Annotated in this window: 51 protein-coding genes and 5 tRNA genes (1 of these 56 running past the window's edge); 28 read left to right on the top strand and 28 right to left on the bottom strand. The window is 63.7% G+C overall.

Annotation, left to right across the window (positions count from 1 at the left end; genetic code table 11):
• A protein-coding gene (locus QQF40_RS00280) for a Nif3-like dinuclear metal center hexameric protein (RefSeq protein ID WP_285460100.1) crosses the window boundary here: on the bottom strand, positions 1-97 show its beginning. Its footprint begins 671 nt before the window's first position; 97 of the gene's 768 nt are visible here — the first part of the coding sequence; it begins with the start codon at positions 95-97; its stop codon lies off the left edge, out of view.
• 187 nt (positions 98-284) lie between these two features.
• Between QQF40_RS00280 and QQF40_RS00275 the strand changes: the two genes are divergently transcribed.
• Positions 285-1,601 carry a S1C family serine protease gene (locus QQF40_RS00275; RefSeq protein WP_175088333.1) on the top strand — a complete coding sequence of 439 codons (1,317 nt, stop codon included), beginning with the start codon at positions 285-287 and terminating at the stop codon, positions 1,599-1,601.
• 116 nt (positions 1,602-1,717) lie between these two features.
• Here the strand turns inward: QQF40_RS00275 and hisD are convergent, their stop codons facing one another.
• The 9 genes from hisD to QQF40_RS00230 all read right to left on the bottom strand — a co-directional run bounded on the left by hisD (position 1,718) and on the right by QQF40_RS00230 (position 9,068).
• Entirely contained in the window at positions 1,718-3,022 is a 1,305-nt protein-coding gene (hisD, locus tag QQF40_RS00270) for a histidinol dehydrogenase (RefSeq protein WP_175088334.1), read from the bottom strand.
• Positions 3,023-3,214: 192 nt separating this feature from the next.
• Entirely contained in the window at positions 3,215-3,859 is a 645-nt protein-coding gene (gene hisG / locus QQF40_RS00265; RefSeq protein ID WP_043332537.1) for an ATP phosphoribosyltransferase, read from the bottom strand.
• Positions 3,860-3,942: 83 nt separating this feature from the next.
• On the bottom strand, positions 3,943-5,208 hold the full coding sequence (gene murA, locus QQF40_RS00260; protein ID WP_175088335.1) for a UDP-N-acetylglucosamine 1-carboxyvinyltransferase: 1,266 nt from the start codon (positions 5,206-5,208) through the stop codon (positions 3,943-3,945).
• Between the two features lie 12 nt (positions 5,209-5,220).
• Positions 5,221-5,475: a BolA family protein gene (locus tag QQF40_RS00255; RefSeq protein WP_043332541.1), complete on the bottom strand. Its 255-nt coding sequence runs from the start codon at positions 5,473-5,475 to the stop codon at positions 5,221-5,223.
• Between the two features lie 223 nt (positions 5,476-5,698).
• A complete protein-coding gene (locus QQF40_RS00250; protein WP_254626951.1) occupies positions 5,699-6,070 on the bottom strand; it encodes an STAS domain-containing protein in 372 nt (123 codons plus the stop codon).
• A gap of 14 nt (positions 6,071-6,084) precedes the next feature.
• Entirely contained in the window at positions 6,085-6,747 is a 663-nt protein-coding gene (locus QQF40_RS00245) for an MlaC/ttg2D family ABC transporter substrate-binding protein (protein ID WP_175088336.1), read from the bottom strand.
• Between the two features lie 139 nt (positions 6,748-6,886).
• Positions 6,887-7,351, bottom strand: coding sequence for an outer membrane lipid asymmetry maintenance protein MlaD (gene mlaD / locus QQF40_RS00240; protein WP_043332545.1), 465 nt, complete (start codon positions 7,349-7,351; stop codon positions 6,887-6,889).
• Entirely contained in the window at positions 7,351-8,151 is an 801-nt protein-coding gene (mlaE, locus tag QQF40_RS00235; protein ID WP_175088337.1) for a lipid asymmetry maintenance ABC transporter permease subunit MlaE, read from the bottom strand. The genes mlaD and mlaE overlap by 1 nt, the downstream gene beginning before the upstream one ends.
• On the bottom strand, positions 8,148-9,068 hold the full coding sequence (locus QQF40_RS00230; protein WP_175088338.1) for an ABC transporter ATP-binding protein: 921 nt from the start codon (positions 9,066-9,068) through the stop codon (positions 8,148-8,150). The genes mlaE and QQF40_RS00230 overlap by 4 nt, the downstream gene beginning before the upstream one ends.
• A gap of 303 nt (positions 9,069-9,371) precedes the next feature.
• On the opposite strand from QQF40_RS00230, the gene QQF40_RS00225 reads away from it, so the two are divergent.
• The 12 genes from QQF40_RS00225 to mgtE all read left to right on the top strand — a co-directional run bounded on the left by QQF40_RS00225 (position 9,372) and on the right by mgtE (position 20,492).
• Positions 9,372-10,316: a calcium/sodium antiporter gene (locus tag QQF40_RS00225; RefSeq protein WP_285460099.1), complete on the top strand. Its 945-nt coding sequence runs from the start codon at positions 9,372-9,374 to the stop codon at positions 10,314-10,316.
• 98 nt (positions 10,317-10,414) lie between these two features.
• Positions 10,415-11,470: a KpsF/GutQ family sugar-phosphate isomerase gene (locus QQF40_RS00220; protein ID WP_285460098.1), complete on the top strand. Its 1,056-nt coding sequence runs from the start codon at positions 10,415-10,417 to the stop codon at positions 11,468-11,470.
• Positions 11,471-11,598: 128 nt separating this feature from the next.
• A complete protein-coding gene (locus QQF40_RS00215) occupies positions 11,599-12,168 on the top strand; it encodes a KdsC family phosphatase (RefSeq protein ID WP_052384400.1) in 570 nt (189 codons plus the stop codon).
• Positions 12,168-12,851 carry an LPS export ABC transporter periplasmic protein LptC gene (lptC, locus tag QQF40_RS00210; RefSeq protein WP_175088341.1) on the top strand — a complete coding sequence of 228 codons (684 nt, stop codon included), beginning with the start codon at positions 12,168-12,170 and terminating at the stop codon, positions 12,849-12,851. Before QQF40_RS00215 ends, lptC begins: the two co-directional genes overlap by 1 nt.
• A 108-nt stretch (positions 12,852-12,959) precedes the next feature.
• Positions 12,960-13,538 (top strand): lipopolysaccharide transport periplasmic protein LptA, encoded by a 579-nt coding sequence (gene lptA, locus QQF40_RS00205; RefSeq protein WP_225347607.1) that lies wholly within the window; start codon positions 12,960-12,962, stop codon positions 13,536-13,538.
• Between the two features lie 3 nt (positions 13,539-13,541).
• Positions 13,542-14,282: an LPS export ABC transporter ATP-binding protein gene (gene lptB / locus QQF40_RS00200; protein WP_043332551.1), complete on the top strand. Its 741-nt coding sequence runs from the start codon at positions 13,542-13,544 to the stop codon at positions 14,280-14,282.
• Positions 14,283-14,515: 233 nt separating this feature from the next.
• Entirely contained in the window at positions 14,516-15,964 is a 1,449-nt protein-coding gene (locus QQF40_RS00195) for an RNA polymerase factor sigma-54 (RefSeq protein WP_285460097.1), read from the top strand.
• 651 nt (positions 15,965-16,615) lie between these two features.
• On the top strand, positions 16,616-16,924 hold the full coding sequence (hpf, locus tag QQF40_RS00190; RefSeq protein ID WP_175088343.1) for a ribosome hibernation-promoting factor, HPF/YfiA family: 309 nt from the start codon (positions 16,616-16,618) through the stop codon (positions 16,922-16,924).
• A gap of 9 nt (positions 16,925-16,933) precedes the next feature.
• Positions 16,934-17,404, top strand: a complete 471-nt coding sequence (locus QQF40_RS00185) for a PTS sugar transporter subunit IIA (protein ID WP_043332557.1) — start codon at positions 16,934-16,936, stop codon at positions 17,402-17,404.
• Between the two features lie 137 nt (positions 17,405-17,541).
• Entirely contained in the window at positions 17,542-18,465 is a 924-nt protein-coding gene (gene rapZ, locus QQF40_RS00180) for an RNase adapter RapZ (protein ID WP_175088344.1), read from the top strand.
• The gene (locus tag QQF40_RS00175) at positions 18,452-18,721 is read left to right on the top strand and encodes an HPr family phosphocarrier protein (protein WP_175088345.1); all 270 of its coding nucleotides are present in this window, start codon (positions 18,452-18,454) and stop codon (positions 18,719-18,721) included. Before rapZ ends, QQF40_RS00175 begins: the two co-directional genes overlap by 14 nt.
• Positions 18,722-19,136: 415 nt before the next feature.
• Positions 19,137-20,492: a magnesium transporter gene (gene mgtE, locus QQF40_RS00170; protein WP_175088346.1), complete on the top strand. Its 1,356-nt coding sequence runs from the start codon at positions 19,137-19,139 to the stop codon at positions 20,490-20,492.
• Between the two features lie 101 nt (positions 20,493-20,593).
• Here mgtE and pmbA read toward each other — a convergent pair whose 3' ends face one another.
• Positions 20,594-21,964 carry a metalloprotease PmbA gene (gene pmbA, locus QQF40_RS00165; RefSeq protein WP_175088347.1) on the bottom strand — a complete coding sequence of 457 codons (1,371 nt, stop codon included), beginning with the start codon at positions 21,962-21,964 and terminating at the stop codon, positions 20,594-20,596.
• A 76-nt stretch (positions 21,965-22,040) separates the two neighbouring features.
• On the opposite strand from pmbA, the gene yjgA reads away from it, so the two are divergent.
• Positions 22,041-22,544, top strand: coding sequence for a ribosome biogenesis factor YjgA (gene yjgA, locus QQF40_RS00160; RefSeq protein WP_285460096.1), 504 nt, complete (start codon positions 22,041-22,043; stop codon positions 22,542-22,544).
• A gap of 88 nt (positions 22,545-22,632) precedes the next feature.
• Here the strand turns inward: yjgA and tldD are convergent, their stop codons facing one another.
• From tldD to QQF40_RS00125, 7 genes are all read right to left on the bottom strand, one after another.
• Positions 22,633-24,093: a metalloprotease TldD gene (gene tldD, locus QQF40_RS00155; protein ID WP_175088349.1), complete on the bottom strand. Its 1,461-nt coding sequence runs from the start codon at positions 24,091-24,093 to the stop codon at positions 22,633-22,635.
• Positions 24,090-28,334, bottom strand: a complete 4,245-nt coding sequence (locus QQF40_RS00150; protein ID WP_285460095.1) for a YhdP family phospholipid transporter — start codon at positions 28,332-28,334, stop codon at positions 24,090-24,092. Before QQF40_RS00150 ends, tldD begins: the two co-directional genes overlap by 4 nt.
• 80 nt (positions 28,335-28,414) lie before the next feature.
• Entirely contained in the window at positions 28,415-29,878 is a 1,464-nt protein-coding gene (gene rng, locus QQF40_RS00145) for a ribonuclease G (RefSeq protein WP_175088351.1), read from the bottom strand.
• A 184-nt stretch (positions 29,879-30,062) separates the two neighbouring features.
• The gene (locus QQF40_RS00140) at positions 30,063-30,821 is read right to left on the bottom strand and encodes a Maf family protein (protein WP_352230708.1); all 759 of its coding nucleotides are present in this window, start codon (positions 30,819-30,821) and stop codon (positions 30,063-30,065) included.
• Between the two features lie 123 nt (positions 30,822-30,944).
• A complete protein-coding gene (mreD, locus tag QQF40_RS00135; RefSeq protein WP_043332574.1) occupies positions 30,945-31,427 on the bottom strand; it encodes a rod shape-determining protein MreD in 483 nt (160 codons plus the stop codon).
• On the bottom strand, positions 31,427-32,404 hold the full coding sequence (gene mreC / locus QQF40_RS00130; protein ID WP_285460401.1) for a rod shape-determining protein MreC: 978 nt from the start codon (positions 32,402-32,404) through the stop codon (positions 31,427-31,429). Before mreC ends, mreD begins: the two co-directional genes overlap by 1 nt.
• Positions 32,405-32,468: 64 nt before the next feature.
• Positions 32,469-33,506 carry a rod shape-determining protein gene (locus QQF40_RS00125; protein ID WP_043332576.1) on the bottom strand — a complete coding sequence of 346 codons (1,038 nt, stop codon included), beginning with the start codon at positions 33,504-33,506 and terminating at the stop codon, positions 32,469-32,471.
• A gap of 329 nt (positions 33,507-33,835) precedes the next feature.
• Between QQF40_RS00125 and gatC the strand changes: the two genes are divergently transcribed.
• The 3 genes from gatC to gatB all read left to right on the top strand — a co-directional run bounded on the left by gatC (position 33,836) and on the right by gatB (position 37,186).
• A complete protein-coding gene (gene gatC / locus QQF40_RS00120; RefSeq protein ID WP_054555110.1) occupies positions 33,836-34,123 on the top strand; it encodes an Asp-tRNA(Asn)/Glu-tRNA(Gln) amidotransferase subunit GatC in 288 nt (95 codons plus the stop codon).
• Positions 34,124-34,253: 130 nt separating this feature from the next.
• Positions 34,254-35,732, top strand: coding sequence for an Asp-tRNA(Asn)/Glu-tRNA(Gln) amidotransferase subunit GatA (gatA, locus tag QQF40_RS00115; protein WP_285460094.1), 1,479 nt, complete (start codon positions 34,254-34,256; stop codon positions 35,730-35,732).
• On the top strand, positions 35,732-37,186 hold the full coding sequence (gene gatB / locus QQF40_RS00110; protein WP_175088353.1) for an Asp-tRNA(Asn)/Glu-tRNA(Gln) amidotransferase subunit GatB: 1,455 nt from the start codon (positions 35,732-35,734) through the stop codon (positions 37,184-37,186). Before gatA ends, gatB begins: the two co-directional genes overlap by 1 nt.
• Positions 37,187-37,279: 93 nt before the next feature.
• On the opposite strand, the gene QQF40_RS00105 is transcribed toward gatB, so the two are convergent.
• From QQF40_RS00105 to hemA, 5 genes are all read right to left on the bottom strand, one after another.
• The gene (locus QQF40_RS00105; protein WP_285460093.1) at positions 37,280-38,038 is read right to left on the bottom strand and encodes a HesA/MoeB/ThiF family protein; all 759 of its coding nucleotides are present in this window, start codon (positions 38,036-38,038) and stop codon (positions 37,280-37,282) included.
• A gap of 72 nt (positions 38,039-38,110) precedes the next feature.
• The gene (locus QQF40_RS00100; RefSeq protein WP_043335877.1) at positions 38,111-38,611 is read right to left on the bottom strand and encodes an Lrp/AsnC ligand binding domain-containing protein; all 501 of its coding nucleotides are present in this window, start codon (positions 38,609-38,611) and stop codon (positions 38,111-38,113) included.
• Positions 38,612-38,898: 287 nt separating this feature from the next.
• Complete coding sequence (gene prmC, locus QQF40_RS00095; protein WP_285460092.1) at positions 38,899-39,747, bottom strand: peptide chain release factor N(5)-glutamine methyltransferase; 849 nt, start codon at positions 39,745-39,747, stop codon at positions 38,899-38,901.
• A 1-nt stretch (position 39,748) separates the two neighbouring features.
• Positions 39,749-40,834, bottom strand: coding sequence for a peptide chain release factor 1 (gene prfA / locus QQF40_RS00090; RefSeq protein WP_285460091.1), 1,086 nt, complete (start codon positions 40,832-40,834; stop codon positions 39,749-39,751).
• On the bottom strand, positions 40,831-42,102 hold the full coding sequence (hemA, locus tag QQF40_RS00085; protein WP_285460090.1) for a glutamyl-tRNA reductase: 1,272 nt from the start codon (positions 42,100-42,102) through the stop codon (positions 40,831-40,833). Before hemA ends, prfA begins: the two co-directional genes overlap by 4 nt.
• A gap of 638 nt (positions 42,103-42,740) precedes the next feature.
• On the opposite strand from hemA, the gene QQF40_RS00080 reads away from it, so the two are divergent.
• From QQF40_RS00080 to ychF, 8 genes are all read left to right on the top strand, one after another.
• Positions 42,741-44,468, top strand: a complete 1,728-nt coding sequence (locus QQF40_RS00080; protein ID WP_285460089.1) for a tetratricopeptide repeat protein — start codon at positions 42,741-42,743, stop codon at positions 44,466-44,468.
• Between the two features lie 122 nt (positions 44,469-44,590).
• Entirely contained in the window at positions 44,591-45,235 is a 645-nt protein-coding gene (lolB, locus tag QQF40_RS00075) for a lipoprotein insertase outer membrane protein LolB (protein WP_175088358.1), read from the top strand.
• Positions 45,236-45,285: 50 nt separating this feature from the next.
• On the top strand, positions 45,286-46,158 hold the full coding sequence (gene ispE, locus QQF40_RS00070; protein WP_175088359.1) for a 4-(cytidine 5'-diphospho)-2-C-methyl-D-erythritol kinase: 873 nt from the start codon (positions 45,286-45,288) through the stop codon (positions 46,156-46,158).
• Between the two features lie 29 nt (positions 46,159-46,187).
• A tRNA-Gln gene (locus QQF40_RS00065) sits at positions 46,188-46,262 on the top strand.
• Positions 46,263-46,334: 72 nt separating this feature from the next.
• Positions 46,335-47,276 carry a ribose-phosphate pyrophosphokinase gene (locus QQF40_RS00060; RefSeq protein ID WP_172978614.1) on the top strand — a complete coding sequence of 314 codons (942 nt, stop codon included), beginning with the start codon at positions 46,335-46,337 and terminating at the stop codon, positions 47,274-47,276.
• A 179-nt stretch (positions 47,277-47,455) separates the two neighbouring features.
• On the top strand, positions 47,456-48,088 hold the full coding sequence (locus QQF40_RS00055) for a 50S ribosomal protein L25/general stress protein Ctc (RefSeq protein WP_175088360.1): 633 nt from the start codon (positions 47,456-47,458) through the stop codon (positions 48,086-48,088).
• A gap of 32 nt (positions 48,089-48,120) precedes the next feature.
• Entirely contained in the window at positions 48,121-48,705 is a 585-nt protein-coding gene (pth, locus tag QQF40_RS00050; protein ID WP_043335900.1) for an aminoacyl-tRNA hydrolase, read from the top strand.
• A 288-nt stretch (positions 48,706-48,993) separates the two neighbouring features.
• Positions 48,994-50,085: a redox-regulated ATPase YchF gene (ychF, locus tag QQF40_RS00045; RefSeq protein WP_175088361.1), complete on the top strand. Its 1,092-nt coding sequence runs from the start codon at positions 48,994-48,996 to the stop codon at positions 50,083-50,085.
• Between the two features lie 148 nt (positions 50,086-50,233).
• Here ychF and QQF40_RS00040 read toward each other — a convergent pair whose 3' ends face one another.
• Complete coding sequence (locus QQF40_RS00040; RefSeq protein WP_175088362.1) at positions 50,234-51,184, bottom strand: LysR family transcriptional regulator; 951 nt, start codon at positions 51,182-51,184, stop codon at positions 50,234-50,236.
• A 205-nt stretch (positions 51,185-51,389) separates the two neighbouring features.
• On the opposite strand from QQF40_RS00040, the gene QQF40_RS00035 reads away from it, so the two are divergent.
• Both QQF40_RS00035 and QQF40_RS00030 read left to right on the top strand, forming a co-directional pair.
• Positions 51,390-52,724: an FAD-dependent oxidoreductase gene (locus QQF40_RS00035; protein ID WP_285460088.1), complete on the top strand. Its 1,335-nt coding sequence runs from the start codon at positions 51,390-51,392 to the stop codon at positions 52,722-52,724.
• Positions 52,725-52,805: 81 nt separating this feature from the next.
• Positions 52,806-52,882, top strand: a tRNA-Met gene (locus tag QQF40_RS00030).
• A 205-nt stretch (positions 52,883-53,087) separates the two neighbouring features.
• Here the strand turns inward: QQF40_RS00030 and QQF40_RS00025 are convergent.
• The gene (locus QQF40_RS00025) at positions 53,088-54,416 is read right to left on the bottom strand and encodes a M18 family aminopeptidase (protein ID WP_285460087.1); all 1,329 of its coding nucleotides are present in this window, start codon (positions 54,414-54,416) and stop codon (positions 53,088-53,090) included.
• A 291-nt stretch (positions 54,417-54,707) separates the two neighbouring features.
• On the opposite strand from QQF40_RS00025, the gene QQF40_RS00020 reads away from it, so the two are divergent.
• The gene (locus QQF40_RS00020; RefSeq protein WP_285460086.1) at positions 54,708-56,816 is read left to right on the top strand and encodes a carboxy terminal-processing peptidase; all 2,109 of its coding nucleotides are present in this window, start codon (positions 54,708-54,710) and stop codon (positions 56,814-56,816) included.
• 451 nt (positions 56,817-57,267) lie between these two features.
• On the opposite strand, the gene QQF40_RS00015 is transcribed toward QQF40_RS00020, so the two are convergent.
• The 3 genes from QQF40_RS00015 to QQF40_RS00005 form a co-directional block, all read right to left on the bottom strand.
• Positions 57,268-57,343: transfer RNA gene (locus tag QQF40_RS00015), tRNA-Asn, on the bottom strand.
• A 96-nt stretch (positions 57,344-57,439) separates the two neighbouring features.
• Positions 57,440-57,515, bottom strand: a tRNA-Asn gene (locus QQF40_RS00010).
• A 78-nt stretch (positions 57,516-57,593) separates the two neighbouring features.
• Positions 57,594-57,669, bottom strand: a tRNA-Asn gene (locus tag QQF40_RS00005).
• Positions 57,670-57,671 lie beyond the last annotated feature (2 nt).

Raw genomic sequence — 57,671 nt, 5'->3', positions numbered from 1 at the left:
GCCCCTCCACCTGCAAGCCATTGACGGTATAGTCCTTGAAGGCCTGCGCCTCCAGACAGCCATCCAGTGCCTTCATCAGCGTGTCACGATCAGCCATTGGGCCTCCAGCAGTCAGAATCATCGAGTGTTACACTGGCGAGCATTGTAACGGCGCATCGGCGCCATGTAAGCGTGTCGCGCCTTGACCGGGGCCATCCCTTCGCGTTGGCACGCGGACTATCAGGCTATCCATCTTCATGTCCGCAGCATCGCGTCGATGCGCAGACTTTTCATCAGGTAATCCGATGCCCCGTTCTCTTCGCAGTACACTGCTCCCGCTACTATGGCCCGTCGTCACCGGCGTCCTGCTGGCCGTCGTCGTGCTGGACCGCTTTCCGACGCTGGGCCTGGGCGAGCCCGCCCCGCAGCAGAGCGAGCAGGCAGGCAACACCCCCTATCCGAGCCCGTCACGGAACTCCGCCGCCAATCAGCAGGTACTGCCGCCTCCGAGCCTGACGCTGTCAGCGGCGCAGCGCGAAGAGTCGGCAGACCCGGTACTGCGTGAAGCACCGCCGCTGCAGCGCAACAGCGGCCCGGCCAGCTATCAGGCCGCAGTGGACGCTGCCGCACCGGCGGTGGTCAACATCTACTCCTCGCGCGAGATCAAGGACGACAGCAAGCATCCGCTGATGTCCGATCCCTTCTTCAACCAGTTCTACGGGGAGGACGCCCTGCGCAGCCAGCGCATGCTGTCGAGCCTGGGCTCCGGCGTCATTCTCTCCAGTGACGGCTATATCCTGACCAACAACCACGTCATCCAGGGCGCCGACCAGATTCAGGTCGCCCTGCGCGATGGCCGCGAGACATTCGCCAAGGTCGTGGGCGTGGACCCGGAATCCGACCTCGCGGCACTCAAGATCGATCTCGACAACCTGCCCACCGTCGCGATCGCCGATTCCGCCCAGGTCCATGTCGGCGATGTCTCGCTGGCGATCGGCAACCCCTTCGGGGTCGGCCAGACGGTCACCATGGGCATCATCTCGGCCACCGGGCGCAACCATCTTGGCCTGAACGCCTATGAAGACTTCATCCAGACCGATGCCGCGATCAACCCCGGCAACTCCGGCGGCGCGCTGATCAACACCGACGGCTCACTGGTCGGCATCAATACCGCCATCTATTCGCGCTCCGGCGGCTCGCAGGGCATCGGCTTCGCCATCCCCGCCAACCTGGCGCGCGACATCCTCGAATCGCTGGTCGATCACGGTCGCGTGATTCGTGGCTGGCTGGGCCTGGAAGTGCAGGAACTGACGCCGTCGCTGGCGCACTCCTTCGGCCTGAGCGCCCCGCAAGGCGTGGTGGTGGCCGCCGTACTGCGTGACGGCCCTGCCGCACGCGCCGGCCTGCGTCCGGGCGATATCCTGACCGCCATCGGCGGCAAGCGCCTGCTGGATGCACGCCTGGCCATGGCCGACATCGCCGCCGTCAAACCCGGCAATGCGCTGGAACTGCGCCTGCTGCGTGACGGCAAGACACTGGACATCGACGTCAAGGTCGGCGAGCGCCCGATTCCCGACAACACGCCGGCGGCCGCCGAACCGACCCTGCAGGACAAGGACTGAGCCAGAGTATCGGCGCGACGCCTTGAGCAGAACACCCGCTCCATGATGAAAGAAGCCCCGCGACGGTGTCCGTCGCGGGGCTTCTTTTACTGACCAGACAAGGCTCAGTCTCAACCTCAGTCGAGAATGCGATTCTCGGCACTGCGCGCATGCGCCGTCAGTGACTCGCCGTGTGCCAGCACCGAGGCTGTACGCCCGAGCACTGACGCGCCTTCCGGCGAGCACTGGATCAGCGAGGAACGCTTCTGGAAGTCATAGACGCCCAGCGGCGAGGAGAAGCGCGCGGTGCCGGAGGTCGGCAGCACGTGGTTCGGCCCGGCGCAGTAATCGCCCAGCGCCTCGGAGGTGTGCGAGCCCATGAAGATGGCGCCGGCGTGACGCACGCCCTCGACCCACTCCTCGGGATTCGCCACCGAAAGCTCCAGGTGCTCCGGCGCGATGCGGTTGGTCAGCTCCAGCGCCTGCTCCGGCCCGCTGACGCGAATCAGGGCACCGCGCTCACGCAGCGAGGTCAGGATGATCTCGGCGCGCTCCATGGTCGGCGCCAGGCGCTCGATGGAGGCCTCGACGGCGGCCAGGTGCTCGTCATCCCACCCGATCAGGATCGCCTGAGCATCTTCGTCATGCTCGGCCTGGGAGAACAGGTCCATCGCCAGCCAGTCCGGGTCGGTCACACCATCGCTGACCACCAGAATCTCGGACGGTCCGGCGATCATGTCGATACCGACCTGACCGAACACCGCACGCTTGGCAGTCGCCACGTAGATGTTGCCGGGGCCGACGATCTTGTCGACCCGCGGCACGCTCTCGGTGCCATAGGCCAGCGCCGCCACGGCCTGGGCGCCGCCGATGGTGAAGACACGGTCGATACCCGCCAGGTGCGCCGCGGCCAGCACCAGCTCATTGACCACGCCGTCCGGCGTCGGCACGACCATGATGATCTCGCGTACGCCCGCGACATGCGCCGGAATCGCATTCATCAGCACGGAAGACGGATAGGCCGCCTTGCCGCCCGGCACGTAGATCCCGGCACGGTCCAGCGGCGTGACCTTCTGGCCCAGCAGGCTGCCGTGCTCGTCCTTGAAGGACCAGCTTTCCGGCTTCTGGTGCTTGTGATAGACACGCACACGCTCGGCAGCCACGGCCAGCGCCTCGCGCTGATCCGCCGGCAGGTCGGTATAGGCCTGGGCCAGACGCTCGGCACCGATGACCAGCTCGGCCATGTTCGAGACATTCAGGCGGTCGAAGCGATTGGAGAACTCCACCAGCGCCGCATCGCCTTCCTGCTTGACGCGCGCGAGGATGTCGGTGACTCGATGCTGAACCTCTGCATCGGACACGCCTTCCCATGACAGCAAGCGGTCCAGGCGGGCGGTAAAATCGGTATCACGGCTATCAAGCCGGTTGATCAAGGTATCCATGCGAACCTCTTTTCTCATTGCTTGGCAGAGAAGGCTGAACCGGACGGGCTCTGTCCAGCGCCTGCCCGCATCATCTTGAAAAGCATCGTGATGAGCAGGGGGCGGCAGCTGGCGTTTCGAGTGTCATCTTCTGCCACGGTCATCTATGCGACCTTGGGTATCCATAGGACCGATGCCAACAGCACGCCGCCATCACGCCTCGCGGCGAGCTTCCACGGCCTGACGCAGGCGATCGATCAACGGCTTGAGACGATCGTGCTTCATTGTCATGGCGGCCTTGTTGACCACCAGACGCGTGCTGATGTCGGTGATCAGCTCGCGCGGCTCCATGCCGTTGGCGCGCAGGGTGTTGCCGGTGTCGACGATATCGACGATCTCGTCGGCCAGGTTCATCAGCGGGGCCAGTTCCATCGCGCCGTAAAGCTTGATGACTTCGGCCTGGATGCCCTGCTCGGCGTAATAGCGACGCGCGACATCGACGAACTTGGTCGCGACACGGCGGCGAGCGCCCTGCTGCTGCTGACCGACGACACCGGCGGTCATCAGGCGGCACTTGGCGATTTCCAGGTCCAGCGGCTCGTACAGGCCTTCGGCACCATGCTCGAGCAGCACGTCCTTGCCGGCGATCCCGAGATCGGCCGCGCCCAGCTGCACGTAGGTCGGCACGTCGGTGGCACGAATGATGACCAGCTTGACGTCCGGCAGATTGGTATCGAAGAGCAGCTTGCGGCTCTTGTCGAGATCTTCCAGCGGCTCGATGCCAGCGTCAGCCAGCAGCGGCAGGGTTTCCTTGAGGATACGCCCCTTGGAGAGGGCGACGACCAGTTGCTTGCTCATGGGGTATTCGCCCGTGCTTGTACGTAGGAATTCGGCACGCGCTGTCGGTCAATCAACACCGACAGCGCGAGGTGGGCCACTGATCAGCCGGCGGAGCGACGAATGATCACGTTCAGCCCGGACAGCTTCTCTTCGATGCACTCGTAACCGCGGTCGATGTGATAGATGCGATCAACCATGGTCTCGCCGTCGGCGACGGTCGCCGCGATCACCAGCGAGGCAGAGGCGCGCAGGTCCGTCGCCATCACCGGCGCGCCGGACAGGCGCTCGGTGCCGGTCACGACCGCGGTGTTGCCCTCGAGCGCGATGTGGGCGCCCATGCGGTTGAGCTCCTGCACGTGCATGAAGCGGTTCTCGAAGATGGTCTCGATCACGGTGCTGGTGCCTTCCGCGACCGCATTCATCGCCACGAACTGGGCCTGCATGTCGGTGGGGAATGCCGGGTACGGCGCCGTACGGATATTGACCGCCTTCGGGCGCTTGCCGTGCATGTCCAGCTCGATCCAGTCATCACCGGTGGTGATGGTGGCGCCGGCTTCTTCCAGCTTGGCCAGTACGGCGTCCAGGGTGTCGGCACGCGTACGCGTGACACGCACCTTGCCGCGCGAGGCAGCCGCCGCGACCAGGAAGGTGCCGGTCTCGATGCGGTCCGGCATGACGGAGTATTCACAACCGTGCAGCTTCTCGACACCGTCGATGACGATGGTGTCGGAGCCCTGGCCCGTGATCCTGGCGCCCATCGCGATCAGGCACTCGGCCAGATCGACGACTTCCGGCTCACGCGCGGCGTTTTCCAGCACGGTGCGGCCATCGGCCAGGGTCGCGGCCATCAGCAGGTTCTCGGTACCGGTGACGGTCACGACGTCAAAGACGATACGCGCGCCTTTCAAGCGGCCACCCGGCGCCTTGGCGCGGATGTAGCCATTCTCGACCGTGATCTCGGCCCCCATCGCCTCAAGGCCACGGATGTGCAGATCCACCGGACGCGAGCCGATGGCGCAGCCGCCCGGCAGCGAGACCTCGGCACTACCGAAGTGCGCCAGCAGCGGGCCCAGCACCAGAATCGAGGCACGCATCTTCTTGACCAGGTCGTAGGGCGCGTGACAATGCTCGACCTTGGAGCCATCGAGCTGCACGGTCATGTTGTCGCCCATCACCGGCTCGACGCCCATGCGCCCGAGCAGCTCGAGGCTGGTCGTGATGTCCTGCAGATGCGGCAGGTTGCTGATGGTCACGGGGCCTTCCGACAGCAGCGTGGCTGCCAGAATGGGCAGTGCCGAATTCTTGGCGCCGCTGGCCCAGACTTCCCCGTTGACCGGCCCGTTGCCAGTGATGATCAGCTTATCCATGAAATGTTCCGGTCAACCCTGAGCGTTGCCGGCGGCAGCTTCGAACTGCGCCGGGGTATAGGTACGAATGCTGATGGCATGCAGCGCGCCAGAGCGGATCTCGTCATTGAGTGCGGAGTAGACCAGCTGCTGGGCCTTGACGCGACTCAGCTCGGCAAAGACATCCCCCACGGCGACGACCTGGAAATTGCAGCCCTCACCCTGGATATGAAAATCGACGTTCTCGATACGAGCCTCGAGCAGGGCCTTGACATCATTCGGTTGCATGACGGGCGATGACTCCTTCGCGGTACATGTCGGGATCGTGGCAGGGAATCCTTGCGCGACGATCGATGCGATATGACCGCACATGGTAATCAAAAGCGCGCGGGAACGCGATTGGCAGTCAATCGCTGCCTCCACGTTGCCGCGCGCATGAATGGCGATTAGGACAAGCCTCTAGCATCCAGCAAAGCGGTGCAGCCTGACAGACAATCAGGCCACCGCTGGCTCAGGACGTCTCGAGTGACAGCGGGGGCTCTGCGCTGATCTCAGCGACATTCAGCCCCGGCAGCAGGTTTTCCAGTCCGGAGACTGCCGCCAGTCGGCTCAAGGCGGGGGACAGCGCGAGATGAGTGACATGCCCACCATGCTCCGCCAGATGGCGCTGCCACTCGAGCAGCACGCTCAGGGTAGCGGTGCTGGCGCTATCCACGCCGCAGAGATCGATGGAAACCCCATCATCGCGGCGCCCCAGCCATTTCCTGCCGGAATCCGCCAGCTCTGCGGCATTGTCGAAATCCGGCTGGCCACTCAGGCTCAACCGTGCGTCACCGGCTTCCAGCGTGACGCCCTCGCGATCGAAGAGAGTTTTCATGGTCATGGCGACGACAGGGCTCAACCGTTGCCCTGATCCCCCTCACCCTTCTCGAGGTCGACATCCGGCTGCCAGCCCTTGATGACGGCATCGATGTCGCGGCCGTTGTCACGCATGGCCTGGTCGAACTGGTTACGGAAGGTCAGGCCCAGGTTGACGCCATTGACGATCACGTTGACCACCTTCCACTCGTCGTTGCGCAGACGCATGGAATAGGCCACCGGGTAGACCTTGCCCTTGGTATCGACCACGTCCATGTAGACGGTGTCCTGGTCTTCATAGCGACGCTCGCCTTCGCTGTCCTTCACGTCCAGCCTGGCGTAATCGAAACTCACCAGACCCTTGGCATAGGTGCCGATCAGGGTGTCATGGAAGACCTTGGAGAATTCGGTGCGCTGCTCAGGAGAGGCGCCCTTGAAGTACTTGCCCATCACACTGGCGGCGATATAGCGATAATCCACCACCGGCTTCAGCGCGGAATCCACCAGGCTTTCCAGCTCGTCGACGTTGTCCTTGTAGTAGCTCTCGCGGCTATCGATCTTGGTGGTCAGGCCCTCGACCGTGTCACGCAGCAGCACGTCCGGCTCCTGCGGGGCGGCCATGGCCAGCGGGCTCAGCGCCATCAGGGCGGACAGGCTCAGCACGCTCAACGGACGAAACAGCTTCTTGAGGCTAGAGGTCATCAGGGTTGCTCCTTGAAAATGTGCATCGTGCTGGAACGCGAAGCTGCAAGCACCGAATCAGGTCTTTCGGCGTATTACACGCATGCGCCGGGTGCCCGGGCTTCGATGAACAGCGCTTCGAGAATCAGCGCTTCCAGAATCAGCTCTTCGAAAAATTGGACACGAACTGCTGGATCAACTCCTCCAGCACCAGTGCAGACTGGGTATCGCGAATGGTGTCGCCGTCCTCCAGCACGTCCGGGTCTCCCCCGGTACTCAGGCCGATGTACTGCTCGCCCAGCAGGCCGGACGTCAGGATGGCGGCGGTGGTGTCCTTGCTCAGCTTGCCACGCAGGCTGCTGTCCAGCTTCATCGTGACACGGGCGTCAAACCACTTCGGGTCCAGCTCGATCTTCTCGACGCTGCCGACGGCAACACCTGCCATCGTGACCTTTGACCGCGCCTTGAGGCTTCCGATCCCTGAGAAGTTGGCATTGAGCACGAAGGTGTCATCGGCCTGCTGGAACGTGACGCCGCTGACACGCAGCCCCAGGAAGACCATTCCCAGGAAACCAGCGAGTATGAACAGGCCCACGCCGAACTCGAGCATGCGGGTACGTTTCATCAAATCTCTCCGAACATGACGGCCGTGAGGACAAAGTCGAGTCCCAGCACCGCTAAAGATGAATAAACCACGGTACGTGTGGTGGCGCGCGAAATGCCTTCCGAGGTCGGGATCAGGTCATAGCCCTGGAAGACGGCGATCCAGCTGACCACCAGCCCGAAGACCAGTGACTTGATGACGCCATTCATGACATCACCGATGAAATCGACGTTCGACTGCATGCTGCTCCAGTAGGCGCCCTCGTAGATGCCCAGCCAGTCGACCCCCACCAGCTTGCCGCCCCAGATCCCCACGACACTGAAGCCGATGGTCAGCAGCGGCAGCGAGACGAACCCGGCCCACAGGCGCGGCGCGACGATGCGCTTGAGCGGATCGACGCCGATCATCTCCATGCTGGTCAACTGCTCGGTGGCCTTCATAAGGCCGATCTCCGCCGTCAGCGCCGACCCCGCACGCCCGGCGAACAGCAAGGCCGCGACCACAGGTGCCAGCTCACGCAGCAGTGACAGCGACACCATCTGCCCCAGCGCCTCCTCGGCACCGAAACCGACCAGAATGGTGTAGCCCTGCAGCGCCAGCACCATGCCGATGAACAGCCCCGAGACCAGCACGATGGCCAGCGACAGCACACCGACGAAGTGCATCTGCCGCATCCACAGGCCGATGCCCTCACGGGACGGGATGCCGATACCGGCCTGCACCAGCAGCATGCCGGCACGCCCGATGGCCGCGATCACGTCGATGCTGCTGCGGCCCAGTGACGTGATGGCCCCGAGCGGGCCACGATTCAGACCACTCATGACTCTCTCCTGCGGGTTGCCGCTTCGCGACCATCGAGAATGTCGCCGGCGAAGTCCGGGGCGGGGTAATGGAAGGGCACCGGGCCATCCGGCTTACCGTGGATGAACTGGGCCACGCGCGGGTCCGATTCGGCGTTCAGCGCCTCGGGGGTACCCTGCGCCATCACCTTGCCATCGGCGATCACATAGACGTAATCGGCGATGGTCAGCGTTTCCTTGATGTCGTGCGAGACCACCAGCGCCGTCATGCTCAGCGCATCGTTGAGGCGCCGGATCAGATTGACCAGCACGCCCATCGAGATGGGGTCCTGCCCGGCGAACGGCTCGTCGTACATGATGAGGTCCGGGTCCAGCGCGATGGCTCGCGCCAGCGCGACACGCCGTGTCATGCCGCCGGAGAGTTCGGCCGGCATCAGTTCACGCGCGCCGCGCAGCCCGACGGATTCGAGCTTGATCAGCACGATGTCACGAATCATCGCATCGGGGAGGTCGGTGTGGACGCGCAACGGGAAGGCGACGTTCTCGAACACGCTCAGGTCGGAGAACAGGGCACCGCTCTGAAACAGCATGCCCATGCGACGGCGCATGCGAAACAGCTCGCGCCGCGACAGGCCATGCACGTGCAACCCGGCGATCTCGACGCGCCCCGCCGAGGGCGTCAACTGGCCGCCGATCAACTTGAGCAGTGTCGTCTTGCCGGTACCGGAAGGCCCCATGATGGCGGTTATCTTGCCGCGCGGGATCTTGAGGTCGATGCCGGAGAATATCTCGCGTTCTCCACGGGTGAACCGCAGGCCTTCGACACGAATCAGGGCGTCATCGAGATTGATCTCGCCTGCCGCGCCGCGTGAAGAAGCCTGCGCATCCTGGCCGTCCGCACCCGTCCGGGTTGCGGTCTGACCGGGCAAATCAGTCATAGAAGCATCCGCTGTGAGGGACCTTCGCCGTGACAAGCCACACGCAGTCGGCTCGTGAACAGGACGAATGTCCGAGTCATGGGATCCAAGGATCAAGTTAGTTAGCGAACATCGTATCCGAACCCACCCCTGCGCCGCCAGTCTCATCAAGGCAACAGAGCCGTGCCGCGGGGAGCGACACGGTCAGCAATGCGCTCAACAATGGGAACACGGCCACTGCCTTGCAAAGGATTGGGGGGATGCGTTTAATGGCGCGGTTCCCGGCGATACGCCACCGCCCTGCCCCCTGCCCCGAGAGTTCTGATGCTATATCCCATCCTCGCAGTCGTCATCGGCCTGATTGGCCTTGTCTGGAGTGCTGATCGCTTCATCGAAGGAGCCGCGGCCACTGCGTGGCGCGCCGGGATGAGCAAACTGCTGATCGGGATGACGATCGTCTCGGTCGGCACCTCTGCCCCCGAGATCGTCGTCTCCATCATGGCCTCTCTTGATGGCACTCCGGATATCGCGACCGGCAATGCGCTTGGCTCCAACATCGCCAATATCGGCCTGGTGCTCGGCGTCACGGCGCTGATCGCCCCGATTCCGGTGCATTTCGGGCTGGTGCGCCGCGAGCTGCCGCTGCTGCTGGCGGCCACGGCGCTGGGCGGTTATGCGCTGTCCAACAGCGGGCTTGAGCGTCTCGATGGCATCCTGTTGCTGGCCCTGCTGGTCTTCACGCTGGTGTGGCTGTTCAAGGTCGACTCGCCAAGCGAGACGGAAAGCCAGGATGACGTACCCGAGATGAGCACCGGACGCGCCATCTTCTGGCTACTGGTCGGTCTGACGGTATTGATCGCCAGCTCGCGTGCGCTGGTGTGGGGGGCGACCGACATCGCCCAGGCACTCGGCGTGCCGGAATTGATCATCGGCCTGACCGTGATCGCCATCGGCACCAGCCTGCCGGAACTGGCCACCAGCGTGGCCAGCGCCCTCAAGCGCCATCACGACATCGCCATCGGCAATGTCATCGGTTCCAACCTGTTCAACATCCTTGCCGTGCTGCCCGTGCCGGGCCTGCTGGCGCCGGGTCCGGTGGATGGCAGCGCCATCAGCCGTGACTATCCGGTGATGCTGGGGCTGACGCTGCTGCTGGCCGCGTTGCTTATCTGGCAGCGCCGTGGGCGCATCGGCCGTGGCCCGGGTGTTATCCTGCTCGCCGGCTATCTGGCCTACACGGCCTGGCTTGCCATCAGCCTGACTCGCTGACGGCAGCGTCTTCATCATCGTTTGCCACGCCGCCGCGCGGGATACACGCCCTTTCCGCGCGGCCTGAGCCCTGGCCAACCACAGGCAACAATTCGATCATGACAGAGCCTTCCAGCACTCCACACGCCACCGCACCTGGCGCCTCAGCATCCAGCCAGTCCGCCGCCGCTGATGAGACTCCGGCCAGCCAGGCGGATTTTCGCGCCAGCGCCCGTCGCACCTTCGCCATCGAAGAGGCGGCCATCGCCGCGCTCGAAAGCCATCTCGATGACGACTTCGACCGCGCCTGTCAGCTGATGCTCGCCACCAAGGGCCGCGTCATCGTGACCGGCATGGGCAAATCCGGCCATGTCGCCAGCAAGATCGCCGCCACCCTGGCCAGCACCGGCACCCCGGCCTTCTTCGTCCACCCCGGTGAAGCCAGCCATGGCGACCTGGGCATGATCACGCCGGCCGATGTGGTACTGGCGCTGTCCAACTCCGGAGAGACCGCCGAAGTCACTGCGCTGCTGCCGCTCTTGAAGCGCATGGGCACCCCGCTGGTCTCGATGACCGGCAAACCCGGCTCGACCCTGGCGCGTGATGCCGAGGCGCATCTGGACACCAGCGTTGCCCAGGAAGCCTGTCCGCTGAACCTGGCACCCACCGCCTCGACCACCGCTGCGCTGGTGATGGGCGACGCCCTGGCAGTGGCACTGCTGGAGGCCCGCGGATTCACTGCCGAGGAATTCGCCCTTTCCCACCCGGGCGGCAGCCTGGGTCGCCGCCTGCTGCTGCGAGTCCAGGACGTGATGCATCATGGCGACGCCCTGCCGCGCGTGGCACTCGGCAGCCCGCTGCGCGATGCGCTGCTCGAGATCACACGTCAAGGCATGGGCTTCACCTGCGTGATCGATGATGACGACCACCTGGTCGGCGTCTATACCGATGGTGACCTGCGCCGCACACTCGACCAGCACGGCGATCTGCGCGCGCTGAAGGTCGATGATGTCATGACCCGCGGCGGCAAGACCGTGCGTGCCAGCATGCTGGCCGCCGAAGCGGTGCGCATCATGGAAGAAAACCGCATCAGCGTTCTGGTAGTCTGTGACGAGGATGAGCACCCCATCGGAGCCATCCATATGCACGGCCTGCTGGCCAGCGGCGTGATCTGAACTCCCGCGGGCGTTCGCTGTCTCTGTTCGACGGCAGATCGTCCCGACAGTAGACGCTACCGCTCAACGCCCATCAGCGCCGTTCACAGGACAGCGTCAAGCATGCACGGAGTGCGAGGAGAAAGACCATGAGCGACACGAATTCCCTGAGCGAAGAATATCCGCAGGACATCATCGACCGCGCACGCCGCGTGCGCCTGCTGGCGCTGGATGTCGATGGCGTGCTCACCGACAACCGCCTGCACTACGATGCCAACGGTGTCGAGACCAAGTCCTTCCACGTCCAGGATGGCCATGGCCTCAAGCTGGTGCTGCGCAGTGGCGTTCGCGTCGCGCTGATCACCGGCCGCAGCTCACCGATGGTCGAGCGTCGCGCCAAGGAATTGGGCATTCAGGATGTCATCCAGGGCCGTGAAGACAAGCTGGTCGCGCTGACCGACCTGTGCCGCGAGCACGGGATCGAGCTGGAAGAGGTCGCCTATTGTGGCGATGACCTGCCGGACCGCGAGGCCATTCGTCGTGTCGGTCTCGGCGTCAGCGTGCCCAACGCCATGGCCTACGTGATGAGCGAGGCCAACTGGGTCACCTCACGCCAGGGCGGCGATGGCGCCGTACGCGAGCTCTGTGATCTGCTGCTCAAGGCACAGGGCCACTGGGCCTCGGTGCTGGATACCTACCTGCAGGAGTCGCGCCCCTGATGTTACGCCTGCCCCGCCCTTCTCCGCGTCTCTGGCTGATGCTGCTGTTGCTGCTCGTCGGTGGCGTGCTGGCGCTGATCGAGCAGCGCAACAGCCTGGAATCGACCGTCAATGTCGAGGTCGACAGCAGTGAGCCGGATTACTATCTCGACGGGGCAGACATGACACGCTTCGATGCGCGCGGCGTGGCGATCCAGTCCATGAGCTCGCCGCATATCGAGCATACGCCAGGCGATGACGTGACCCGGGCGCAGACCCCGAAGATTCGCACCAACGACAGTGAAGACCGCCGCTGGTATGCCACGGGGGACAGTGGCGTGTTGAGCGCCGGCGGCGACACCTTCACTCTCGAGGGCAATGCCAGACTGCGCCAGCCCGATGACCGCTGGACCCTCGATACCGATGTTCTGCACTACAGCCGTGATCAGAATCGCGCCTGGAGTGACGTGCCGGTCGTGATCACCCAGAATGGCCAGCATGTCGAAAGCGACAGCTTCAGCGCCGACCTCTCCCGGGATTCCGCCGTGCTGCAGGGCCGCGTGCGCAGCGTCCTGCAACCCGGCACGGGCCAGAGCGAGGCCAGCAAGGAAGCCGAGCGCATCGACTCGGGCACCGACAGCACCACTACCGATGACGGGCGCATCAACAGCACCTTCGAGGCAGCGCCTGCCAGCGGTGAATGAACCTGCCGGGCTGGCCGTCGCGCCATGACCCGCGCCGCAACACCTTCTTCCCTGCCGCTCGATGGCATCATTGCTCGGGCGGCGACCCCGTCATGCCAAGGAGCCACCATGACTTCCACGACTCGCAAGCCCTTGACGGCCTGTCGCCAGACCCTCAACAGCGGTGTCATGGCGCTCTGCCTGGCACTGGGCATGTCCACCTTCGCCCCGGCCGCCATGGCGCTGGACAGTGATGCCAGCCAGCCGATCAACATCGCCGCGGACGCCCTGTCTCTCGATGACAAGGCCGGCACAGCCACCTACACCGGCCAGGTGGAGATGCGCCAGGGCAGCATGAAGCTCGATGCCAGCCGCGTCGATATCAGCCGCGCCGGCAGCGGCGAGATCTCGCTGGTCAAGGCCACCGGCAAGCGTGCCTACCTGGAACAGCAACCCGCACCCGACGAGAAGCTGGTCAAGGGCTGGGCCGACACCATCCGCTATCATGCGCTGGAGCGCCGCGTGGAGCTGGTCGGCAATGCGCGTCTCGAGAAAGGCGATGACACCTTCGAAGGCGGCTACGTGGAGTATTTCCTCGACAAGCGCCAGGTGAACGCCAACAACAGCAAGACGGCACAGCAGACCGAAGGCGGTCGCGTACACATGACTTTGACGCCGCGCGGCGCCAATGCCAGCAAGGAAAACTGAGTCATGACTGCTGCTACCCCGCGTACGCTGAGCGCTCGCCATCTGGCCAAGGCCTACAAGGGCCGCAAGGTGGTCAAGGACATCTCGCTTGAGATCCGTCAGGGTGACATCGTCGGCCTGCTGGGCCCCAACGGCGCCGGCAAGACGACCTCGTTCTACATGATCGTCGGGCTGGTGCGCGCCGATGCCGGCAACGTCTCCATCGACGACAAGGACCTTTCCGCTGCCGCCATGCATCAACGCGCACGCGCCGGCATCGGTTATCTGCCGCAGGAGGCGTCGATCTTCCGCAAGCTGTCGGTGGCCGACAACATCATGGCGATTCTGGAAACCCGCAAGGATCTGGATCGCAATGGCCGCAAGGCACGTCTTGAAGAGTTGCTCGAGGAATTCAGCATCACGCATATTCGTGCCAGTGCCGGCATGAGCCTGTCCGGCGGGGAGCGTCGTCGGGTCGAGATTGCCCGCGCACTGGCCACCGAGCCGGACTTCGTACTGCTCGATGAGCCCTTCGCCGGCGTCGACCCCATCTCGGTGGGCGAGATCAAGAGCATCGTGCGTCAACTGCGTGACCGTGGCATCGGCGTGCTGATCACCGACCACAACGTGCGCGAGACACTCGATATCTGTGACACCGCCTATATCGTCGGCGATGGTCAGATCATCGCTCACGGTGACGCGGACTCCATCCTGGCCAACCAGCAGGTACGCGACGTCTACCTGGGCCACGAGTTCACGCTCTAGGGCCAGCGGATGCGCTGAGCCCTCCCACGGCGAAAGCTTCATAAGCCGCTGCGTGATTTTATCGCGTAGCGGCTTTTTCATGTCTGACATCAGGCGCATGCATGACGTCCATACCACCTTGGTGTAAACATGGCATGCAAGTTGCTTGAATATTCACTGCAACCACTTGTCAGTGGCCCGAGTCACGGTATAGCGTAGTAAGCACGTTCCTTTGCCGTGAATTGACTGACTCCATGAAACCCACCCTGCAACTCCGCCTCGGCACCTCGCTGACCATGACGCCGCAGCTTCAGCAAGCGATCCAGCTGCTGCAGCTGTCGACGCTCGACCTGCGTCAGGAGATTCAGCAAGCCCTCGAGTCCAACCCCATGTTGGAGCTCGACGAGGACTACGAGTCGCTGGATGTCATCGAGACACAGGATACGAGCGAGATCTCCACTGCCGACTCCTCGAGCGAGATTCCCGAGGCATACCCTCTCGACAGTGACTGGTCGGACCTCTACCAGGACCACGCCGGTAGCCTGACCAGCTCCGGCAGTGGCAGCGGGAGCGAAGAAGGGCCGGACTTCGATCGCAATACCAGCGTCGAGAGCCTGCAGGACCACCTGCGCTGGCAGCTGGCGATGACCGACCTCGATGGCCGTGAACGCCAGATGGCGGAGAGCCTGATCGATGCCGTCGACGGTGCCGGTTACCTGAGCCTGTCACTCGATGAGCTGGTCGATGGTCTGCGCGGCCAGGGCCTGCCCGGCCTCAAGGCCTCCGAGCTCGAGCAGGTACTGCTGCGTCTGCAGCAGTTCGACCCGACCGGCGTCTTCGCCCGCGACCTGCGCGAGTGCCTGCTGCTGCAACTGGCGCTGCTGCCGGATGATCTGCCGCTGCTGGCGCAGGCGCGTCGCCTGGTACGTCAATTCCTCGAGGCACTGGGCAACGATGATCGCAAGCTGCTCAAGCGCCGACTGAGCCTTGACGATGACGAGCTGGATCACGTCATCCGCCTGGTGCGCGCGCTCGATCCGCGTCCGGCATCCGCCTGGGGCGAGCCCGCCAGCGATTACGTGATCCCTGATCTACTGGTGCGTCATACCCGCCACGGCTGGCAGGTCGAGCTCAACCCGGAAGCGCTGCCCAAGCTGCGCATCCAGCCGGAATACGCCGCACTGATCAAGCGTGCCGACAAGTCCGCCGACAACACCTTCCTCAAGGACAACCTGCAGGAAGCGCGCTGGCTGATGAAGAGCCTGTCATCACGCAATGACACCCTGCTCAAGGTCGGCCGCGAGATCATGGCGCGCCAGATCGACTTCCTCGAGCAAGGCGAGGAAGGCATGAAGCCACTGATTCTGGCCAACATCGCCGAAGTGGTCGAGATGCACGAATCGACCATCTCGCGGGTCACGACCCAGAAATACATCCACACCCCGCGCGGCGTCTTCGAGCTCAAGTTCTTCTTCTCGAGCCAGGTCGGTGGCAGCGGCAGTGGCGACGCCCACTCAAGCACCGCCATTCGTGCCCGCATCCGCAAGCTGATTGCGGAAGAACCGGCTCGCAAGCCTCTCTCCGACTCACGCCTGGTCGATCTGCTCGCCAGCGATGGCATCGAGGTCGCACGCCGTACCGTGGCCAAGTATCGCGAAGCGATGGGCATCCCATCCTCCAGCGAGCGCAAGCGTCTGGCCTGATGCGTCACCTGCGGCTGCCATGCGCCTGGTCTCCCTCCTATCATGGCCGTTGCCGCCAACCTCAAACACTGGTTTTCTCTCTCACCAGCCTCTGACATTACTGACACCGGCGCGCCTGGCGCGCGCCCTGTCATTCCGTCAACCGCTCGTCAATGGCCCATCATGGCGCGCAGGATGATGGCAAAAATCCATCATTCCGGCTGCATCATTTACCGTCAATCGCATGTTTTTAAAGTCACTTTTAGCCGTATTGCACCGGGATGTCACTCGGTGATCCTTCCGGCACGCCGCTTGCTCCACGCAACCCAAGCGCCTGAAAGGCGGCGTACATGCAGGGATTGGCGACGAAAACCCGCCTTCTTGCGCGCCTTTCATGCACCACCCTTCAAGCGTGACCTTGAAGTCCATTCCGTTACCCCTCACTGAGTTGAAGACAAGCACTGAGCCACGATGCAGCGCAGCGTTGATCTTTGCGCAAAGCTTGGGCATTGTCGGTACAGACGCTCACGACATCTGATGCCGCTGGCAAGGGCGCGAAAACATCGCCAGACGGTGGTCGTCAAGCCTGTTGCAGAGCGTCCGATCAGGGTTTGCTCGTAGTCAAAAAGGGTTACAATTGAATGGCAACCCGCTGGATAAAGGAGCGTGTCCATGCAAGTGAATATCACCGGGCATCATGTGGAACTTACCGATCCTCTCCGCGATTACGTCAACGAGAAGCTCGCTCGCCTCGAACGGCATTACGACAACATCACCAATGTTCAGGTGACACTGTCGATCGAGAAGGAGCGCCAGCAGGCTGCCTGCACCTTGCACGCAGCAGGCGCTGACCTCCACGCCCTGGCAGAAGACCCCAACATGTACGCTGCCATCGACGCGCTCGCCGACAAGCTGGATCGCCAGCTGGTCAAACACAAGGAAAAGTCCCAGGCTCGTGCTCAGGGCACCGGGACCCGTTGACCTTCAGCCATGACACTTGATCAGATCCTTCCCCCCGAGCGCACCCTTTACGGTGTCCCCGGGGGGAGCAAGAAGCGGGTGCTTGAATTCTTCAGCACCTTCATCGCACAGAACATTCCCAGCCTGGATAGCCAGGAAGTCTTCTCGCGCCTGATCGGGCGCGAGAGACTGGGGTCGACCGGCATCGGCCACGGTGTGGCCGTGCCCCATGCACGCAGCCCGCATTGCAAGACACCAATCGCTGCGTTTCTGAAGCTCGGTGAACCCATCGACTTCGATGCCATCGACGGAGAACCCATCGATCTGCTGTTCGTGCTGCTGGTGCCTGAGGAAGCGGACGAGACCCATCTGACGCTGCTCGGGCAGGTCGCGGAATTGCTCAATTCCCCGACCAATCGCTCGGCCCTGCGCCAGGCAGACAGCCAGCGTGCACTCTTTGAGGCATTGACCCAAGCCATCGCCGAATTACCGGCGCGCTGAATCACAGGCCCGGACATCGTCCGGGCTTTCGTCTTGCTGGCCTCCCATCGGCCGACGTACAGCGCACTGATAGCGGGCAACCTTCTGCCCCACCCCTGCATTCTTTCGACGTTGACCTCGCCCTTGGAGAGCACTTCATGAAGATCGTGATCATCAGCGGCCGCTCCGGCTCCGGGAAATCCATCGCTCTCCAGGCGCTGGAAGACATTGGCTACTATGCCATCGACAATCTGCCCGGCATGCTGCTGGCGCCACTGGTCGATCAGCTCGAACAGGACAGCCCGGCACGCCGACGTATCGCGGTCTCCATCGATGCCCGCAACCTGCCGGAAGCCTTGACCCGCTTCCCCGAATTGCTCGACAACGTCCGCCAGAGTGGCATGGACGTGCAGGTCGTCTACCTGACCACCGATTCGCGAGTGCTGCTGGAACGCTACTCGGCGACCCGGCGTCGTCACCCTCTGACGCGCGACAACGACCACACCCTGGCCGAGGCCATCGAGATCGAGCAGAAGACGCTCGCCCCGATTCGCCAGAAGGCCGATCTGGTCATCGACTCGACCAACCTGAGCGTGCACGACCTGCGCTCGCGGATCACCGAGCAGGTCGCCCAGCACAGCTCTCGCCACCTGACGCTGACCTTTGAATCCTTCGGCTTCAAGCATGGCGTGCCGACCGACGCCGACATGGTGTTCGATGCCCGCTGCCTGCCCAACCCGTACTGGGACATCAATCTGCGCGGCGATACCGGTCGCGATGACAGCGTGGCCGAATTCCTGCAGCGCTACCCCACCGTCCAGGCGATGCATGACGATATCGCCGGCTGGCTGGAACGCTGGCTGCCCGCCTATCAGGACAGCAACCGCAGCTACCTGACGGTGTCCGTGGGCTGTACCGGCGGCCAGCATCGCAGCGTCTACCTGTGCGAGCAGCTGGCGAGCTACTTTGCCGAGCGCCTGCCTGAGGTGCGCCTGCGTCACCGCGAGCTGGGCATTCATACCGCGCTGAGCAACCCAGGTGAGACAAGTGATCAGCAGGAGCATCGCGATGCCCTCTCGTGAGCTGACGCTGACCAACCGCCGCGGGCTGCACGCCCGCGCAGCCACCAAGCTGGTCAATTGCTGTGCGCCCTATTGCGCAACGGTGATGGTCAGCCATGGCGAGCGACGCGCCAATGCAGCCAATGTCATGGCATTGCTGATGCTTGCCGCACCCTGCGGCACCACGCTGTTGATCGATGTCGAGGGCGAACAGGCCGATGAGGCGATGCTGGCCATCGAGGCGCTGTTCGAGGCGCGTTTCGAGGAAGACGAATAACCGCCACTGACAGCGCTGTACATTTGCGCCATGCATTAGCGCTGTACATCAGGGATGTGCATTGCGACACGTTCTTCTGGCGCTTGCCTCCCTGCCCCTTTCGCCCTTTGCGCACAGCCTTCCTTTCGGCCCGCTCCCTTTTCGGTCAGCCCCCTCGCGCAGCGCCCCCTGGGCAGCTCCATCACTGTTTACGCAGGGCGTCTCGCGCCTGTTCTTGCACCTGCCCTCACGCCTACCCTTATCCTTGGCCCTGCACCTATCCTTGCCTTGGCAGCCATGCAACGCTGCTTTTGCGCCAGTGACGGAACGTGGATTGTTCTTTTGATAAGAAACACTGTTTTCTTTTGTCGACGCGCCCCCCTACGCCAATGGTAGAATCAGCACTGTCCTTCATGTCGACAGGGGAAGCCGACAGATGAGCAAGACGTCTCGTAAACTCAAGCCAAGACTTGATCGCCTGTCACAGGCGCTGGAAAGCGGCGAGCTGGAACAGGCAAGACGCATGCTCAATCGCGGCCTCGCGCCGGTGGACGTGGCCCACCTGCTGGAATCCTCGCCCCCCAAGGAGCGTAATCTGCTCTGGGAGCTGGTCGATGCCGAGCTGCAGGGCGATGTCCTCCAATACCTTGGCGAAGACATCCAGACCGACTTCCTCAAGGATATGGACGCCGTCGACGTTCTCGCCGCCACCGAGAACCTGGAGCCGGATGATGTCGCCGACATCCTGCAGCGCCTGCCGAATACGGTGATTCTCGAAGTCCTCGACTCCATGGAGGCGCAGGAGCGCCTGCGCGTCGAAACGGTACTGTCCTTCCCGGAGGATACCGCCGGCGGCCTGATGAACACGGACACCATCACCATTCGTCCGGACATCACCCTGGACGTGGTGCTGCGCTACATTCGCCGCCACGAGCGCCTGCCCGACTCCACCGATACCCTGCTGGTCGTCTCACGACGCGATGAATTCATCGGTGCGCTGCCCATCAACCGCCTGCTGGTCTCGGACCCCGGCGTCACGGTGCGCGAAGTGATGGACACCGACAGCGTGGTGATCCCGGCCCTGATGCCGGAGAACGAAGTCGCTTCGCTGTTCGAGAAGCACGACCTGATCTCGGCGCCCGTGGTCGGCGGCGATGGCAACCTGCTGGGTCGCATCACCATCGATGACGTGGTCGACGTCATCCGTGGCGACGCCGAGCACCAGGTGATGTCGATGGCGGGGATGGATGAGGACGAAGACACCTTCTCTCCCGTGATACGGACCTCGTGGCGCCGCGCCGTCTGGCTCGGTATCAACCTGCTGACCGCCTTCATGGCCTCCGCCGTGATCGGCATGTTCGAAGGCACTATCGAGAAGATCACCGCGCTGGCCGTGCTGATGCCCATTGTCGCCAGCATGGGCGGCATCGCGGGCTCTCAGGCACTCACCGTCCTGATCCGTGGTATCGCGCTGGGGCACGTCAAGAGTGGCAATGTCAGCTGGCTACTCAAGCGCGAAGTCATCGTCGCGGGACTCAACGGCCTGTTATGGGCCGTGGTGGTGGCAGGCATCGCCATCGTATGGTTCGGGGATGTCCAGCTGGGGGCGATCATCGGCGCCGCGATCATGATCAACCTGTTGATCGCCGCCGTGACGGGCACACTGTTGCCGGTACTGCTCAAGAAGCTCAATATCGACCCTGCTCTTTCCGGCAGCGTGATATTGACCACCGTGACCGACGTGATCGGCTTCATGGCCTTCCTGGGGCTGGCGACCTGGCTCTATCTGTAACGCCCGACGCGGTTAGTGACTACACCAGAAACAACACGGCCGCCCCCTCGGGAGCGGCCGTGTTGTTTTTCGCCTGTCACACGAGACAGAAGCGTCAGTGATCAGCCTTCCAGCTCACCGTCTTCGCCTTCGGACATGCCCGCGACGGTCATGCCATCGATCAGCCAGCTACCGCTGTGGATGCTGCCACGCGTATCGACATCATCGCCTACCGCCAGCAGATTGGCCGCCATGTCGCGCAGATTGCCGGCAATGGTGAATTCCTCGACCGCATGCTGGATCTCCCCGTTCTCGACCCAGAAACCGGAGGCACCGCGTGAATAGTCACCCGTGACGCCGTTGACGCCCTGGCCCATCAACTCGGTCACCAGCACGCCGGTACCCATCTGCTTGAGCATCTCATCGAGCGAGGTCAGCGGCGCGGTGATGCGCACGTTGCGCGCGCCGCCGGCGTTGCCGGTGGTCTGCATGTTCAGGCGACGGGCACTGTAGGCGCTCAGCATGTAGCTCTGCACCTTGCCGTCGGCAAAGTAGACATTGTCACGCGTCGCGACGCCATCATTGTCGAAGGCGGCGCTGGACATGCCACCGACTTCCCGCGGCTTCTCGCCCAGCGTGAACCAGTCGGGGAACAGCGGCTGACCCAGGCTATCGCACAGGAAGCTGGACTCACGATACAGCGAGCCGCCGGCGATGGCAGACAGGTAGTGACCGATCAATCCAGCCGACATCTGCGGGTCGAACATCACCGGCATGCGACCCGTCGCCACCTTGCGCGCATTCAGACGCGCAAGCGTGCGGCGAGCGGCTTCACGCCCCACCGACTCGGGGGAACGCAGGTCTGCCGGATTGCGCACGCTGGTGTAGTCATAGTCACGCTGCATGCCCTGTGCATCCTTGGCGATCAGCATGCATGACATCGAGTGACGACTGCCGCACTGGCTGGCCAGGAACCCATGGCTGTTGCCATAGACCTGCACGCCTTCGCCACTGGAGAAGCTGGCGCCTTCGGACTGCGCGATGCCTTCCACTTCCAGCCCGGCACGCTCACAGGCCAGTGCCAGGTCGGTCGCTTCATCGACGCTGATCGCCCAGGGATGATGCGCCTTGAGATCAGGGAAGTCGGTGGCCATCAGCTCGGCCGGCGCCAGACCGGCAAAGCTGTCTTCGCCGGTATAGTGCGCGATGGAGACCGCCTTCTCGACCGCGGCACGAATCGAATCGCTGCCGGCATCGGAAGATGTCGCACTGCCCTTGCGGTTGCCGAGATAGACGGTCACGCCGATGCCCTGGTCACGCGACAGTTCGACCGTCTCGACTTCGCCGTCACGCACCGAGATGCTGACGCCCTGATCGACGCTGGCACCGACCTCACAGGCGTCGGCACCCAGGCTGCGGGCAAGCTCGAGAGCTTCGCTGACGCGACGCTCGAGCAGTTGTTGCTGAGCAACGGCATCAAAGGCCTGGCTCATGTTGTTCTCCTTCTGAGGAGACGGGGCGCTGGCAATGCTATACTGCCGCAAATTTCCCCGACTCGTTGGAATTGGCATGCGTAAAGAAAGACCTGAGGAGCTCGTCGAGCGTCCCAGCAAATCCCAGATGAAGCGTGAAATGATCGAACTTCAGGCGCTGGGCAAGAAGATCATCGACATGCCGGCCGGGCAGCGCGCCAAGTTCCCGCTCTCCGATGACATGCTGGCCGCCATCGATGAATGCGGCCGCATTCGCAGTCACGAGGGCCTGCGTCGTCACATGCAGTACGTCGGCAAGCTGATGCGCAAGGAAGACCTCGAGGCTATCAACGCCGTCTTCCAGAGCATGGAACAGCAGAGCATCCGTCGTGATGCCTCCTTCCAGCGCCTGGAGCGCTGGCGTGACCGCCTGATCGAGGATGACGAAGCCTTCGTGATCTTCGTCGAGGACTACCCCGAGGTGGACCGCCAGGCACTGCGTCAGCTGATCCGCAACTCACGTGCCGAACGTGATGCCGGCAAGCAGCCCAACAGCGCCAAGAAGCTCTTCAAGCTGCTGCGTGCCGAACTCGATCTCTGATTCTGGCATTTCCCGCTTCATCGACGCCGCTGCGGCCCTGCCACGGCGGCGTCGTCATATCTGCTCCCTGTCGTTCAGCCTCATCGGCTCACGACTGGGTGCCTCCCACCGTCAATTCGTCGAGCTTCAGGGTCGGCTGGCCGACACCGACGGGCACGGACTGGCCGTCCTTGCCACACACGCCGACCCCGGTATCCAGCTCGAGATCGTTGCCGATCATCGAGACGCGCCCCATCGCTTCCGGGCCATTGCCGATCAGGGTCGCACCCTTGACCGGCGTGGTCACCTTGCCGTCCTCGATCAGGTAGGCCTCACTGGCCGAGAACACGAAGCGCCCGGAGGTGATATCCACCTGACCGCCGCCGAAGCTGACCGCGTAGAGGCCACGCTTGACGCTCTTGATGATCTCCTGCGGATCGCGATCGCCACCCAGCATGTAGGTATTGGTCATGCGCGGCATCGGCAGATGGGCGAAGGACTCGCGACGCGCGTTGCCCGTCGGCGCCATGCCCATCAGGCGAGCATTCAGCTTGTCCTGCATGTAGCCGGTGAGGATGCCGTCCTCGATCAGCGGCGTGTACTGCCCCGGGGTGCCTTCGTCATCGACGGACAGCGAGCCACGGCGATCGGCCAGGGTCGCGTCATCGACCACGGTGACGCCGCGTGCCGCGACCTGTTCGCCCATGCGGCCCGAAAAGGCAGAGCTGCCCTTGCGGTTGAAGTCACCCTCCAGACCATGACCGACCGCCTCGTGCAGCAGCACGCCCGGCCAGCCATTGCCCAGCACCACCGGCATCTGACCGGCCGGTGCATCGATGGCCTCGAGATTGACCAGCGCCTGACGCACGGCTTCACGCGCGTAACGCTCGGCGACATTTTCATCGCGCAGACGAGTCACCGGGAAACGGCCACCGCCACCGGCACTGCCACGCTCGCGACGGCCATTGCGCACCGCGATCACGCTGATGTTGAAACGCACCAGCGGACGCAGGTCCGCGGCGAGGGTGCCATCGCTGGCACGCACCATCACCACTTCGTAAAGCGCCGACAGCGAGGCCGACACCTGACTGATGGAGGGGTCGAGGCTGCGCGCGATGCGGTCCGCTTCCTTGAGCATCGCGACCTTGTCCTCGGCGCTCAGGCCATTCAACGGGTCGATGCCCGCATAGAAGGACGGAGCCTGGGTGATGATCGAGCTTGCGACCGTACCGCTGCTGCCGCTGCGCGAGATACCCGCCGCAGTACGGCCAGTGTCGGCAAGCGCGGCGGCATCGATCTGATTGGAGTATGCGAAGCCGGTCTTCTCCCCCGCCAGTGAGCGTACGCCCACACCACCATCGATGTTGTAGCTGGCGTCCTTGACGACGCCGTCTTCCAGCACCCAGCTCTCCTGCCAGATACGCTGGAAGTAGAGATCGGCATAGTCTGTGCCCGGGCCCATGGCATGTGCCAGGCCAGCATCCAGATCATCCAGGCTGAGCCCGCCCGGGGTCAGCAACAGGGCCGCGGCATCGTCGAGCACGCGACCGGAACTCGCATTTTGCGTCATTCGGCACTTTCCAGAGTAATGTTCGGGTCGCCCCAGGGGCCTGATACCCGATAGTGAATTTGCGTCACCTTGTCGATGAAGCGGCCGAAGATCTTGTCGGCCACGAACAGCGCCCCGCCCACGGCGGGTGCGCCTGCCAGCACGGCGGCCAGCGGAAGGTTCTGGCTGACCGGTACCGTGATGGCCATGCGTTGATCAAGGGTACCGCGAAGCAGATCGACCTGCCCGTTGAGTGTCACGGTGGTGGACGGCGCCTCGATACGCAAGGAGCCATCGCTTTCCAGCCGCCCATCGAAGAGCGTCGCTGCGCCGCGCACCTTGTCGAAGGCCGTCCCCTTGTCGGTGACGTCAGAGAAGTCCAGCGACAGGCGGCGCAGCAGGTTATCCACATTGACCAAGCCCAGCAGGCGGGCGGAGGTCGAGCCCAGATTCAGGAAGCGTCCGTCATCCAGCTTGATCTCGACGCGACCATTGGAGCGTGACAGGGCAAAGTCCTGCGGCGCACCGGGCCAGGCCAGCTTGACCTCGGCCCGGGCGCGGTCCGCCTCGATGCCGCGGGGCTGGGAGAGACGCTCGAGCAACCCGCCCAGGTCACTGCCATCGGCGGACAGGCGAGCGCGCGTCAGACTGTTGGCGCCGGCATCTTCCCAGGTGATGTTGCCCACTGCGGTGATCCTGCCCAGCGTGATGGAGAGCGGCAACACCACCAGCTGCTGGCTGTCGGCGGTCCAGTCGGCACTGATCGGCCCCAGCTGCTGATCGCGCCAGATGAGGTGTGCCAGACGCAGACTGCCCGCGGGCAGGTCGGCAAGCTCGGCGGGATACGGCGTCGGCTCGATGCCGACATCGATAGCCTCGGTAAAGTTGCCTGGCACACTGGCGGTCTGCGTCTCCTGCTCGGCATCCGCGGGCCACAGGGCGTCGAGATTCAGAGTGTCCAGGTCCAGAATCAGCGGTCGCGCGGCACCTGACTGCCACACCAGCTCACCACTGGCGAGCTGACCATCCAGCGTCGCGGCCAGCCCCAGCCCTTGCTGCTGCGAGCTCTGGCGCGGCGCGGCCTCCAGCGTCATCGGCCCCGTACACCGGGACTGGATCATCAGACAATCAGTGGCAACGCGCAGGCGTGACAAGGCACGCAGGGGATCGCTCTGCTCAGCGTCGCTGCCCTCTCCACTCGCGCTGCCCTCTCCACTCGCGCCACCTTCACCGGAGAGCGCTCCCGCCCACGGCTTCCAGAGCTCAGGGGCAAGGGTCGGAGTGCGCCAGGCGATGTCCCAGCCGGTCTGGGTGGGCCACTGCGGGTCGCTCGGCCAACGCTCCAGCCACAACTGCCCCGTCATCGGCACCGTGCTGCCATCATCACGCGTATTGCCGCCTTTCCAGCGTGCCCGGGCGCGATTGTCGAGTCGCACATCACCGCCACCCTCCGCGAGACCGATATCCACCGCCAGTGGGGCCGCCTCCTCTCGCGTCTTGCCAAAGGGTGCCGGCAGATTGATGGCCACTCCCTTGAGGTCACTCGAGAGCGCCAGAGTGGCGCCGTCATCGGGCAGCATCAGGCGCGCCTGGTAGTTGAACTCGCCGCCCAGCGCACGCGGCGTCTCGCCGTCCTGCAAGGCTGCCCGAGTGTTCTCGGCGGCATCGCCGATCAGGTGCTCGGGCGCGCCCAGCCAGCCAAGCACCGGTGCCAATGGCGCCTTGCCATCGAAGGTGATCGCGCCCTTGCTGCTTGAATCTTCCTGCCCGATGTTGAGCGCCGCCTTGACCGCACCGCCGAACAGCTTGCCGGAGAGGTTGCCGGTCAGCTGCTCACGGCGCCCCTCGGGACGAGAGGGGTCATGCACGAAGTCGAGCGGCCCGCGAATGTCATCAACCTCGATGCCCGGCCCCGGGAAGGCCAGCGTCGCCGCCTGGCGCTCGCCGACCTTGCCCGCCGCCGTGATGCGCGCCTGCTCGGCGTCCTCCAGGGGCACGCGAATATCCATGGACGCATCCACCGAGCCCTTGCCCTGCCATTCGGCGAGCAACGCAGCGGTATCCTCGAGCGGCGCATGCGAGAGCAGATCGAACAGCGCCTCGACGCTGCCGGTCACATCCCCCTGGATACTCAAGGTATTGTCCTGCATGTCGACATCGGCCTGACGCACCGACAGAGGTGCTGCACCGCCCAGCGCCGTGGCAGGCTGAGAGTGCGCCGCCGCGACCGTGGCACTCAGTGCATTGTCGTGCAGCGCGAGGTTGCCCTTCACGCCCTCCAGCGCAGGCCAGCCCTCGGCGTAACCGAGTCGCCCGTCCTCGATGGCCAGCTCAAGGTCCAGCGAATCGCCGGGACCATAGCCACCCTCGCCATTGTCGTCATCCCACACCTGGGTGAGATGCAGGCTACCCTCGGGGACCTGCCCCGCGACATCGCGCGTCAACCACTCGCTCAACGCCGGGTCCAGCACCTTCATCGGCAACCAGGAGGCCAGCGGAATGCTGCGGGCATTCACGTCGCGCATCTCGAGATCCAGCTGGAAGCGGTCATGATCCTGAGCGGGAATCTGCAGGCCGAAGCCGCCCGTCACATCGGCGCCGGCGCGCTGGATATGCAGGTCATGCCCCGTGACGCTGCTGCCACTGTCATCGACCTTGACCTCGACCACTCCGTCGGCGGCCTCGAGCTGCCAGCCGTCGCCGAAGACTTCGGGGAAGTGGAAGCGCATGCCCGGGTCGCCACGAAACGCGATCCGGCTCGCGATGCCGCCCTCCTCAAGACTCTGCGCGGTGACCCAGGCCGCCAGGGGGCCGAGTCCCGGGGCGCCCTGCCAGGGTTCCACCTCTGCTCCGGTCAGGCCCAGCGCCAGCGTCATGGTCAGCGGGGTATCGAGCCCGATCCCGGCCAGCGACAGGGAGAGGCCGTTGGCCGTGCCACGCGGATCGAGAGACTCGAGCACATCCCCAAGCTCGCCGAGCGCCAGCACATTGCGCCAGCGCGCCACCTTTTCCAGATCGAAACTGCTGGTGACCAGCGACACGCTGCCATCGGCGAGATCCCCCGACAGCGATATACGCTCGGGCAGGCTGGCAAGCGCCGTGGAGGCTTCTGGCGATGACGCCGCTTGCGGCGTCTGGCCGTCACTGCCTGCCACCGGGGCGCCGGCCGCCGGGGCGTCATCGAGTTGCGTGGCGCCGACCGAGATCTGATTGAGCCAGGCCTGCCAGCGATCACTGCCCGCCAGGTCACGCAACCACTGGCCACGTGCATGAATGTCCTTGAGCGCCAGCTGGGCGCCATGGTGATCCAGCGTCAGACGATTGAGATCGAGACGCAGGCGAGCATCTTCCAGCCGCGCGTCACGCCAGCGCGCCCACAGCGTCGCGTTGCCATCGGCGTCGCGCAGCATCAGGCTGTCGCGTTCGCCCATCAGGCGACCGACACTCGCCAGCGCACCGGCGTCCAGCTCCACCTGCAGCTGGGCCGAGTAGTCGGCGAGGCCGTCGTCTCCCGGCAGCACTTCCAGTACGGCGCTGACTCCGGCCTGAGGCGATTCCCCGACCCGCAACTGGCCTTCCAGATGCGCGCGGTCTCCTTCTCCCGACAGCAACAGTTCGGCGGCATTCAGGTTGAGGGTATCGTTGCGACCATGCAGCACCAGACGCACATCCTCGAGCCGCACTCGTTGACGCGCCAGCAGCGCCAGCCCCTGCTCCGTCTGCGCAAGGCTCACCTGCCCTTCGGGTTCGAGCGCTTCGGGAGGACGCGGCGGCCCCGGCCAGCCCCAGCTGCCATCTTCACGCTGGTACAGGTGCACGATGACGCCGGTGGCGGTGGCGCGATCAAAGACAGGCGCCAGATGGCGCAGGGAGGAGAGCACATCGAGACGGGTTTCCAGATGGGACACGCTCAACAGTGGCGCCGCCTGCATCTCGTCGGGACGAAAGAGGTTCAGACCGGACAGCTTGATGGCCGGATCAAGGTGATCCATTCGGCCCTCAAGCGATGACATCCCAACATTGGAGTGGGTCTGGGTGGCAATGAAGTCACTGATGGACTCACTGCGCGAATCCAGCGTGGTCAACCACCAGCGCAGGCCCCCGATCAGGATGGCCAGCAACGCCAGCAGTACCGCGAGCGCCATCAGCAGCCCGCGCGCCCAGCGCCGCCCACGCGAGGGTGGCGCTGGCGCCGCAGCGGGCGAAGACGGGGTGTCGTCGACGCCCTCCTGCACCGCCTCTGGTGAGGTAGAACGGGTCACTGATGGTTCTCCGAACAGGACAGACTCACGATGTGGATAACGCGACTCCCGGCTTCATCGCAGGCACGGTGGCTGACAGATCACATGAGCACAATATCGTACTGCTCCTGGGTGTAATGCGCCTCGACCTGGAAACGGATGGTCTTGCCGATGAAGCTCTCGAGGTCCGCCACGGCCGCGGATTCCTCGTCCAGCAGTCGATCGACCACATTCTGTGAGGCCAGCACCATGTAGGTATCCGGGCTGTAGGCTCGCTCTTCGCGCATGATCTCGCGGAAGATCTCGTAGCAGACCGTCTCCGGCGTCTTGAGGGTGCCGCGCCCCTGACAGGTCGGACAGGCCTCGCACAGTACCTGCTCCAGACTCTCTCGCGTGCGCTTGCGCGTCAGCTGCACCAGACCCAGCTCGGTCACACCGGTCATCTTGTTCTTGGCGTGATCACGCTCCAGCGACTTCTCGAGCACCCGCAGCACCTGGCGCTGGTGCTCGGTCTCTTCCATGTCGATGAAGTCGATGATGATGATGCCGCCGAGATTGCGCAGCCGCAGCTGGCGCGCGATGGCGGTCGCCGCCTCGAGATTGGTCTTGAAGATGGTCTCTTCGAGGTTGCGATGGCCAACGAAACCACCGGTGTTGACGTCGATGGTGGTCATCGCCTCGGTCTGGTCGATCACCAGATAGCCACCACTCTTGAGCTGCACCTTGCGACCCATCGCCTTGTGCAGCTCATCCTCGACACTGAACAGATCGAAGATCGGTCGCTCGCCGGGGTAATACTCGATGCGCCCTTCCATGTCCGGCATGAATTCGCTGGAGAATTCCTTGAGACGCAGATAGTTCTCGCGGGAATCGATGCGCACGCGCTCGATCTCGTCGCGCATCACATCGCGCAGCGTGCGCATGAACAGTGGCAGATCATCGTAGATGACGCTGGGCACGGCAGCCGTGAGGCGACGTTCACTGACCTTGCGCCACAGGCGCAGCAGGAAATGCATGTCCTGTTTGAGTTCCGCCTCGCTGATGCCCTCGGCGGCGGTGCGCAGGATGAAGCCGCCGGGCGCCTCCGGATCAAGCTCCGTGAGGCAGCGCTCGGTCATCTCCTTGAGGCGGTCACGCTCGACATCGCTCTCGATGCGCTGCGACACGCCGGTATGCGGCGAGTCCGGCATGTAGACCAGATAGCGTGACGGCACCGACAGATGCGTGGTCAGCCGGGCGCCCTTGGTGCCGATGGGGTCCTTGGTGACCTGCACCACCAGTGGCTGGCCTTCGCTGAGCAGCTCGCGGATCGAGAGCTGCTCATCATGCGGCGTATGCGCCGGCATGACTTCCTGGGCATGGATGAAGGCCGCCCGTTCGAGACCGATATCGATGAAGGCCGCCTGCATGCCGGGCAATACTCTCACCACCTTGCCACGGTAGATGTTGCCGACGATGCCGCGTCGCCCGCTGCGTTCGATGAAGGCTTCCTGCAGGACACCGTTCTCGACTACCGCCACGCGGGTCTCCATCGGTGTCAGGTTGATCAATACCTCGCCGCTCATAGCGCAAGTCCTTGTAAAGTCGTTGCTTGCGATTATGACATAGCTAGGGAGCCCCCGGCTGTGATCTATCGACTAAGGATTTCCTGCAACGGGTATTTTGTGCCACGCACGCAAGCCATCGTCTTCGTGATGACGCTGGTGCGCTGACTCGACGCCCGACTGATGCAGCGTGGGACATCGCCCGTCAGAGCGGTTGCCACGGCTGAACGCCCGCCTTGCTCAAGAGCTGTGCGGTCTCATGCAGCGGCAGCCCGACCACGGCGCTGTAACTGCCCTCGAGATGACTGACAAAGACGGCGCCGAGCCCCTGGATGGCGTAACCACCCGCCTTGTCAGCGGGCTCACCGGTCGCCCAGTAGCGCGCGGCCTCCTCCGGGGTGATGGTACGAAAGGTCACGCGGCTCTCGACCAGCTCGCTCTCGCAGCGCATGTCGCGCCCGGCGTCGCCATGACACAGCGCCACACCACTGAGCACCTGATGACTGCGCCCCGAGAGACTGAGCAGCATCTCGCGCGCGTCCAACTCGTCGCGCGGCTTGCCGAGAATGCGTCCATCCAGTGCCAGCGCGGTATCCGCGCCGAGCACTCGCCGCCCCACCGTCCGACCTGCCGTCCGCTGCGCCAGAGCCGCGAAACCGGCCTGCGACTTCTCTCGCGCCAGACGCAGCACGTAATGCTCCGGCGACTCATTGGCCTGCGGCGTCTCATCGATATCCACCGGCGCCACCTCACATTGGATGCCGATACTGGCCAGCAGGTCACGACGACGCGGCGACCCCGAGGCCAGAATCAATCCCGGATCAGCAGCGTCCTGTTGATCAGAGCCCTGTTGAGCAACGCCCTGAGACATCACGTTGCGTTGCGTCGTGGCGCCAGAGTTCGCAAAGAGCGAGGAAGCGGGGCTGTCGGCATCGGAAGTGGATGGCCTGGAAGCGGATGACATGGAAGACCTCGTGAAGATAAACATGGCTGACAAGTACCAGAAAGCCGCCCGTAGGCGGCTTTTGGAAGCTCACAAGAAGTGCTATCGATGTGCGAGTAAGTGCTATCGATGTGCGAGTGGCACTCAGGCCGCGACCCGCCGACGCAGCATCTGCAGCAGAGTATAGAGCCACGGCCACAGCGCGCCGCCGATGACCGCCGAGAGTAGGAACGACAGGCTGACCGGGCCGGCACCGAACAGGCTGCGCAGCCATTGATCCAGCAACTGTGCGATGCCCAGCACCACGATCACCAGCAACGCCTGCTGCAGCAGGGAATAGGCGCGAATACGCTGATAGAGCAGCACGCCCATGAAGGCCGTCAGCGACAGCACCAGGGCGTTGTGCCCCAGCGGTGCGCCCTGCAGGACATCCAGCGCCAGCCCGAACAGGAAGCCGTGGAAGACTCCGACACTCTGCGGCGAGACGATGCACCAGTAGACCAGCATCAGACCCAGCCACTGGGGCCGCCAGATCAGCCACACATCCGGCAATGGCATGACCTGCAGACACAGCGCCAGCAGCAGAGAGAACCAGCACAGCAAGGTGGTCTGGGGACGAAAGGCCATCAGTTGTCCTCCCCGGCAGCGTCGGTGGGTGCCTGAGCGTCTGCCGCATCCTCGGCAGAGCCTTGCGCGGCATCGCCACCCTCGGGCCTGGGCGCCGCCAGGTTGTCACGCGGCAACTCATCGAGGCTGTCATCGACATACAGGTTGTCGGTATCCACCGGCGGCGGCATCTGGATCAGGAAGTTGCGCGATCGCTCCAGCTGCGCGATGGGCTCGGCACTCACGCGGGCGAACGGCTTGCCGGGATCATGATAGACCTCGGTGACACGTGCTACCGGCAGGCCGCGCGGAAAGCGAAGCGCCAGCCCGGAAGTCACCAGCAGATCCCCGACACGAATGTCGGCGGTATCCGGCACATGCAGCACATCGACCTGATCGATCTTGCCGCTGCCCTGGGCGATGAAGCGCAGGCCATTGCGATTGATCTCGACCGGCACGGCGTGGCTGGCATCACTGATCATCAGCACTCGACTGTTGTAGGCCGACGTGGAGATGACCTGCCCGACGAGACCATAGGCATCGAGTACCGGCAAGCCGATGCGCACGCCATCCTGCTCGCCGCGGTCCACCACCATGCGGTGGGAGAACGGGTCAGCATCGAGGGTCAGCAACTGGGAGGTGATATAGGGGATGTCGCTACGTTGCCCGGCATTGAGCAATTCGCGCAGGCGCGTATTCTCGGAGGTCAGGCTCGCCATGCGTTGCACACGGCTGGACAGATTGAGCAGCTGTTCGCGCAGCGCGCGGTTCTCGTCGGCCAGCTCCTGCTGATCGGCAAACACCAGCGCGCCCCAGCTGAGGCCTTCCGTCGGCAAGCTGACGACCCACTGCACGGGCGATACCAGCGTCGCCATGCTGGCGCGCACATCGACCATCCAGCTGAAGCGATCTTCGGCAAACATCAGCGCGAGTGACAGCACCGCGCACAGCAGCATGCGGTAGCCGGGCACGGGGCCACGCGTGAACAGGGGTTTGATAGCACGTCCTCCGACAGGCCGGGACCAGCCGTACAGCACACAGCATGCCCGGCCCCGGACGAGGTCAATCGCTCGACAGCAGCTCGAAGGTGTGCTGATCGATCATTTCCAGCGCCTTGCCACCGCCGCGCGCCACGCAGGTCAGCGGGTCTTCGGCGATGATCACCGGCAGGCCCGTCTCTTCCGCGATCAGCTTGTCGATGTCACGCAGCAGCGCACCACCACCGGTCAGCACCAGGCCACGCTCGGCGATGTCGGAAGCCAGCTCCGGCGGAGACTGCTCGAGCGCGCTCTTGACCACCGAGACGATGGCCGCCAGCGGTTCCTGCAGCGCATCGAGAATCTCGTGGGAGTTGAGCGTGAAGGAACGCGGAATACCCTCGGCCAGATTGCGGCCGCGCACGTCGATCTCGCGCAGCTCGCCACCCGGGTAGGCACAACCGATCTCTTCCTTGATGCGCTCGGCCGTCGCCTCACCGATCAGGCTGCCGTAATGGCGACGCACATAGGAAGTGATGGCTTCGTCGAAGCGGTCACCGCCGATACGCACGGATTCGGAATAGACCACGCCGTTGAGCGAGATGATGGCGATCTCAGTGGTACCACCACCGATATCGACCACCATGGAGCCCATCGCCTCTTCCACCGGCAGGCCCGCACCGATCGCGGCAGCCATCGGCTCCTCGATCAGGTAGACCTCACGCGCGCCGGCCCCTTCGGCCGATTCCTTGATGGCGCGACGCTCGACCTGGGTCGACATGCACGGCACGCACACCAGCACACGAGGGCTGGGTGTCAGGAAGGTGCTCTGATGCACCTTGCGGATGAAATGCTGGAGCATCTGTTCGGTAACGGTGAAGTCGGCAATAACGCCGTCCTTCATCGGTCGGATGGCCGTGATATTGCCGGGGGTGCGCCCCAGCATGCGCTTGGCATCGGCACCGACGGCCGCCACACTGCGGGCATTCCCGGACTGGCGAATGGCCACGACTGAGGGCTCGTCGAGCACGATACCGCGACCGCGCACATAAATAAGCGTGTTGGCAGTACCCAGATCGATCGACAGATCGCTCGAGAACAGCCCACGTAAACGTTTAAACATGGAAGTTGATCACCTAGTCCAGACCGGAACCCTGTGCAGACGCGAACGGTACCATTGCCACCCCATGGCGGCAAGCTGACACGCCTGCCAGAGCGACGCAGATGTGGTACATTTCACGCCGAATCACACTGTAACGGCGCATTCGGCGACAGATTGCTCCATCGCTGCAAAGCGCGCTGTTTTACAGGGTAACGGGCATCGGGTTTGCCGGGACACCACAATTTTCGAATTCGGCTTTTCGCGCTCGTCGCGCCAGTCTGATTTCGCGTGGTCGTCTCTGACTCCTGCCGTCACCTCAAGCCTCTCGAAGCCAAGACAGGGAAACTTCAATGGCCCTTGAACATTCAGATGTGCTGCGTGCCGCTCACCTCGCACGCCTGGGTCTTGCCTCGCAGGATGCCGAAGCCTACGTCGAGGATCTCGACCGGATTCTCGCCATGGTCGACCAGCTGCAACAGGTCGATACCGACGGCGTCGCACCGCTGGCGCACCCGCTGGAAGCCACGCAACGCCTGCGCGCGGACGAAGTCACCGAATCGAATCAGCGCGAGCGTTTTCAGCAGGTGGCCCCGGCCACAGAGCAGGGTCTGTATCTGGTTCCGCGCGTCGTCGAGTGATCTCGCCTGGCAGATCGCTCACGCATCGTGACCGACTGCCATCGGATACCACGTCACGCGGCACGCCCCGTCCGCCCCGGAATTTCTGCGGATGATGCCCGGCGCATCGTCTGCACTGATGGAATCGAACATGTCATCGTCCATTGCACTACATGACAAGACGCTCAGTGAGCTGGCGCAAGGCCTGGAGGCCGGCGAATACACCAGTCGCGAGCTGACGGAAGCCTTCCTGGCCCGTATCGAACGCCTCGATGGCGAGCTCAACAGCTACATTACCCTGTGCCGCAAAGAAGCGCTGCGTGATGCGGATGCCGCCGATGCACGCCGTGCCGCCGGCAATGCCGCCGCGCTGACCGGCGTCCCGATGGCCATCAAGGACATCTTCTGCACCGAAGGTGTGCGCACCAGCTGCGGCTCGAAGATGCTCGACAACTTCGTCTCGCCCTACGACGCCACCGTGATCGAGAAGCTCAAGGCCGAGGGCGTGGTGATTCTCGGCAAGACCAACCTCGATGAGTTCGCGATGGGCTCCTCGAACGAGAACAGCCACTACGGTGCCGTCAGGAACCCGTGGGATCTGTCCGCCGTACCGGGTGGCAGCTCCGGCGGCAGTGCCGCCGCCGTCGCCGCAGGCCTCGCACCGGCCGCGCTGGGCACCGACACCGGCGGTTCCATCCGCCAGCCGGCCGCCTTCTGTGGCATCACCGGCCTCAAGCCGACCTACGGTCGCGTCTCGCGTTACGGCATGATCGCCTACGCCTCCAGCCTCGATCAGGGCGGCCCGATGGCTCGCTCCGCCGAAGACTGCGCGCGCCTGATGAACGTGATCGCCGGCGCAGACCCGCGCGACTCCACCAGCGTGGTGCGTGGCGTGCCGGATTACGTCGAAGGACTGGACTACAACCTCAAGGGCCTGAAGATCGGCCTGCCGAAGGAATACTTCGGCGAAGGCCTGTCCGAGGAAGTCGAAGCTTCCGTGCGTGCCGCGATCAAGGTCTTCGAGGATGCCGGTGCCAGCGTGCAGGAAATCTCGCTGCCGCATACCCACCTGGCCATCCCGACCTACTACGTGATCGCGCCGGCCGAGGCCTCCTCCAACCTGTCGCGTTATGACGGCGTGCGCTTCGGCCATCGCTGCAATGACCCGCAGGACCTGGAAGACCTCTACAAGCGCACTCGCGAGGAAGGCTTCGGCGACGAGGTGAAGCGTCGCATCATCATCGGCACGCACACCCTGTCCGAAGGCTTCTTCGATGCCTACTACATCAAGGCCCAGAAGGTGCGTCGCCTGATCCGCCAGGACTTCCTCGATGCCTTCGATCAGGTCGATGTGCTGATGGGCCCGGCGGCACCGACCCCGGCGTTCGATCTCGGCGCACACAAGGACCCGCTGTCCATGTACCTGCAGGATCTCTACACCATCGCCATCAACCTGGCAGGCATTCCGGGCATCAGCGTGCCGGCCGGCCTGGCAGGCAAGCGCCCGGTGGGGCTGCAGATCCTCGGCCCGCACTTCGGTGAGCAGACCCTGCTGGGCGTCGCGCACCAGTTCCAGCAAATCACCGACTGGCACCGCCAGCGCCCGGAATTCGGACAGGAGCAAGCCTGATGCAATGGGAAGTCGTAATCGGGCTTGAGGTTCACGCTCAGCTCGCCACCCAGTCAAAGATCTTCTCCGGCTCTTCCACCACCTACGGTGCCGAGCCCAACACCCAGGCCAGCGCCGTGGACCTCGGTCTGCCGGGCACCCTGCCGGTGCTCAACGAGCAGGCCGTGGCCATGGCCGTGCGCTTCGGCCTCGCCGTCAATGCCGCCGTTGCCGGCCGTTCGGTGTTCGAACGCAAGAACTACTTCTATCCGGATCTGCCCAAGGGCTACCAGACCAGCCAGATGGATCAGCCCATCGTCGGCCCGGGTGTGCTCGAGATCCTTCTGGAAGATGGCACGCGCAAGTCGATCCGCATCCATCACGCCCACCTCGAGGAAGATGCCGGCAAGTCGCTGCACGAAGACTTCCAGGGCATGACCGGCATCGACCTCAACCGTGCCGGCACACCACTGCTGGAAATCGTCTCCGAGCCGGACATGCGTTCCGCCAAGGAAGCGGTGGCCTACGTGAAAGCGATCCACGCCATCGTCACCTACCTGGGCATCTCGGACGGCAACATGGCCGAAGGCTCGCTGCGTTGCGACGTCAACGTCTCGGTGCGCCCCATGGGTCAGGAAGCCTTCGGCACCCGCGCGGAGATCAAGAACGTCAACTCCTTCCGCTTCATCGAACGCGCCATCCACTTCGAGGTGGAGCGTCAGATCGAGCTGATCGAGGACGGCGGCAAGGTCGTGCAGGAAACCCGCCTGTATGACCCGGACGCCGACGAGACGCGCAGCATGCGCACCAAGGAAGAAGCCAACGATTACCGCTACTTCCCGTGCCCGGATCTGCTGCCGGTAGAAGTGGATGAGGCCTACATCGAACACCTGCGCCAGACCCTGCCGGAACTGCCGGCCGAGAAGCGCGCACGTTTCGAAAGCGAACTGGGCCTGTCCGCCTATGACGCCGGCGTGCTGTCCGCCAGCCGCGAGATGGCCGACTTCTTCGAGGAAGTGAAGGATGTCTGCGGCGACGCCAAGCAGGCCGCCAACTGGGTGCAGGGCGAGCTGGCCGGTCGTCTCAACAAGGAAAACCTCGACATCACCGTCAGCCCGGTCTCCGCGGCCCAGCTGGGTGGCCTGATCAAGCGCATCGTCGATGAGACCATCAACGGCAAGGCCGCCAAGCAGGTGTTCGCCGCACTGTGGGATGGCGAAGGCGAGAGCGCCGACGAGATCATCGAGTCACGCGGCCTCAAGCAGGTCACCGACACCGGTGCCATCGAAGCCGTGGTCGATCAGGTGATCGCAGACAACCCGGCCCAGGTGACCCAGTATCAGGAAGCCGAGCCGGACAAGCGTGGCAAGATGATCGGCTTCTTCGTCGGTCAGGTGATGAAGGCCTCACGCGGCACCGCCAATCCGCAACAGGTCAACAAGGTGCTGAAAGACAAGCTGGATAGCCTCAGCTGAGCCTGTCCATCAGTCGCTGAATGAAAAAGCCCCCACCGTCATCACGACGCTGGGGGCTTTTTCATGCTCTATCGAACAGCAATTGACTGCCGCCTATACGGGCTCACGACTGCCACACACCTGGCAGCCGGGGTCGCGCTTGAGGCCCATGCGCCGCCATTCACCACTGAGGCCATCGAAGGTGGCAAGGCCGCGATGCACGCTGCCGGCACCGCTGATCAGCTTGAGCGCTTCCAGCGCCTGAAAGGCGCCGATGATGCCGACCAGCGGCGCGATGACGCCACTCTCGGCACAGGTCAGTTCTTCATCGCCAAGCTCATCCGGCGGATACAGGCAGCCATAACACGGTGCCCGTGGCTCACGGCGATCAAACACTGCCAGCTGACCGGAGAAGCGTATCGCGGCGCCGGACACCAGCGGGGTGCCCGCTGCCACGCAGGCGGCGTTGATCGGGAAGCGCGAGCTGAAGCGATCGGTGCAATCGAGCACCACGTCTGCGGCAGTCACCTGCTCGGTCAACGCCTTACCCTGCAGCCGCTCGGACAACGCGATCACCTCGATGTCGGGATTGATCTTCAACAGTGAGGAGGCAAGTGATTGCGCCTTGGGCTGATCGATGTCGGCGTCACCATGGGCGATCTGACGCTGCAGATTGGACAGCTCGACGTGGTCATCATCGGCCACCACCAGGGTGCCGATGCCCGCGGCTGCCAGATAGAGCGCTGCCGGGCAGCCCAGGCCGCCCGCCCCGATCACCAGGACCCGCGCCGCCAACAGGCGTTGCTGCCCGGCGATGTCGACCTGGGGGAGCAGGATCTGGCGCGAGTAACGCAGCAATTGCGAATCTTGCATGGGAGAAAAGCCGCCTATCGGTAAATGAAGTGAGGTGCCACGCGCCCTGCCTGACACCAACAGGGCTTGCCATTACTTGGCATCCAGTTCCTCGATATCGGGCACATGCAGCGAGAACTGCTCCTTGACCTCTTCCATCACCACATAACTCTTGGATTCCTTGACGCCGGGCAGCGTCAGCACCACATCGCCAAGCAGCTGACGATAGGCGGACATTTCCGGAATCCGGCACTTGAGGATGTAGTCGAACTGACCGGAGACCAGATGACATTCCTGGATCTGCGGCAGCTTGGAGACGGCGCGGCGGAATTCATCGAACACCGACGGCGACTGCGTCTCGAGACTGATCTCGACGAAGACCAACAGATTGGCCTTGAGCGCCTTGGGGTCGAGCACCGCCTTGTAACCGCGGATGACGCCGGCACGCTCGAGGCGCTTGACGCGCTCCAGGCACGGCGTGGTGGAAAGGCCGACTTCCGAGGCGAGGTCGACATAGGAGATACGGGCATTCTCTTGCAGGCAACGCAGAATCTTGAGGTCGATGCGGTCCAGAGAGCGTGATTTTGCTTTCATTGTAATAGTTTTCCCAGCAGGGTGACTTGCAGCAGGATCATCCGTGTTCCTGGCTTCCGTGCAGTCAGGCCGTCGGATAACAAGGGGGTTATCAGATGACCATGCCAATCATGCAGGTTCATTACTACCATACCCGGCCAACAGGGGATACGCCTTCACTGGCGGTGCTGTGACGAGGATTCCACGCAGACTCCACTGAAAACGGTGGAATGCACTACAGAGGTAGCAAGTGCGAAGATGTCAGCGGGGACCACGCACGGGCACCGCTAACCGGTGCCCGGCGAGCATCAGGCCAGCTTGCCCAGCGTGATGCGTTCTCGCCCGCCCAGGTCTTCCAGGGTCTCGACGTCGATGAAACCGCCGGTACGCAGTGCCTCGCGCACTTCATTGCCCTGGGTGAGACCATGCTCCAGCATCAGGTGACCACCTGCGGCCAGATGCTGCGGTGCCGTCGCGATCAGATGCAGGAAATCTGCCAGGCCGGCCTTTTCCGCGACCAGCGCAGAACGCGGTTCGAAGCGCACATCGCCCAGCACGAGATGCGGGTCGTCATCGGCCAGATAGGGGGGGTTGGCGGTAATCAGCGCAAAGCCGGTCTCGATGACGCCACTGAACCAGTCACTTTGGCGGAATTCGGCATTGGCGATCGCCAGACGCTCGGCATTGCCGCGAGCAAGCTGCACGGCCCCCTCGATGAGATCGACCCCCAGTACCTGCCACTGTGGGCGATGACGCGCAAAGGCCAGCGCGATGGCACCGGTGCCGGTACCGAGATCCAGCAGCTTGCCGCTGGTGGCCTCGGCCAGTTCCAGCGCGCACTCCACCATGACCTCGGTGTCCGGGCGCGGAATCAGCGTGACCGGCGAGCAGGCCAGCGTCAGACCATAGAACTCACGCCGCCCGAGCAGATGCGCCACGGGATGGCCCTCGGCCCGGCGTGCCAGCAGCGCCTCGAAACGTGCCACACCCTCGGCGCCTGCCTCGCTCTCGAGATCCCGATCGCCCCAGGTGTAGAACCAGGTGCGCTCACGTCCCATCACTTCGCCCAGCAGCAACTCGGCATCCAGACGCGGAGAATCGCTGCCCGCCTCGCTCAGACGGGCAGTCGCGGCTGCCAGGGTGACATCGATTCTCACCTTATTGCTCCTGCAGCGCGGTCAGCTGATCGGCCTGGTATTCCACCACCAACGGCTCGATCACTTCGTCCAGCTGGCCGGCGATCACTTCATTGAGCTTGTAGAGCGTCAGGTTGATGCGGTGGTCGGTCAGACGCCCCTGCGGGAAATTGTAGGTCCGGATGCGCTCGGAGCGATCACCCGAGCCGACCAGCTTGCGACGGGCATCGGAGGTGGCCTGTGCCTGGGAATCCACCGCGGCCTGCTTGAGGCGCGCCGCCAGCAGTGACATGGCGCGCGCACGGTTCTTGTGCTGGCTGCGCTCATCCTGACACTCCACCACCACACCGGTGGGCAGGTGGGTGATGCGAATCGCGGAATCAGTGGTGTTGACGTGCTGACCACCGGCGCCGGAGCTGCGATAGGTGTCCACGCGCAGGTCGGCCGGATTGATGTCGACGTCACCGACTTCATCGGCCTCGGGCATCACCGCCACGGTGCAGGCCGAAGTATGGATACGCCCCTGGGATTCGGTGGCGGGCACGCGCTGTACGCGGTGCGCGCCGGACTCGAACTTGAGGCGCGAGTAGACACCATCGCCTTTCACGCGGGCGATGACTTCCTTGAAGCCGCCGTGCTCCCCGTGACTGGCGCTGACGGTCTCGACCTTCCAGCCCTTGAGCTCGGCGTAGCGCGAGTACATCTTGAACAGGTCACCGGCGAACAGCGCCGCCTCGTCACCGCCCGTGCCGGCGCGCACCTCGAGGAAGACGTTGGCGCCGTCATCCGGGTCACGCGGAATCAGCAGCTGGGTGATCTCGGCTTCCAGCGTCTCGAGCGCCGCATCGGTATCACGGACTTCTTCACGCGCCATGTCGCGCATCTCGGGATCACTGTCCTCCGCCATCGCCAGCGCGGCATCACGATCTTCGTTCAGGCCGCGATGGCGGCGCCATGCCTCGATCAATGGTTCAAGCTCGGCATACTCCCGCGACAGGTCGCGGAACCTGGCCTGGTCCCCGATCACTTCGGGCTCCGACAACAGTGCGGAGATCTCCTCGAAGCGATCATGGAAGGTGTCGAGCTTGGTGATGAGGCTGTCTTTCATGAAGGGTCCTGTGATGAATCAGCCGGCGCGAGCAGAAGCGTCTGGGCCGTCTGAAGAATATCCTGGCGATCATCTCCCGAGGCTTGGCGCAGTGCCAGCGTCGGGTGATGCATGAAGCGATTGGCCAGCTGGCGTGCCAACTGCGCGACCACTTCCTGGGGGTCGCGTCCCTGATCGAGCTCCGCCAGCGCCTGCGCCTCGCATTCGGCGCGCAGTTGCTCGCCATGGCTACGGTAGCGCTTGATGACTTCGCCGCCACTGCGCACCCGCTTGCGGTGCAACCAGGCGTTGACGCCCTGGCGAATCAACTCTTCTGCCTGGGCAGCGGCCAACTCACGGTGGCGACGATTCTCGTCGATCACTTCCTGCAGGTCATCGACCGTGTAGAGGAAGACGTCGTCGAGGTCTCCGACCTGCGGCTCGATATCGCGCGGCACGGCGATGTCGACCATGAACACCGGCTTGTAGCGGCGCTTCTTGAGCGCGCGTTCCACCATGCCCTTGCCGAGAATCGGCAATTGGGAGGCGGTGGAGGCTATCACGATATCGGCATTCTCGAGGGCATGCGGAATACCTTCCAGGCCGATGGCAGTCCCGCCCAGGTCATCGGCCAGACGCTCGGCGCGCGACACGGTGCGGTTGGCGATGCACAGGTTGGCGATGCCCGCTTCCTTGAGATGGCGCGCGACGAGTTCGATGGTCTCGCCGGCGCCGATCAACAAGGCATTGGCCCGCGAGAAGTCATCGAAGATGTGGCTGGCCATGCTGACGGCGGCGTAGGCCACCGAGACGGGGTTCTCGCCGATACCGGTCTCGGTACGCACCTGCTTGGCGACCTGGAAGATATGCTGGAAGAGCTGCTCGAGCTCACCGCCCAGCCCCACCGAGTTGCGCGCGAACTGATAGGCGTCCTTGAGCTGCCCCAGAATCTGCGGCTCGCCCAGCACCATCGAGTCCAACCCCACCGCGACACGGATCAGGTGGCGTACCGCCTCTTCCCCCAGGTGCTGATAACTGCAACGCGACAGCTCCTCCACAGGCAGGCGATGAAAACGCCCCAGCCACTCGAGCACCGACTTGGCGCCATCGCTGGTCACGCAGTACAGCTCGGTACGATTGCAGGTCGACAGCACCGCCGCTTCGGAGACCGCCGGCAGGCGCTTCAATTCGCCCAGCGCGGCATCGAGCTGCGCAGGCGTGAAAGCAACGCGTTCGCGCACGTCAACGGCGGCGGTGCGGTGATTGATGCCAAGGGCAAGAAGGGTCATGGAGTCAGTCGTCAGGGTCTGGCCGGCAGGGGGCGGCGTCAATGTCAGGCGGCTCTCGGTTCTGGACTGCCACGAGGCAGCGACCAGAGACAGCAGGCAATCCGCGAGGGCTTCGTGCTTTCATGCCTGTCGACTCAATGGGGACAAGGGCGACAGACATAAAGGCACACAGGGCTGCCAAAGCGGCTGAGATCGTAATATTAGCGCGCTCATTCTACCACAGCGTCTGCACCACGCGACCCCGCAGCATGTCGCAGCCGATGAGGATTTTCCATGATGCTGGCAGGCTATCGCTATCAGCCCGTGCGGTGTATCTGCCGGCATACGAGTGACCGGCGGGGCATGCGACTTCCTTGCATCGGCAACGCTATCCCCGCTCGCCGCCAGCCGTTATGCTGCGAGACACGACGCCTTCGTCAGCGCCACACTACGCGAATGACCTGGCCTGCGGCTCGACCGCCCCCGTACTCTCATCCTGCCCCCACCGACAAACGCGAGGTTGCATGCACGCTTCGACTGCCGCTGAACATAGCCCCCCGCATACTCTCGCCTCTCTTGATACCCCCCGTCGCCCGCGCGGCGGGTGGAAGTCCTGCGTCGTAGGCGGGTTACTGCTGAGCATGACCGGCTGTCAGTCGATGAGCGACTCCGCGCCCCTGTCGGCACAGCCCGACCCGCTGGCCACGGCGCCTCCCATCCAGCAGGGCCTGGATGCCGACAGTCTCAACCAGCTGCTGAGCGCCGAACTCGCCGGACAACGCGGTGACTATCCCCGCGCCGCCAATGGCTACCTGGCCGCCAGCCGTCACTTCGATGACCCGGAACTGGCGCGACGCGCCGTGCTCGCGGCTCGTTTCGCCGACAACCCGGCCCTGCTGGAGCGCGCCGCCGAACGCTGGCAGCAACTCGATGAGTCCGCCAGCGAGCCCGGCATCATCCGCGCCCGCCTGGCGGTCGAGCGAGGCGACTGGCAGGCTGCACTCGAGCAACGCCTGATGCTCACCGCCAGTGGCGGCAATGGCAATCTGGCGACCCTGGCCGAGCAGGCGATCGACGCCGGCGCCGAACTCGAGCCCCTGCTGGCGATGCTGGAGACGCATATCGCCCAGCATCCCGAGCAGCCGATGCCCGAGATTGCCGCGGCACTGTTCGAGTCTGCGCTGGGCAATGAGACCGCGGCGCGTGCACGCCTGCTACGCCTGGAAAACGCTCACGCCACGTTGCCGGAGCTCTGGCTGGCGCGCAGCGAGATCGAACGCAGCGCGGGGCGTCTCGTGGCGGCGCGCCGCGCGGTGGCCCAAGGCCTTGAGATCGCTCTCGATGACAGCCGCCTGATCCTGAGCGCCGCGCAGACCGAACTGGCCGGCGGCAATCTGGACGCGGCACGCGAGCGCATCGATAGCCTCATTGCCCGCCATCCCAACGCGCCACGTCTGCGTCTGGCGCTGGCCAGCCTCTATCTTGATGCCGATTCGCCCGAGGACGCCCATCGCCTGCTGCTGCCGCTGCTCGATGAAGACCCGGTGCCGGACGCCGCCTACGCCCTGCTGGGGCTGGCCGCCGAGTCCAGCGGCGATGTCGACAACGCCATTCTTTACTACCGGCAGGTGCCGGACGGCGAGCGCTACATCTCCAGTCGCGCCCGTGCCGCCCAGTTGCTGGTCGAACACGAGCGCACGGACGAGGCACGTCAGTTACTGGCCGTGGAGCGCCTGCGCCATCCGCGCCATGCCATGACGCTGCTGAGCTTCGAGATCGACCTGCTCGACTCCCAGGAGGCGTATGCCGAGGCCGAGGCCCTGCTGAACAGCAGCATCGCCACGCGCCGCAAGGCGCTCAAGCAAGCCATCGCCGGCCAGGAGACCGACACGCGCAACACGCTGGAAAGCGAGCTGGGCAGCCTGTTGTTCCTGCGCGGCATCCGCCGTCTGGAAGATGATGAGCTGGGCGGCATGGAAGAAGACCTGCGGGAAGTCATCGCGCTGGAACCCGACAACGCCAGCGCCTACAACGCGCTCGGCTACACCCTGCTGGTGGAGACGGGTCGCCTTGAAGAAGCACTGGCCTTGATCGAGCGCGCCCATGCGCTGTCGCCCGACGACGCGGCCATTCTGGATAGCCTTGGCTGGGGCCGCTATCTGACCGACGACCTCGACAATGCACTGGCACCGCTGGAAGCCGCCTGGGCCCAGCAGCAGGATGCCGAGATCGGCGCTCATCTCATCGAGGTGCTATGGGCGCTGGGCCGCGAGGATGAAGCCCGTAGCCTGGCGATAGAGCTGAGCGAGCGCTTTGAAGAAGCCAGCGAGCTCGAAGCCCTGTTCCAGCACATCCCCGAGCTACGCCCGGTGGTAGATGCGCCCTGAAGTACGCAGCCACGCTACCCGGCACTTTCTGCCCACTGGCGAGTCCATTATCCTGACCCGCCAGTGAGTGGAGCCTCACTCACCGTCACTCATCTTCTCGCCATCCGGAAGGCTTTCGCGTCATGATCACTTCTCCCCTGTCACTCTCCCTGCTGAGCCAGACACGCCGCCTGCTCGGGCCAGCCCTGCTGGCCATGACACTGGTGCTCAGCGGCTGTGCCAGCCAGATGGCCAGCGACAATGCCGGTGATCTGACGCGCAGCGACGGCGACTGGCAGCAACAGGACGCGCAACTTGCCGCCCTGACCCACTGGCAGCTGGCAGGCAAGGTCGGCATTCGCACTCCCGAGGAAGGCCACAGCGCCAACCTCGACTGGCAGCAGGACGGCGATGATTACCACATGCTGATCACCGGCCCGCTGGGCGCGGGACGCACGACTCTGGTCCGCGATGCCGATGGCGTGCGCCTCTCCTCCTCCGAGGGCGACTTCGAAGCCCCGGATGCCGAGAGCCTGATGCTGGCGCAACTGGGCTGGTCATTGCCGCTGGGCGCCCTCGACAACTGGGTGCGCGGTGTACCGGCCGCTGGCGAGCATGATCTCGAGACGGATGCACTGGGCTTCCCGACCACCCTCTACCAGGACGGCTGGGAGGTGGACTATCAGGATTGGACCCGCGCCGAAGGGCTGTGGCTACCGCGCAAGATGAAGCTTTACTACGGCGACCTCACTGCCACTCTCATCATCAACCAGTGGCAGGCGCTGTAATCGTGACACCTTCTCCTTCTTCCATGACGACTCCGACATCCGCATCGACCATGACACTCACGCTGCCCGCCCCGGCCAAGCTCAACCGCATGCTGCATATCACGGGTCAGCGTGCCGATGGCTATCACGAACTGCAGACGCTGTTCCAGTTTCTCGAGCACGGCGACAGCCTCAGCTTCACGCTGCGCGACGATGAGGCCATCCGCCTCTCACCGCCTATCGAAGGTGTGCCCGAAGAGGCCAACCTGATCGTGCGCGCCGCGCGCCTGCTGCGAGAAGCAGCGCACGCGCAGGGCAAGGTCGCGTCACCCACCGTATTGCCCGGTGTCGATATCACGCTGGAGAAAGTGCTGCCGATGGGGGGCGGTCTGGGTGGCGGCAGCAGCGACGCCGCTACCACCCTGCTGGCACTGGACAGACTCTGGGGGCTCGAGCTTGGCGAAGACGCCCTTGCCGAGCTCGGTCTGTCGCTTGGCGCGGATGTGCCGGTGTTCGTGCGCGGCTTCGCCGCCTGGGCCGAGGGCATCGGTGAACGCCTTGAGCCAGCCCCGCTGGACACCCCATGGTTCGTGGTGATTCACCCCGGTGTCGAGGTCGCCACACCCGCCGTGTTCGGCCACCCGCAATTGACACGTTCCAGCCTCGCGATTAGTATGGCGCGCGCACTGCAGGGGGGCCGCAACGACTGTGAAGTCGTGGTGCGCACTTTGTACCCGGCAGTCGCCGACGCCCTGGACTGGCTGGACCAGTTCGGCACCGCCAGACTGACGGGCACCGGCGCCTGTGTGTTCTGTGCGTTTGACGACGCACGACAGGCCAGCGAGGTGCTGGGTCGACTCGAACTCGAGCGCCCGATGTGGCACGCCTTCTCGGCACGCGGTTGCAATATCTCCCCTCTACATGCCGCTCTGGCTTCGGCCTGAGCACAGCAACTGGTTGAAGTGAACGTTGCTGGGGTATCGCCAAGTGGTAAGGCACCGGTTTCTGGTACCGACATTCCCAGGTTCGAATCCTGGTACCCCAGCCAATCCTGGCCGTTCCCGGTCAACCCGGAATTCTCCACTCCCGAGATCCCACAAGACTCCAAAGGTGGCTGCGCGTGTCAAAACTGATGGTATTCGCGGGGAATGCCAATCCCGCTCTCGCCCGCAAGGTAGCTGAAGCCCTCGATACCCGCCTGGGCCATGCAACCGTCGGTCAGTTCAGCGATGGCGAGATTGCGGTAGAAATCAACGAAAACGTTCGCGGCAAGGACGTCTTCATCATGCAGTCCACCTGCGCACCGACCAACGACAACCTGATGGAGCTGATCCTGATGGTGGACGCGTTGCGTCGTGCGTCTGCGGCGCGTATCACTGCGGTCGTTCCCTACTTCGGTTACGCCCGTCAGGACCGCCGCGTGCGCTCTGCTCGCGTGCCGATCTCGGCGAAGGTGGTCGCGGACATGATGGTCAAGGCTGGCGTCAATCGCGTCATGACCATGGACCTGCATGCCGATCAGATCCAGGGCTTCTTCGATGTGCCGGTGGACAACGTCTACGGCTCACCGATCCTGCTCGACGACATCGAACGTCAGAACTATGACAACCTGATCGTCGTCTCCCCGGATGTGGGCGGCGTGGTACGTGCCCGTGCCATCGCCAAGCAGCTCAACTGCGAGCTGGCCATCATCGACAAGCGTCGCCCCCAGGCCAACCAGGCCCAGGTGATGAACATCATCGGTGATATCAAGGACCGCACCTGCGTGCTGGTCGATGACATGATCGATACCGCCGGCACCCTGTGCAAGGCGGGCGAGGCACTCAAGGATCATGGCGCCAACCGCGTCGTGGCCTATGCGTCCCACGCGATCCTGTCCGGCCCGGCGGTCGACAACATCACCAACTCCGTCCTCGACGAAGTGGTGGTGGCCGACACCATCCCGCTGTCCGACGCCGCGCGTCGTTCCGGCAAGATCCGCCAGCTGACAGTCGCTGGCCTGATCGCCGAGGCGATCCGTCGCGTCAGCAACGAAGAATCCGTCAGCGCCATGTTCCACTGAGTCCTGGCGGCGGGCCCTGCTCGCCACTGCTCGGGGAAGAGGCACTGACACCGGCAGATGATCCATCATCTGCCAACAAGCGGCCGGCCCGGAAATCTCCGGGCCGGCCTCATGGATCCGGCAGCGCTCTGGTCGCGGGGGCTGCCGGATTCTCATTAGACCCTTGAGGTATCTGCAAAATGAAACTGTTCAAACTGAATGCTGAAGTTCGTGAAGACCTGGGGAAAGGTGCGAGCCGCCGCCTGCGTCGTACGAACGACTTCGTGCCGGGAATCGTCTACGGCGCCGACAAGGCCCCGACTCCGATCATGGTCGACAAGCCGAGCCTGTACAAGGCGGTTGACGATGAGGCGTTCTACTCCTCCATCATCACCCTGAATGTTGCTGGCAAGGCCGAGAAAGTCGTCATCCGTGACCTGCAGCGTCACCCGTTCAAGCCGCTGCTGACTCACATCGACTTCCTGCGCATCGACCCGACCCACAAACTGACCATGAACGTGCCGCTGCACATCACTGGTCAGGAAGCCTGTGTCGGCGTCAAGGATCAGGACGGCGTCCTGCACATTCTGGCAACCGACGTCGAAATCAGCTGCCTGCCGGAAGCCCTGCCGGAATACCTGGAGCTGGACGTGTCCAAGCTGGAAGTTGGCCACACCCTGCACCTGTCCGACATCGCTCTGCCGGAAGGCGCCGAGTCCGTTGCACTGTCTCACGGTGCCGATCACGACACCGCTGTGGTCAACGTCACTCGTCCGAACATCTCTGCTGACGCAGAAGATGCCGCTGAAGGCGAAGAAGCCGCTGCAGAATAACGCAGCCTTCTGATCAAGGAGCCAGACGACGCATGTCACGAGTGAAAGCGATCATCGGCCTCGGTAACCCGGGGAACGAATACGAAGACACCCGTCACAATGCCGGCGTCTGGCTCCTTGACGCTCTTGCGCGCCACGGTCACACCACGTTGCGTCCGGAACGCAAGTTCCATGGCCAGTACGCGAAGGTCCACTTCGCAGGTCAGGATCTGCATCTGCTGTTCCCATCGACGTTCATGAATCGCAGCGGTCAGGCCGTGGCCGCATTGTGCAACTTCTACAAGCTCGCACCGGATGAACTGCTCGTCGCTCACGATGAGCTGGACATCGACCCCGGCACCGCCCGCTACAAGCAGGGTGGCGGCCATGGTGGTCATAACGGATTGCGCGACATCATCAGTGCACTGGGCAACGACAAGTCGTTCCATCGTGCCCGCATCGGCATCGGCCACCCCGGCAATGCCAAGCTGGTGACCAACTTCGTGCTCGGGCGTCCCGGCAAGGCTGAACGCCAGGCCATCGACGACGCCATCGACGAAGTGGTGATGACCCTCCCCGACGCCATCAGTGGCGAATGGGCGCGGGCCATGAATCGCCTGCACTCCTTCAAGAGCTGAACCCCTGCATCACCCCTCTCCGAATTTCGGTGATTCGCTCAACGCATCACCTCGCTTGCGTATGCGTGTCTCGCCACGCGATCAGCAGCAAAAGGCATCATTTGTCGCGCGACATGCGCCCAATGGATGACCTCGGCGGCATGAGGCCTTACACTTCCCGCCTGTCTTCATTCCGTGCCTGCCCACTCGTTTCCCCGCATGCCCAGTGTCTGTGCACTCAGAGCCTGCTGGTCGAGACGACTGCCAGTGCCACGCCCCATTCGATACGTCACACCAGGATCTAGCGCCATGGGTTTCAATTGCGGCATCGTCGGCCTGCCGAACGTCGGCAAGTCCACTCTCTTCAATGCACTGACCAAGTCTGGCATTGACGCCGAGAACTTCCCCTTCTGCACCATCGAGCCGAACACCGGTATCGTGCCGATGCCTGACCCTCGCCTGAACGCGCTGGCCGAGATCGTCAAGCCGGAGAAGGTGATTCCGACCACCATGGAATTCGTCGACATCGCGGGTCTGGTCGCGGGCGCTTCCAAGGGCGAAGGTCTGGGCAACAAGTTCCTGGCCAACATCCGTGAGACCGACGCCATCGCGCACGTGGTGCGCTGCTTCGAGGATGACAACGTCATCCACGTCGCCAACCACGTCGACCCGGCCGCCGACATCGAGACCATCAACATCGAGCTGGCCCTGGCCGACCTCGACAGCGTCGAGCGCAGCATCCAGCGTCTGACCCGTGTCGCCAAGGGCGGCGACAAGGAAGCCATCGCCACCAAGGCCGTGCTGGAACGTATCCAGCCGCACCTGGCCGAAGGCCAGCCGCTGCGCAGCTTCGGCCTCAGCGATGACGACCTGAAGATCGTGCGCGGCTTCGGCTTCCTGACCCTCAAGCCGACCATGTACATCGCCAACGTCAGCGAGGAAGGCTTCGAGAACAATCCCTACCTCGATATCGTGCGCGGCATTGCCGCCAACGAAGGCGCCAGCGTCGTGCCGGTGTGCAACAAGATCGAAGCCGAGATCGCCGAGCTGGACGAGGAAGAGCGCGAGATGTTCCTCGATGAGCTGGGCATGGAAGAGCCGGGCCTGGACCGCGTCATCCGCGCCGGTTATGAGCTGCTGGGTCTGCAGACCTACTTCACCGCTGGCGTGAAGGAAGTGCGTGCCTGGACCGTCAAGATCGGCGCTACCGCACCGGAAGGCGCTGGTGTCATCCACACCGACTTCCAGAAAGGCTTCATCCGTGCCGAAGTCATTTCCTATGACGACTTCATCGCCTACAAGGGCGAGCAAGGCGCCAAGGATGCCGGCAAGTGGCGCCTGGAAGGCAAGGACTACATCCTCAAGGATGGCGACGTGGTGCACTACCGCTTCAATGTCTGATGGCTCACAGGTGCCCGGCGACGCCCGGGCCCAGCTGATGCCCTGACAGCCTGTCCTGACGGAACGCCCCTGGTCTCTCACGAGGCCAGGGGCGTTCTGCGTTGTGGCGCGGAAACCTCATCCAGCGGAAGCTCAGCCAGCAGTAGGCTCAGTTCACCGAGGGCTCTACCAGCGGCACCTGCAGCCACTGCGCGGCCTGTCTGGCGAGCTGATCTGCCAGCGTCTGCGCCAGCCGCGAACGACCCGCCTCGCGTCGCCACATGGCACTCAGCACCAGCTCACCCGCCTGGGGCAGCTGACGCGCGCTCAAGCCGCGCTCCGTAGTGGCGGCATGCGCCGTGAGTGCATCGACCACCGCCAGCCCCTCCCCCGCCTGAACCAGCGCCGCCGCCAGGGGATAGGTCTGCACTCGCGTCATGATGCGCGGTGAAGATGGCAAAGCGCTTGAAGCTTCCTGCGCCACGCTCGCCAGCAGACCATCGAGTCGCCGCGCCAGCGGATCGTACGCCCCCAGGGCGATCAGGCGCTGACCGGCCAGCTCCGCCACCGTCATCGGCGTCTGCTGACAGTCCTGTGCCCAATACCCTTCGGGCGCGAGCACCAGTAGCGGCATGCGCACCAGCGGACGCGTCATCAGTGCAGGATGCGTCGGCGCACTCAGCGTGAAGGCGATATCGACCTCATGCAGCAACAGGGCATCGACGATCTCGCGGGTATGCTGGGTCGCCAGCTCACAGCTGACCCGTGGCTGACGCCTGCGCCACTGACCCAGTGCCTGTGGCAGCAATTGCTGGGCGATGGCAGGCGTCGCCACCACCTTGAGCGTGCGTGCCTCGCCCTCGCGCAAGCCATCGACCAGCCGCCTCACATCGTCCAGCTGACCGAGCATTCCCTGGCTGGCCGCTTCCAGCTTGCGCGCCTCCTCGGTGGGATGAAGCTGCCCTGCACTGCGCGTGAACAACGTGATGCCCCACTGGCGCTCGACCTGCTGCAGCGCCTTGCTCGCCGCCGGCTGGGAGATATGCAGCAATCTCGCCGCGCCGGTCACGCTGCCGGCCTGCAGGACGGCGTGAAAGATTTCCAGGTCCCTGAGCCGCATGCACTATCTTCCTGTCCGGTTATCTTATCTAGAGGGCTCACTTGAGGGCGCACTTGAGCGCCTGTGCATCAGGTTACCCCATAACCTCGGGTTATGACGCGACACATCCTTTTCATTCGCCACTCACGCAAGCGACCGGCAAGCTCGAGCACAACGCAACACGACCTTCACGACCTTCACGACCTTCACGACCCGGGAGCCCAGCATGCAACGCCACGTGACTGTCATCGGAGGCGGCGTGATCGGCCTCGCCAGTGCCCACGCCCTGGTGCGCGCCGGCCACTGCGTGACCCTGATCGACGCCCATGCCGAGGTTGCCAGCGAGACCAGCCGCGCCAATGGCGGTCAGCTGAGCTATCGCTATGTGGCACCACTGGCCGATAGCGGCGTGCCCCGCCAGGCCATCAAGTGGCTGCTGGCAGGCAACGAGGCACCGCTGAAACTGCGCCCCAATCTTGACCCCGCACAATGGCGCTGGATGGCCCGATTTGTGGCCGCCTGCAATCACCCTACCCATCAGGCCAGCGCAACTCAGATGCTCTCGCTGGCGCTGCACAGCCAGGCGATCATGAGCGAGTGGCGCGCACGAGATGCGCTCGGCGACTTCGCCTGGCAGCAGCGCGGCAAGCTAGTGATCCATCGTGATCCCGAGGTGCTCGACAAGGCGGCCGCCGCGCGCGTCGCCCCGCAGGACCAACAGGTACTCGATGCACGCCAATGCATCGCGCTGGAGCCCTCACTGACCCACCAGCAAGCCCATCTGTCGGGCGGCATCTTCAGCGCTTCGGACGAGACGGCGGATTGCCATGCTTTCTGTCAGGCGCTGGAGCGCAAGCTGCAGGCCTCCGAGCGCTATACACGCATCGCCAATACCCGCGTCGCCCCGCTGAGCGCACGCAACGGGCGCATCGCGCAGCTCGATCTCAGACATCTTGATGGCCGCCGAGAATGCCTCCCCGTCGAAGAGGTCGTCATCGCGGCCGGCAATCATGCCGCCGAGCTGGTACGCCCCCTGGGTATCCGCCTGCCCTTGCAGCCGCTCAAGGGCTATAGCCTCACCTTGGCGCTGACGGCTGACACCCCCGAGACGGCCGCGCCGCGCATCAGCGTCACCGACTCGGCACGCAAGGTGGTCTACGCCGACCTGGAGTCGTCGGCATCGCGCCAGCTGCGCGTCGCGGCGATGGTGGATATCGGCCAGCGGGAACGCGACAGCTTCCACCCCGAACTGGATGAGCAGCGCATTGCCGCCCTGCGCAAGCTGGCCAGCGATACCTTCCCCGAAGCCGGCGATTTCGCGCAGGCCACTCCCTGGGCCGGACTGCGCCCCAGTACGCCCAAGGGGCCGCCGATCCTCGGCCGTCCCCGGCAAGCGAACAGCCCGGGCAATCTGTGGCTGAACGTCGGCCATGGCAGCCTGGGCTTCACGCTGGCCTGCGCCAGTGGCAACCTCATCGCACGCGCCATCTCGCGAGAGGCTCTCCCCGGCACACTCTCCGATAGCCTACCTGATGCCCTCGCTGCGCGGCCTGGACGCTAGCCCGATGAATTCCCTGCCACTTTTTCGCGCTGATGCATTGACAACATCACGGGCAATCCGTAATATTCGCCTCCGTTGGACGGCTACATAGCTCAGCTGGTTAGAGCACATCACTCATAATGATGGGGTCCCCTGTTCAAATCAGGGTGTAGCCACCAACCAAGATTCGAAAGGCCTGACTGCTTGCAGTCAGGCCTTTTTCGTTGTGCGCGATCTATACACATGACTCGCGCATCCGGCGCCCTGCGCCGTAGCCCTCGAGCCAGGTCACAGGCAACAAAAAGGGCGACCCACAGACCGCCCTTTTTCCGGGCTCGTCTTCTTACACTACGCGCCCGCTCTCCCAGCACACTCCGGCTCGACTCAGTCCAGCTGCTCGCGATTGCAGAAGGCTACCAGCACCTTGATCAGCATGGCGACATCGGCACTGCCGGATGTCTCACGAATCGAGTGCATGCCCCACTGCGGCAGCCCCACATCCAGGGTCGGCACCCCCACCTCACTGGCGGTGATCGGCCCGATGGTGCTGCCACAGCCCATGTCGGCACGACTGACGAAGGTCTGCACCGGCACATCCTGCTCGCGACACATCTCGCGGAACAGCCCGGCCGTGGTGCTGTTGGTGGCGTAACGCTGATTGGCATTGACCTTGATGACCGGCCCGGCATTCAACTTCGGCCCATGCCCCGCATCATGCTTGTCCGCGAAATTGGGGTGCACGGCGTGAGCATTATCGCAAGAAATCATCAAGGAGCGCTGCACAAGGCACTGATAGCCTTCTTCGCTGTCCAAGCCGACGTAGTGATTGATGCGCTTGAGCACATCGGCAAGGAAGGGCCCTTGGGCACCACAGGCGCTGGCACTGCCGACTTCTTCATGATCGGTGGTGACGAACAGCGCCCCCTGACTGCCGTCGGCCTCCAGCAGCGCCTCGAGACCGACGAAACAGGACAGCAGATTGTCGAGGCGGGCACTGGTGATCAACTCGCCCTTCAGCCCCGACTGCGCCGCCGGCTGCAGATCATGCAGGCCCAGCTCGAAGTCGACGACATCCGCGACCCGCACGCCGTGCTGCTCCTCGATCAGATCGATCAACAGCGCGTTGAAGGCCTCCGCGGGCGTCCCGGCCTCGTCATCCAGCTGCATGACCACGGCTGACATCTGGGTCTGGGCATTGATGGCACGCCCACTGTTGACGTCACGATCCAGATGGATCGCCAGGCTCGGCACGCAAGCAAACGGACGCATGACCGCCAGCAGCAGCGTCTCGCGACGACCGTCCGCATGCCGCACCTGGGCACGCCCCGCAAGCCCCAGATCGCGATCGAACCAGGTGCTCAGCAACACGCCGCCATAGGTCTCGACACCCAGCGTCAACCAGCCCTGACTGACCTGTGCCGGATTGGGCTTCAAACGCAGACAAGGCGAATCGGTGTGCGCACCGATCATCCGAAGTGAGCTCAGCGGCGTATCACCCTTCGGGAGCTGAAAGGCGATCAACGAGGAATCATTGCGCGTGACATAGGCGCGATCACCGGGCGCCAGCTGCCAGGAAGATGTCTCGCTGAGGCGACGGTAGCCCGCCTGCTCAAGACGCTGCGCCATGGAAGCCGTCGCGTGCCACGGCGTGGGAGAAGAAGACAGGAAGTCGAGCAGTGCGGGAACGCGGGAATCCGCAATCGCATGAGTCATGATGGCGTCTGGTCCTCGAAGATATATGCAAGGCACTGTATAAGAAGAAACATGATGGGAAAACCTGTGATGACCCTTCGATGACACGACTGCCATCCAGTCACCACACAGGGGGCGCCCAAAGGCGCGACATGCCAGCCAAAGGCCTGCGCTGACAGAGTTTTCACAACCCCAACGCATCAACGCCAGACAACTGTGTATGGTGCATGAGACTGCTACAATGCCCGCTCGACCCCCTGCGGGGAGGTCGTTCAGGGAGCAGAGTGTACATGAATCGGGAGTGCTTCATTGATGAGCCTGTTCGCAAACGTCCGGCGCACGGCATTCGTTGCCCTGTGTCTTGCCATGGCCGGCCCTGCCAGTGCCGCGGTCACCCCTACTGACGCCGATGCACAGGCTGCTCGCGAAGTTGCCGAGTCTTTGCGCTATGGGCATTACGAAGATGTGACCCTGGATGACCACTGGGCCAACCGCGCCTTCACGCAATACCTCAAGACTCTCGACCCCCAGAAAGCCTACTTGCTGGATGCGGACATCAGCGAATTCAGCGACCTGCGTCATGATTTCGACGACGCCATGGTCGATGGTGACCTCGAGCGCCTCTATGGACTCTACGATCGCTATCAACAACGCCTCACCGCACGCCTCACCTGGCTGGTGAAGACGCTGGATGCCAAGCCGAGCTTCGATTTCGACAAGGACGATCGCCTGGCGCTGGACCGCAAGGACAGCCCGTGGGCCGATAGCGAGCAGGAGCTCGACGAGCTGTGGCGCAAGCGCCTCAAGAATGCCTGGCTGTCGATGTCGCTGTCCGACAAGAGCGATGACGAGATCGCCAGGACGCTCAGCGAGCGCTATTCCAATCAGCTCAAGCGCATCAAGCAGACCAACGATGAAGATATCCTGACGCTGGTGATGCATGCCGTGACCGGCAGCATCGACCCGCACAGTGAATACTTCTCGCCGCGTCAGGGTGAATCCTTCGACATCCAGATGAAGCTGTCACTGGACGGCATCGGCGCCCTGCTGCAATCCGAAGGCGAATACGTCAAGGTCTCGAGCCTCGTGCCCGGCGGCCCTGCCGAGAAGGATGGCGAACTCAAGCCGGCTGACCGCATCGTGGCCGTCGGCCAGGGCCAGGGCGACAGCGAGTGGACCAACGTGGTCGGCATGCGCCTGGATGATGTCGTGGACCTGATCCGTGGCCCGAAGGGCTCCGTCGTGCGCCTGGAAGTGATCCCGGCCCAGTCACTGGATGTCACCAAGACGCGTGAGCTGGATATCACCCGCGACACCGTCAAGCTCGAGGACCAGGCCGCCAATGCCAAGGTCATCGACGTCAAGCGCGATGATGGCGTCCACAGGATCGGCGTCATTCATGTGCCCGCCTTCTATGTCGATTTCGATGCCTGGCAGGCCGGTGAAGACGACTACCGCAGCACCACCCGCGACGTGGCGCGCCTGATCGATGAACTGAAGGCCAAGCAGGTGGAAGGCATCATTCTCGATCTGCGCAACAACGGCGGCGGTGCCCTGCAGGAAGCCAATTCGATGATCGGCCTGTTCATCGATCGCGGCCCCACCGTGCAGGTGCGTGATGCACGCGGCCGTATCAGCCTCTACGGCGATACCGACGCCGGCACCCACTATGACGGCCCGCTGACCGTACTGGTCAACCGCCTCTCGGCCTCGGCATCCGAAATCTTCGCCGGCGCGATCCAGGACTACGGCCGCGGCCTGATACTCGGCAGCCAGACCTTCGGCAAGGGCACGGTGCAGACCATCTCCTCGCTGAGCGAAGGCGAGATCAAGCTGACCCGCGCCAAGTTCTATCGCATCTCCGGCGACTCGACCCAGAACAAGGGTGTGAAGCCGGACATCGCCTTCCCCAGCGTCATCGACCCGCAGGAGATCGGCGAATCCAGCCTCGACTACGCGCTGCCCTGGGACCAGGTACGCCCGGTGAAGTATCGCCGCTACGGTGAACCAGCACGCTATCTGGCCGCCTTGCGCGCCCGCCACCAGAGCCGCGTCGAACAGGACCCCAACTTCAGCTACCTGAAGAGCGAAGTCGCGCTGTCAAAGGCACTGCGCGCGCAGCAGACCAGCATCAGCCTCAATCGCGAGCAGCGCAAACGCGAGATGGATGCCCAGGAAGCCGAGCAGCTGGCACTGGAAAACAAACGCCGTCGTGCCCTCAACCTCGAGCCACTGACAAGCTTTGCCGAACTCGATGCCGCCAGCGACCACATCTCTTCCCCCGAGAGCGTTCCCGAGCAGGAAGCCGATATCGAAGAAGGCAGCAGCGACAAGGAAGCCAAGGACCCGATCGATCAGGCCCAGCTTCAGGAAAGTGCCGAGATCCTGCTCGACTACGCCCACCTCACCGGTGATCGCTAGGCCCTCAGGACTCGCGCCATGACCCGCGTTTGACGAAGCTGGTCGACCGCCAAGGCCCCTGCTCTCATGCAACACCGAGCGCAGGGGCTTTTTCTTGCCACAAAGAAAGTCTGTGGCACGCAGCATCACGGCCGCGCGAGGCAGCAACGCGCGCACAACAACGCACAGACAGCAGCAACTAGACAGAAAGCGCAGCAGCAGAAACACAATGGCCAGCATCACAACGTCAGGCAGAGCCGCGTAGAGAACGACAGTAGAAGGCTGGCGACGCGAGAGCACGCTCGAGGCAGAAAGCACGAGACATCTGACAGATGGAGGAGCAGGAACGGATTGATGAGCAGGGCTGACAAGCCAGGATTACGAACAGAGCTCAAGCGCAAAGCAACAAGCAAAGCTCAGGCAGCGATGATGCCACCAGCAGAGAACACGAGGGGAAGCAGGGAAATGATATTGGCTCCTCGAACAGGACTCGAACCTGTGACCCAATGATTAACAGTCATTTGCTCTACCAACTGAGCTATCGAGGAACAACAAATATCGATCGATATCAGGGCGATATCGAAGCTGACGACGAGGAACTCATCTATCAGCGTCATTTCCGGCATTGGCAGGAAGCCTTGGATTGGCTCCTCGAACAGGACTCGAACCTGTGACCCAATGATTAACAGTCATTTGCTCTACCAACTGAGCTATCGAGGAACGACCGGAAATCCATATGTCAGTGACATCATCATGGATGCTATCAGGCTGACATTTCAAGCATGCTGCATGTGCTATTGGCTCCTCGAACAGGACTCGAACCTGTGACCCAATGATTAACAGTCATTTGCTCTACCAACTGAGCTATCGAGGAAC

This window comes from Cobetia sp. LC6 (assembly GCF_030264805.1).
Lineage (GTDB): Bacteria > Pseudomonadota > Gammaproteobacteria > Pseudomonadales > Halomonadaceae > Cobetia.
The sequence above is the reverse complement of the archived record's forward strand: the minus strand, read 5'-3'. Positions and strand labels throughout refer to the sequence as shown.

Excerpts from the sequence above, each read along its gene's own strand:
- QQF40_RS00275 (WP_175088333.1), top strand. The coding sequence starts at position 285 with ATGCCCCGTTCTCTTCGCAGTACACTGCTCCCGCTACTATGGCCCGTC.
- hisD (WP_175088334.1), bottom strand. The coding sequence starts at position 3,022 with ATGGATACCTTGATCAACCGGCTTGATAGCCGTGATACCGATTTTACC.
- hisG (WP_043332537.1), bottom strand. The coding sequence starts at position 3,859 with ATGAGCAAGCAACTGGTCGTCGCCCTCTCCAAGGGGCGTATCCTCAAG.
- murA (WP_175088335.1), bottom strand. The coding sequence starts at position 5,208 with ATGGATAAGCTGATCATCACTGGCAACGGGCCGGTCAACGGGGAAGTC.
- QQF40_RS00255 (WP_043332541.1), bottom strand. The coding sequence starts at position 5,475 with ATGCAACCGAATGATGTCAAGGCCCTGCTCGAGGCTCGTATCGAGAAC.
- QQF40_RS00250 (WP_254626951.1), bottom strand. The coding sequence starts at position 6,070 with ATGACCATGAAAACTCTCTTCGATCGCGAGGGCGTCACGCTGGAAGCC.
- QQF40_RS00245 (WP_175088336.1), bottom strand. The coding sequence starts at position 6,747 with ATGACCTCTAGCCTCAAGAAGCTGTTTCGTCCGTTGAGCGTGCTGAGC.
- mlaD (WP_043332545.1), bottom strand. The coding sequence starts at position 7,351 with ATGAAACGTACCCGCATGCTCGAGTTCGGCGTGGGCCTGTTCATACTC.
- mlaE (WP_175088337.1), bottom strand. The coding sequence starts at position 8,151 with ATGAGTGGTCTGAATCGTGGCCCGCTCGGGGCCATCACGTCACTGGGC.
- QQF40_RS00230 (WP_175088338.1), bottom strand. The coding sequence starts at position 9,068 with ATGACTGATTTGCCCGGTCAGACCGCAACCCGGACGGGTGCGGACGGC.
- QQF40_RS00225 (WP_285460099.1), top strand. The coding sequence starts at position 9,372 with ATGCTATATCCCATCCTCGCAGTCGTCATCGGCCTGATTGGCCTTGTC.
- QQF40_RS00220 (WP_285460098.1), top strand. The coding sequence starts at position 10,415 with ATGACAGAGCCTTCCAGCACTCCACACGCCACCGCACCTGGCGCCTCA.
- QQF40_RS00215 (WP_052384400.1), top strand. The coding sequence starts at position 11,599 with ATGAGCGACACGAATTCCCTGAGCGAAGAATATCCGCAGGACATCATC.
- lptC (WP_175088341.1), top strand. The coding sequence starts at position 12,168 with ATGTTACGCCTGCCCCGCCCTTCTCCGCGTCTCTGGCTGATGCTGCTG.
- lptA (WP_225347607.1), top strand. The coding sequence starts at position 12,960 with ATGACTTCCACGACTCGCAAGCCCTTGACGGCCTGTCGCCAGACCCTC.
- lptB (WP_043332551.1), top strand. The coding sequence starts at position 13,542 with ATGACTGCTGCTACCCCGCGTACGCTGAGCGCTCGCCATCTGGCCAAG.
- QQF40_RS00195 (WP_285460097.1), top strand. The coding sequence starts at position 14,516 with ATGAAACCCACCCTGCAACTCCGCCTCGGCACCTCGCTGACCATGACG.
- hpf (WP_175088343.1), top strand. The coding sequence starts at position 16,616 with ATGCAAGTGAATATCACCGGGCATCATGTGGAACTTACCGATCCTCTC.
- QQF40_RS00185 (WP_043332557.1), top strand. The coding sequence starts at position 16,934 with ATGACACTTGATCAGATCCTTCCCCCCGAGCGCACCCTTTACGGTGTC.
- rapZ (WP_175088344.1), top strand. The coding sequence starts at position 17,542 with ATGAAGATCGTGATCATCAGCGGCCGCTCCGGCTCCGGGAAATCCATC.
- QQF40_RS00175 (WP_175088345.1), top strand. The coding sequence starts at position 18,452 with ATGCCCTCTCGTGAGCTGACGCTGACCAACCGCCGCGGGCTGCACGCC.
- mgtE (WP_175088346.1), top strand. The coding sequence starts at position 19,137 with ATGAGCAAGACGTCTCGTAAACTCAAGCCAAGACTTGATCGCCTGTCA.
- pmbA (WP_175088347.1), bottom strand. The coding sequence starts at position 21,964 with ATGAGCCAGGCCTTTGATGCCGTTGCTCAGCAACAACTGCTCGAGCGT.
- yjgA (WP_285460096.1), top strand. The coding sequence starts at position 22,041 with ATGCGTAAAGAAAGACCTGAGGAGCTCGTCGAGCGTCCCAGCAAATCC.
- tldD (WP_175088349.1), bottom strand. The coding sequence starts at position 24,093 with ATGACGCAAAATGCGAGTTCCGGTCGCGTGCTCGACGATGCCGCGGCC.
- rng (WP_175088351.1), bottom strand. The coding sequence starts at position 29,878 with ATGAGCGGCGAGGTATTGATCAACCTGACACCGATGGAGACCCGCGTG.
- QQF40_RS00140 (WP_352230708.1), bottom strand. The coding sequence starts at position 30,821 with ATGTCATCCGCTTCCAGGCCATCCACTTCCGATGCCGACAGCCCCGCT.
- mreD (WP_043332574.1), bottom strand. The coding sequence starts at position 31,427 with ATGGCCTTTCGTCCCCAGACCACCTTGCTGTGCTGGTTCTCTCTGCTG.
- QQF40_RS00125 (WP_043332576.1), bottom strand. The coding sequence starts at position 33,506 with ATGTTTAAACGTTTACGTGGGCTGTTCTCGAGCGATCTGTCGATCGAT.
- gatC (WP_054555110.1), top strand. The coding sequence starts at position 33,836 with ATGGCCCTTGAACATTCAGATGTGCTGCGTGCCGCTCACCTCGCACGC.
- gatA (WP_285460094.1), top strand. The coding sequence starts at position 34,254 with ATGTCATCGTCCATTGCACTACATGACAAGACGCTCAGTGAGCTGGCG.
- gatB (WP_175088353.1), top strand. The coding sequence starts at position 35,732 with ATGCAATGGGAAGTCGTAATCGGGCTTGAGGTTCACGCTCAGCTCGCC.
- QQF40_RS00105 (WP_285460093.1), bottom strand. The coding sequence starts at position 38,038 with ATGCAAGATTCGCAATTGCTGCGTTACTCGCGCCAGATCCTGCTCCCC.
- QQF40_RS00100 (WP_043335877.1), bottom strand. The coding sequence starts at position 38,611 with ATGAAAGCAAAATCACGCTCTCTGGACCGCATCGACCTCAAGATTCTG.
- prfA (WP_285460091.1), bottom strand. The coding sequence starts at position 40,834 with ATGAAAGACAGCCTCATCACCAAGCTCGACACCTTCCATGATCGCTTC.
- hemA (WP_285460090.1), bottom strand. The coding sequence starts at position 42,102 with ATGACCCTTCTTGCCCTTGGCATCAATCACCGCACCGCCGCCGTTGAC.
- QQF40_RS00080 (WP_285460089.1), top strand. The coding sequence starts at position 42,741 with ATGAGCGACTCCGCGCCCCTGTCGGCACAGCCCGACCCGCTGGCCACG.
- lolB (WP_175088358.1), top strand. The coding sequence starts at position 44,591 with ATGATCACTTCTCCCCTGTCACTCTCCCTGCTGAGCCAGACACGCCGC.
- ispE (WP_175088359.1), top strand. The coding sequence starts at position 45,286 with ATGACACTCACGCTGCCCGCCCCGGCCAAGCTCAACCGCATGCTGCAT.
- QQF40_RS00055 (WP_175088360.1), top strand. The coding sequence starts at position 47,456 with ATGAAACTGTTCAAACTGAATGCTGAAGTTCGTGAAGACCTGGGGAAA.
- pth (WP_043335900.1), top strand. The coding sequence starts at position 48,121 with ATGTCACGAGTGAAAGCGATCATCGGCCTCGGTAACCCGGGGAACGAA.
- ychF (WP_175088361.1), top strand. The coding sequence starts at position 48,994 with ATGGGTTTCAATTGCGGCATCGTCGGCCTGCCGAACGTCGGCAAGTCC.
- QQF40_RS00040 (WP_175088362.1), bottom strand. The coding sequence starts at position 51,184 with ATGCGGCTCAGGGACCTGGAAATCTTTCACGCCGTCCTGCAGGCCGGC.
- QQF40_RS00035 (WP_285460088.1), top strand. The coding sequence starts at position 51,390 with ATGCAACGCCACGTGACTGTCATCGGAGGCGGCGTGATCGGCCTCGCC.
- QQF40_RS00025 (WP_285460087.1), bottom strand. The coding sequence starts at position 54,416 with ATGACTCATGCGATTGCGGATTCCCGCGTTCCCGCACTGCTCGACTTC.
- QQF40_RS00020 (WP_285460086.1), top strand. The coding sequence starts at position 54,708 with ATGAGCCTGTTCGCAAACGTCCGGCGCACGGCATTCGTTGCCCTGTGT.